Consider the following 57,671-nt stretch of genomic DNA (forward strand, 5'->3'; position numbering starts at 1 on the left):
AAGACCTGCCGCGACGTGAGCGAGGAAGACGCGCTCTCGTATGTCGCCGGCTACACGGTCGTCAACGACGTCACCGACCGTAAGTTCAAGCCGAACCCCGACCGGAAGATGCGCGAACGCGACCGGTTCTTCGACTGGCTGCATGGCAAGTGGCACGACACCTTCTGCCCGATGGGCCCCTGCGTCCTTAGCGCATCGTCGGTCGACGACCCGCAGGCATTCAAGATCAAGCTCACGGTCAACGACGAGGTCAAGCAGGACGGCTCGACCGGCCAGATGATCTTCCCCGTCGCGGCGATCGTGTCTTTCGTCTCGCAGTTCGTCACGCTGGAGCCGGGCGACATCATCTCGACGGGTACGCTTTCGGGGGTTGGTTCGGCCAAGGAGACGTACCTCAAGCCGGGCGACACGCTCAAGGCCACCATCGAGGGCATCGGTACCCTTGAAAACCCGGTGGTGGAAGCCGAATAAGCTCCATAACGCACGAACTCGGCCCCGGCGGCTTGATCCGTTCGTTTCCGGACGTACACTCGAGTCCGTGATAGAGTCTTGGTACGCGCGCACTCGAGGGCCATGCGAGGCCCCTCGACCGCTCCTGCGACATACCCGATGCGCGCATCCGTCCGCCTAACTCCCTGGCCGACTTTTTGTTGCAACGGGGCGTGGCGGGCGGAAAATAGACAGGAACTCTCCGCTAATTCGGTCGACTCGATGGTTTTCGGGTCAAACCTATTGACCTCCATGCCCGGGATGGTTCGATGCTCGAGATTCGCAAGCTGCTGGTGGCCAATCGTGGCGAGATCGCCATCCGGGTCTGTCGTTCGGCTCACGAGCTCGGCATAAGGACGGTTGCGATCTACTCCCACGAGGACCGATTCGCCATCCATCGGCTCAAGGCCGACGAGGCCTATCAGGTCGGGAAGCAGGGCGAGCCCATCCGCAGCTATTTGAACATCGAGGCGATCATCGCCCTGGCTCGCGAGAAGAAGGTCGACGCGATCCACCCGGGCTATGGGTTCCTCTCCGAGAACTCCGACTTCGCCCGAGCCTGCGCCGAGGCCGGGATCAAGTTCGTCGGCCCTCGCCCCGAAATCCTCGACCTCCTCGGCGACAAGGTCGCGGCCCGCAAGATCGCCGACGAGGCGGGCGTGCCGATCCTCTCGGGAAGCCCTCACCCGGTCCTTCCGGGGGCGGATGCGCAGGGGGTCGCCGAGACGCTGGGATACCCCGTGATCGTCAAGGCCTCGATGGGGGGCGGCGGCAGAGGTATGAGGGTCGTCGAGACTGCCGATGCCCTCGACACGGCCGTCGACCAGGCCAGGCGCGAGGCCGGGACGGCCTTCGGCGTGCCGGACGTCTTCCTCGAGAAGTTCATCCGCAAGGCCAAGCACATCGAGGTGCAACTCCTCGGCGACAGCCTTGGCAACCTCGTCCATCTCTACGAGCGCGACTGCTCGGTCCAGCGTCGACACCAGAAGGTCATCGAGATCGCCCCGGCGTACAACCTCGACCCGGCCATCCGCACGGCAATCTGCGACGCTGCCGTGAAGATCGGCCGGCACGTCAGGTATGACAACGCGGGGACTGTCGAGTTCCTCCTCGACGACGAGACCGGGAAGTTCTACTTCATCGAGGTGAACCCGCGCATCCAGGTCGAGCACACCGTCACCGAGATGGTGACGGGCATCGACCTCGTGAAGAGCCAGATCTTGATCGCCCAGGGGGCGTCGCTCTCAGACCCTGAGATCGGGATCCCGGATCAAGGCTCGGTGCAGACGCAGGGCTTCGCCTTCCAGTGCCGCGTGACGACCGAGGATCCGGCCAACAAGTTTACGCCCGACTACGGCCGCATCACGCACTATCGCTCGGCGGGCGGCCTCGGTCTGCGGCTCGATGGCGGCCCGGGCATCACGGGCGGGATCGTTACTCCCTTTTATGATTCGCTCCTGGTCAAAGTCTCCGCTAGCGGCAGGCGCTTCATCGACGCCGTGAAGCGGATGGAGCGGGCTCTGCAAGAATTCCGCATCCGCGGCGTGAAGACGAATATCCCATTCCTCCTGAACGTCATCGATCATCCGGACTTCCTCGAAGGACGCTGCACGACCCGGTTCATCGACGAAACGCCGGACCTGTTCCGATTCCCGCTCAGGCAGGATCGGGCCACCAAGATCCTCACCTTCGCGGCCGAGGTCACGGTCAACGGCTTCCCGGGGGTCACCCGGCCTTCCGCAGAAATTGGCCTGACCGAGCCGGTCCCGCCCCCGTTCGATGCGACCGCCGAGCCGGTGCCCGGCTCCCGCCAGCGCTTCAAGGAGATGGGCCCCGAGAAGTTTTCCCAGTGGGTCCGCGAGCATACCCCCCTGCTCCTCACCGACACCACCTTCCGGGATGCCCACCAGTCGTTGCTGGCCACCCGGCTCCGCACCCGGGACATGCTCAGGGTGGCCGATGCTTATGCCCGCATCTGTCCCAAGATGTTCTCGATCGAGATGTGGGGCGGTGCCACCTTCGACACCTCGATGCGCTTCCTCAAGGAAGACCCCTGGGATCGCCTGACCCAGCTCCGGGAAAAGATCCCCAATATCCTGTTTCAGATGCTCCTTCGGGGCTCGAATGCCGTCGGCTACACGAGCTATCCCGACAACCTCGTGCGGGAGTTCGTCAAGGAATCGGCCTCGGCCGGGATCGATCTCTTCCGGGTCTTCGACGCCCTGAACTGGATACCGAACATGCAGGTGGCCCTCGACGCCGTCCGAGAGGCGGGCGGGCTCTGCGAGGCCGCCATCTGCTACACGGGCGACATCCTCAACCCCGCCAGGCCCAAGTACAACCTCGGCTACTACGTCTCAATGGCGAAGGAACTCGAGAAGCGCGGTGCGAACTTCATCGCCATCAAGGACATGGCCGGGCTCTGCAAGCCGTTCGCGGCCGAGAGGTTGATCAAGGCACTCCGCGAAGAGGTCGGGATACCGATCCACTTCCACACGCACGATATCGGCGGGGCCCAGGCCGCCAGCGTGATCAAGGGGGCCGAGGTCGGGCTCGACGTGGCCGACGGTGCCATCGCCTCGATGTCCGGCCTGACCTCGCAGGCGAGCCTCAACGCCCTGGTCGAATCGCTGCGGTTCACCCCGCGCGAGACCGAAGTCGAGCCGGCCGCTCTGATCGAGCTGAGCCGATACTGGGAGGAAGTCCGGGCGATGTACGCCCCGTTCGAGGCGGGCCTCCTCGCCCCCTCGGCCGAGGTCTACGCCTACGAGATGCCGGGCGGTCAATACACGAACCTGCTCCAGCAGGCCAAGGCCCTGGGCCTGGAGTCGCGCTGGCCGGAGGTCTGCAAGGCCTACGCCGACGTCAACATCCTCTTCGGCGACATCGTCAAGGTGACGCCCAGCTCCAAGGTCGTCGGCGACATGGCCCTCTTCCTCGTCGCCAATAACCTCGTCCCCAGCGACACGCTCGATCCCGAACGCGAACTCGCCTTCCCGGAGAGTGTCGTCGAACTCTTCGAAGGCCGCCTCGGCCAGCCCCCTGGAGGCTTCCCGGCAGCCCTACAGGAACGCGTGCTCAAGGGGCGACCGGCGAGCACTGACCGGCCCGGTGCGAACCTTCCGCCGGCCGACATCGCAGCCGCCCGGGAGAAGGCGGCCGCCTTACTCGGACGCCCGGCGACGGTGCGCGACGCCCTCAGCCTCCTGATCTACCCTCGCGTCTTCCCAGATCTCGCCTCCCATCAGCGGTCGTATTCCGACACGTCGATCCTGCCAACCCCGATCTTCTTCTTCGGGCCTGATGCCGCGAAGGAATACCCCGTCGAGATCGAGCCGGGCAAGACGTTGATCGTCAAGCTCCTCGCCGTGGGCGAGCCCCACGCCGACGGCAGGCGCACGGTCTTCTTCGAGCTCAATGGCCAACCTCGCGAGGTCGAGATCATCGACCGCTCGCTCGCGTCGGCCGTCCGCGAGGTCGCCAAGGCCGACCCGAGCGACCCGAATCAGATCGGCTCTCCCTTGCCAGGACTCGTGGTCGGGGTCGCAGTGCATGTTGGCGACGCCGTCCGCAAGGGCCAGAAGCTCCTCTCCATCGAGGCCATGAAGATGGAAACGACCCTGTACGCCGAGCGGCCCGGCCGCGTCGCGGAGGTCCTCACCGCGGTCGGCCAGCAGGTGCAGACGGGCGAACTCCTCATCAAGTTGACGCCCCAATAATTCTGGATATCTTGCAAACCTTCATCCATCAGCCGGCTCGGCGGCCTTCTCCCCTCGCATGAGGGCCGCCGACCGACCGGGCTGGAAGTGTCGACCATGCTGGAATCGTTCGCCGGGACGTGGGTGTATCGCGAAAGCGTCGAGTCGACCAACGACCTGGCGAAGGAGATCGTGTCCGATCCTCGAGGCCCCCTCCCCGTCGTCGTCTGGACCAAACGCCAGACTCGCGGGCGAGGTCGAGGCGATCATGTCTGGTGGTCGGACGAGGGGAGCCTGACATTCACAGTGGGTTTCGACCCGGCCGCGCTGGGTCTCGAGCGTCGGCATGAGCCTCGGATCGCCCTGGCCACGTCGGTGGCCGTCATCGAGACGCTCGCCCCTCTCGGGATTAATCATGGACTCGAGATCCGCTGGCCCAATGACATCGAGGCGTCCGGCCGCAAGCTTGGCGGGCTGCTCCCCGAGCGAGTCGAGACGCCGCAGGGGCCTCGACTCGTCGTGGGCCTTGGCATCAATGTCTTCACCCACTTCGATGGGGCGCCGGACGAAGTCCGCAAAATGGCTGTCTCGGTGGCCGAACTCGCTTCGACACCACTTCCCTTTGCGGATCTGGGCGATCTGATCGAGCCGATCCTCACCAAATTGTCCGAAGCCCTGGGCCGCCTGAGTCGCGACGATTCGGCGTTATCCGGACGCTGGGAAGCCCTCGACGGACTTCGCGACAAGGCCGTGCGGATCAACCTCGGCAGCCGCATCCTTCAAGGCGTAGGACGGGGCATCGACGAGGAAGGTGCCCTGCTCGTTGCGTCGGGAGGCGTGATCCATCGAATCTTCGGCGGCCAGGTCTTGCGAGATCGGTGAACACGCCCGAGCACGAACCGCTTTCAATTCCCTTCCCGACGTGTACACTCGGGACGCCTCGGCCATTGCATTTCTGTATGCGCGGCCGATTCCCATTAGAAATGCGTTCCTCATGGCCTCGCCACGACCCATCGGCCGTGAGTTCCTGAGGTCATGCCTTGGTTTTCATGTCTCGACATCAAGGTTCGGAGCATCGATCATGCCTTTCGCCCAGGTTCGAGGATGGGGACGATACCGGGTAGCGGTTGCCCTATTAGGCGGACTCTGCCTGTCGACGTGTCGAGTGGCCGAAGCCCAGGAGACGCCGAGCGGGACTGCCGCATCGAAGGCGGACGTGTTCGCAGTCACCTCATCCTGGAAAGGGGAACGCTCCAAGGATGGGCGACCCAGGGTGAGCGACGAACTCCTTGCGCGAATGAAGTCGGTCTCGATCGAGGAGGCCTGGGAAGTCCTGCGCGTCAAAGGCTACGAAAACCAATTCGCGAGCGGTTGGCAGATGCTCCGGCCTAATCAACCGTTCGTCGGTCGAGCCCTCACGGCCGCCTATCTGCCGGCCCGGCCCGACTTCGTCGAGAAGGTCACGCAGCTAGGCAAGGCCGAGGGCCGGATCGGGCCGACCAACTCCTGGCCGATCGACATGCTCCAGAAAGGGGACGTGTATATCGCCGACGGCTTCGGCAAGGTTGCCGATGGCACCTTGATCGGCGACAACCTGGGCAATGCGATCTACGCCAAGTCGAACACGGGAGTCGTCTTCGACGCAGGTGCGCGTGACATCGACGGGCTCGCGGCTATCGAGGGCTTCAACGCCTTCGTCCGAGGCTGGGATCCCTCGTTCATGAAGAACATGGTCATGCATTCGATCAATCGCCCGATCCGGATCGGCCAGTTGACGGTTCTCCCCGGCGACGTGATCCTCGCCCGTCGCGAGGGGGTCATCGTGATCCCACCCGTGCTCGCCGAGGAGGTCGTCCTCAGTTCCGAGGTCGTCCGCCTTAAGGACGAGTTCGGCCACCTTCGACTCCGAGAAGGGATCTACACGCCCGGCCAGATCGACGTCCCCTGGACCGACCCCATCAAGGCCGACTTCTTCAAGTGGATGGAGATGCTCCCGAACAAGCCCCCGACGCCTCGTGCCGAGATCGAGAAGCGTCTCTGATCACAGGGTCTAAGATCGCTCATGCGTTTTAGACCGGATGTCCCGAATAGCCAGGCTCGCAAGTCCTCGAGCCTGGCTATTCCACGTCGACAATGCCCTACCAGAGATCACGCACCGGCGAAGATGGCGCTCAGGCGCTGGGCGACGATCGCATCCTCGCCAGGCTCCATCATCCAGACGCCGATGGAGAGGCGACGGCTCGAGTTGGGCCCGACTTCGATGCTGGGCGTACCCTCGCGGAGCTTCTGAACAACCTGTGACGGGGTCAACTTCCTGGCCTTCTCATCCCAGTCGATTCGGAGATGCGGGACGGCGTTGGCGATCTCGGGGACGAAAACTTCGGTTTTCACATCAGGATAAGTCTTGAGGGCGTCGGCGATGATCTGACAGCGCTTCTCCCAATCTTTCCAGACGGCCTCGTGGTCCTCCTTGAGGAATCCCTCGAGGGCGACCAGCATCCCGATGATTTCCTCCTTGTTCACCTTGTTCGTGCGGCCGACGGTGTCGCCATTGGGGCTGGTATTGAGCTTGGCGGCGGCGATCAGGTCTTTCCGACCCAGGAGCAAACCCGTCGATTGAGGCCCACGGATCCCCTTGCCGCCCGAGACGGCGACGAGGTCGAAGCCCATCTTGGTGAACCTCCAGAGGTTCTCCGCGGGGGGGACGTCGGCGGCGGCGTCGATCAAAGTCGGGATGTTGTGCTTCTTCGCGATCTCGACGAATTCTTCGTGATGGATCTTGCCCAGCGGGTCGGCGAAGTTCAGGAAGAACATCATCGCCGTCCGCTCGTTGATCGCCTTCTCGAGTTCCTCGCGGGTCTCGACCTCGATCATCGTCGCGCCCGTGTTCCGGATTGCGTGGTCGTAGCCCACCCGATGTGTCTTCTGGACGAGGACTTCGTTCTTGAGCCCCTTCATCTCCGGGATCTGGCTCATCTTCTGCTTGTCGGAGCCGGTGATGCAGGCGGCCGTCCCCAGGCACATGGCCGAGGCGCAGCCGGCCGTTACGAGCGCGGCCGGGGCATGGACCAACTCCGCGATCCGCTTGCCCACGGCCGCGTGCAACTCGTCGAGCATGACGTACTTCTTCGAGGCCAGTTGCATGGCCTCCATGACGCCCGGTCGCATCAGCGAGCCGGTCATCATCGTGAAGGTTCCCGCGGCATTGATGAAACTGCGGACCCCGAGTTCCTGGACGACGTCGCGGCCGGGCAACGCCGACGACAGTACCGCCTCGACGGCCGAGGCCTCTCGATCGCCGACGATCATATGCAGGCCGGGAATTCCAGCGAGTAGGCTCAGGAATCTTCGTCGCTTGGTCCGGATCGGTTCCATCGCGGGCTCCAGTGCAAGGTGAGTTGCGCGTGTCGAGAGGTGGATCGGATCGGAGATCGCGCCGACTTCGAGAACTGATGGATCGGCGCGAAACGAGCAGGTCGGTGGAGAGGAATTGGGGCGAATACGCGTGGGTGACGTCGCAGTCGATCAGCGCAGGACGATGGTGGAGAGCGTCCGCCGGAGGTAGTCGGAGAGCGATTCGCGAGAGCCGTCCCAGCTCCGGTCGCCGGTGTTGCGGTAATCCTTGGGCAAGGTCTGCCAGTCCGGCCGCGAGAGGCCGTTGAGCTCGTAGACGACTTTCCCTCCGAGGATGGTCATCTCGCAGGTGAGCTTCTTGTCGCCGCGCAACAAGGCACCGTACCCATCCATGAATCCAAATTTTCCGTTCTCGAGGTTGAGGACGGCGATATCGGCGGGGGCGCCGACGGAGAGGTGGCCGAGTTGCTCCTGCCGGATCGCCTTGGCGGGGTTCCAGGTTGAGCGGAGGATGATGTCTTCGAGCGGCATATCCAGGGCGAGGAACTTGCTCATGACGTTGAGCATGTCCTTCATGCCGCCGTTGGCGCTCGTGATGTGGAGATCGGTCGAGATCGTGTCTGGCAGGAACCCTTCCTTGACGATCGGCACGCCCACGCGCCAGGCGAAGCTGGTCCCGCCGTGTCCCACGTCGAAGATGATCCCACGCCTTCGCCCCTCGTAGAGTGCGGGATTGGCGGTTCCCGCGGGCGTGAGTTCGCCTCGGAGGCCCGAATAGACGTGGGTGTAGATGTCACCCGCCCGAAGCTTCTTCGCGAGCAACTCCGCGAGCGTCCGCTGCGGCGAGGCACGACCGAAGTCGACCATGACGGGGATATCCGCCAGCGTGCCGGCCTCGACCGCCCGCTCGACGGGTGTGAACTCGGGCCCCGGGTAGTGGGCCGTCTTCACGCCGACGATCAGGCCCTTGTGCTTCAAGGCCATCTCGGCGGTCGGCCTGGCCTCCATGTCCGCGAGGTCGCGTTCGAACCGCCGGCCCCGCATGCCGTGGCCGACGATGTTGATGAATGCGAAGACATGAGTGCGCGAACGATCGATGATCCTGGACTTGAACTCCTCGAAGTCGCGCCAGCCGGCGCACCCGGCGTCGGCCACGGCCGTCACGCCCGCGCGAAGCGTGAAGCCGTCGGGGGCGACGCTCTGCCCGCCGACGTAGGAATTCCGCTCTCCGGGTCCTGCAAAGACGTGAACATGGATATCGACGAGCCCTGGCGTGACGTAATGCCCGGAGACGTCGACGGTCTTGGCTGCATTCGCGGGGTCGATCGAGGCCGCCACCGCGGCGATCTTGCCGTCCTTGATGGCGACGTCAAAGACGCCGTTGCGATGATTCTTGGGGTCGATGACGTGGCCGCCCTTCAGGAGCAGCGTGTAAGACGGCTGCTGGCCGACGAAGTTGGCGAGGAGGAGGAGGAAGGCGGCTGGGAGCGTCATCGTGATTTCCCATCGGTAAGGCCCGGTCGGTTGATGCGTCGAATCCTCCCGCAGACATCTTGAGCCAGCGGTGCGGCCAAATCAAGTCTCGCGACGGCCGATGATAGAACCCCGTTATGCGCTCTGATACACTCGCGCCGTCGTTGTTATGGGACCATCGAGAGAACTGCAACTGGCAGGAAAGGGAAGGGAGCTATGAGCAGAGTCCGCCTGATCGTCCTCGCGCCGGTCTTCCTCGCACTGAGTTCCGCCCAGCCGGTCCTGGGAGAAGCTCCCGCCAAGAAGTTCATCACCCCGAACGGCGAGCGGCCCAAGGGGCTCTTTGCCCCCGGCGTCCAGATCGGCAAGACCCTCTACGTCGCCGGCAAGGGGGATTACAGGCCCAATGCCCCCTTCCCCGAGAAGGTCGAGAATTGCCTGAACGAGGTCCGCAAGACGCTCCAGGTTGCCGGGCTCGACATGCAACACGTGGTCAAGTCGTTCGTCTATCTCGAGGACCACGAGCAGTTCCCCGAGTTCAACAAGGTCTATGCCAAGTTCTTCCCCAACAACCCGCCCGCCAGGACGACGCTGGGAGTGCCCCAGGTGCCGGGCGAGTCCCGCGTCGAGGTCACTTGCATCGCCTACAGCGACCTCGCCGAGCGGAAGCCGATCGGTACCCCGCCCCCGAACTTCCCGTACTCACCGGGCATCCTCGCCGGCGATACGCTCTACATCTCGGGCAAAGGCGACCAACTCCCCGACGGCACACACCCCGCCACCTTCGAGGAGCAGGTCCGCCAGACCTTGCGCAACGTCGAGACGACCCTGAAGGCAGCCGGCCTGGATTTCAAGAATGTGGCGATGAGTCACGTCTTCCTCGACAAGTATGAGAATCTCGAAGTGACCAAGAAGGTCTACGCCGAGTTCTTCGAGAAGGGCAACGAGCCGGCCTGCGCCACGGTGTTCGTCGACTGGATCCCGGGCGGCTCCCACGTCGAGATCACCTGCATCGCGACGACCGACCTGGCGGGACGCAAAGTCGTGTGTCCCGAAGGATTCAAGCCCGGCCCGGTCGAGGCGGCCGTCACGGCGAGCCCCGCAGTCTGGGCGGGGAACACGCTCTATCTCTCCGGCATGCCCGGCTTCAAGAACGAGGGAGAGGCCGTGACCTCCGGCCTGGAGGAACAGGTCAACACGATGGCCAAGCATCATACCGATATCCTACAGGCCGCCGGCCTGAACCTCGAGGACATCGTGGCGGGTTGGGTCTATCTTCGCGACATGAAAGACTATCAAGGGATGAACGACATCTATCGCAAGTTCTACTCGAAGGGCCCCGGCGTCCGGACCTGCCTGATGCCGAACTCGTCCTATGAGAAGAACCAGATCCTCGTCCGCGGTTCATTCATCGCGGCCCGGTCGAAGTGATCGCTTGCTGACCTTGCTCTGTCCCAAATTGCGGCCGGCAGCCTCGCTCGGGGTTCGCCGGCCACAATATTTTCCGCTTCATCACACTCTTCGCGAGCAACGAAGCCGAGGTCTTCAGGGCTTCGACGCGGCCGGGATCCAACCCGGCACGAGGAAGGCGAACGCCATCACGATCAAGCCCACGATGGCGACAAGCGCGAGGCTGTGCTTGATGACGACGCGGAAGATCGCCGCCTCGTTGCCGACCTGCTGCGTCGCTGCGCCGGCCACCACGATCGACTGAGCGTCGATCATCTTGCCCATCACTCCGCCACTCGAGTTCGCCGCGGCCATCAGGACGGGCGAGAGTCCCAGACGTTCGGCGGTGACCTTCTGAAGATTGCCGAAGAGGGCGTTGGAGCCGGCGTCCGTCCCCGTGAGCGCAACGCCGAGCCAGCCCAGGAGCGTGCCGAAGAACGGGAAGGCCATCCCGGTGTGCGTCAGGCTCAGGCCGAGGACGGTATCCATCCCCGAATAGCGCGTCACGAAGGCCAGCCCCACCATGAAGCTGATCGTCATGAGCGAAGCGGCCATGCGAGCGACCGTTCGGAAGAAGATCCGGGCAATCCGGATCGGCGACAGCCCCAGCCCGAGTGCGGAGATCACGCCGCCGGCGAGGACCGCGGTGCCGGGGAGCGTCAGCAGGTTGAAGTCGATGAAGGCGTCTTCAGGAATTGGCTTTGGCACGACGGGAGGCATGCGCAGGACGGCTCGATGCAACCAGGGCATCGGCTGCTTCAACGCCGGGAAGCTGAGCACTGCGACGACTTTCGGATGGGTCGCGAGGAAGATCAGGAGCGAGGCCAGCAGAAACGGCGACCACCCCTTCAGCACCGCCCAGATCGAGTGGTGACGCGCCTGCGTTCGACCGCCGGCCATCGCGGGATCGTGGCCCAGGATCGTGGCCGGACGCCAGACCTTCAGGAACGCGACCATGACCAGCAACGACACGAGCGCGGCCACGACGTCGACCAGGCCCGACTCCTGGTAATTGGACCAGTAGAACTGCGTGATGGCGAACGAGAGACCGCAGACGGCCAGGGCCGGCCACACGGCGAGGGTCTCTCGCCAGCCGACGAGACTCCGCACGAGCCAGAGCGGCAGCAGGGCTGAGAGCGGCGGCAGGATCCGCCCCGTCATGGCGCTGAGTTGCGCCTCGGGCAGGCCGGTGACGCCCGCCAGGACGCGGATCGGGTTGCCGACTCCGCCCCAGGCGACGGGCGCGGTGTTGGCCACGAGGCAGAGCGTGGCTGCCTGGAACGGCTCGAAGCCCAGGCCGATCAGGAACGAACCGGCGATCGCCACCGGTGCCCCACCGCCCCCAGTCCCTTCCAGGAAGGCTCCGAAGCAGAACGCGACGAGGATCAGTTGCAGCCGACGATCGGCCGAGAGGGATGCGATCGAATCCTTCATCACCTCGAACTGTCCCATCTCCACGGCGATCTCATAGAGGAAGATCGATGTGATGATGATCCAGGCGATCCTCCACAGGCCGAACTGGACGCCGAGCAAGAACGCCCCGCCCACCAAGCTCGGCGGCATCCTGAAGACCAGGGCGGCCAGCAACACCGCCATTAGCGCCCCGGCCAGCGCCGCGACCCAGACGCGGGCCTTGAACACGAGGAGCACGAAGAAGAGGGTGAAGACCGGCAACGCGGCGACGGCCGTCGAGAGCGGCCAGGCGTGGAGCGGGTCGTAAGTCTGAGGCCAGGTGTCCAAGTCTTGCCCCCTTCATCGCTCGATATCAACGCGTAAGATTGCAATTTTGTCGGATGTGAACAAGAAAATGCCTGATTACCAACGGATCTGTGGGGACGAGTGGTGATACCACCATGCGACTGATGGGCATGCCAATCGAGCGGGCCTCGCCATGGCTTAGATCCTGGATGCAACACCTCACGATCAGATCCATCGTCCCGGATGGGAAACACTGTAGTGGGCGGGTCTCTGCATGTCGATCGGCCAGGTCTCATCCTTCGTGGTTTTCGATATGATCGTCGCGAAGGCGGAAGGGAATGGATGATTTTGAAACACAAAGACGGCGGCCGAGAGGTGTCTCTCGGCCGCCGTCCAGGTCTTCGACGATCATTCAGCGAACGAAGCGATCAACGGGTCGCAGCCAGTTCCTTCTCGTTCGCAGGTGTAGCACCCTTCTCCGAACCTATCCAGTCGATGAGGATCGGGCTCGCGATGTAGATCGTGCTATAGGTACCGCTCAAGAAACCGACGGTGAGGGCGAAGGCGAAGCCGTGGAGCCCTTCGCCACCAAGGACGTAGAGGATGAGCACCACGAGCCAGGCGGTGAACGACGTGAGGATCGTTCGGCTCAAGGTCTGGTTCACGGCATCATTGATCATCTTCGCAGTCAGGCCCGGGGTCTTCCCCTTGATCTCGCGGATTCGGTCGAAGACGACGATGGTGTCGTTGACCGAGAAACCGATCAAGGTGAGGAAGGCCGCGATCATCGGGAGGTCGATCTTGAACGGATCGAGCAAGAGGACCTCTTTCACCCCCGGGATGTTTGCGAGCCAGTAACTGACCGCCACCGCACCCAGCGTGACGAGCACGTCGTGGACGACGGCGATGACGGCCGCGAGGCCGTACGTCAGCGACTTAAACCGCAGCCAGAGGTAGGCGATGATGATCAACCAGCTCGCGACCGTGGCGATCAAGGCCAGGGTCTGGGTCTCGCTGGCGACGGTACCGCCGATGAACGTGATCCTCTCGAAGAGGAGGTCGCGGTTGTTCTGGAGAGCCGAGGCCAACGTCGTCAGCTCTTTCACGGCGACCTCAGGCTCGAGGTCGGTGCGGAGGAGGAGCGTGTTGTTGGCCTTGGACCCCGGAGGCGCCACGATCTCGAACCGGGCCGTCGGATTGGCGATCTTGTCTTCCTTCAGCACCTGATTCGCGAAGATCGAGGAGACGACCTCGGCGGCAGGCTGCGAGCTATTGAACGTCAACGTGTTCAGCTTCAGCTCATACTGACGACCACCGGCGAAGCGGTCCTGCACGACGGCCTTGTCGCCTTCCTTGGCCGCGGCGGGGATCGGCTTGCCCTCGCCGAACGTCATGGTGACGCGTTCGAGGGTGGTGCCGAAGGCCTCGAGGATCTTGGCACGAACCTCGTCGGGCTTCTCGTTCGTGGTCCGGATATTGAACCGATTGAACGTCTGAGCCTGGCCGACCTTGAGGCTCTCGACCGTGACGTCGGGGAGGGTGCTCGCCCGCTGCCTGACGAAGCTGGCTCGTTCGGACTCGGACAGCTTCTTGACCTCCGGATCCTGCTCGTTGAGCCGGATCGTGGCCAGGGTACCGCCGGTGAAATCGATGTTAAACATGCTCTGGCCTCGGACGAAGAACGCACCGAGTCCGAGGGCGATGATGATAACCGACGCCGTCATGCAGTAGTAACGAGGACCGACGAAGTCGTAGCTCGTCTTGTCCATCATCTTCATCATCGTCAGTTGCTTGATCCACTTCCGCTGATAGCAGAACTCGAAGATCACGCGAGAGACGAAGACGGCGGTGAACAGGTTCCAGAGCATGCCGATGATCATCGTCAGGGCGAAGCCCTTGACTTCCTCGGTGCCCACCCACCACAGCACTATGCCCGACAGCAAGTTGGTGACGTGCGAATCGAAGATCGTCACCCACGCCCGGTTGAACCCGTTGCGGATCTGCTGGGCGAGACTGGCGCCACGCTCCTTCTCTTCTCGCATACGCTCGAAGACGAGCACGTTCGCGTCGACCGCCATACCGATGGTCAGAGCGAGGCCCGCGAGGCCCGGTAGCGAGAAGGTCGACTCCATGAACGCCATCGACCCGATCAGCAGGATCATGTTCAGGATCAGGGCGATGACCGCCACGACGCCCGCGAACCTGTAATAGATGACCATGAAGATCGGGACGACGAGCATCGACACCCAGATGGCACGGACGCCCTTGGCGATCGTGTCTTCACCGAGGGTCGGGCCGACCTTCTCTTCCTGGAGCGGGTTCGGGTTCAAGCTGGCGGGAAGGCTACCTTCCTGGAGGATCTTGATGAGGTAGTCGACTTCCTTCGCCTTGAAGCCCTGACTACCACCTTCGATGATCCCCGTCTCGCGGATCTGAGAGCTGATCGAGGGGGCCGACATCACGAGGTTGTCGAGCAAGATTGCGAGCTGATACTTGAAGGCCCCTTCCTCTTCGGGGAGGTGCTCGCCGGTGAGCTGGCCGAAGCGCCGGGCCCCTTCCCGCTTGAAGATGAATCCGACGGCCGGCTGGAGTCGCTCGTCCTGGGTCGCATAAGCCTTCGCGAGGTACTTGCCGTTCACGTCTTGGCGGTCGACGTTGCAGAGGATCGAGCGCTCGGTCTTTCCCTCGGAGATCTTGTCTTCTCGGATGATCGGGTCACTCGGCCGAGGATCGTTGGGGATGCCGCCCCGGATGCCACTCGGGTTGTAGTCGACCCGATAGGAGGTGATCGACTTCAGCGGGACCGCGTCCGTCAGGAAGAGGGTGTCGTTGGTGTTCCGCTCGATCCTCGCGCTGACGGTCTGGTCGGTCCCCGTGGAGTCCTTGCCCGTGAGTTCGACGTCGTTGCCGGCGTAGAGGTTCTTCTTCCAATCCTGCGCGGGGTCGGTGATCGACTTGTCGCCCACCTTGGGGTTGGTGCCGGTCGAGACCTCGCCGAGGCGGGCCCACTTGTAGCGCGAAGGGGGACGCGATCGGCCGTTGGGGCCGAGGGCTCGCTCGATCACCCCTTCGTCATGCTTGCGGTTGGCCAGTATCCGGAACTCGAGGGCACCGACGTCGGTGAGGAGGCGTTTGACCTCCTCGACGTCCTCATCGGCCGGGAGGATGATCTCGAGGCGGTTGCTGCCGATTTTTCGGATCGGGATTTCCTTGATGCCCTCGGGGTCGACGCGATGCTTGAGGGCGGAGATCAACTCGTCCATGTTGAAGTTGGACGAGAGGTTCTCCTTGAAGGCCTCGTAGACGAGGATGGTACCGCCCGACAGGTCGATGCCCAGCTTCAGCTTCTCGGCCGGCGGCACGATCGCCTGGAGACCCGCGAAGGTCAGCGTCAGGATTATGCCGAACTTCTGATGGAGCTTGTTCCCGACGGCAAGGCCGTAGACGGCATAAATGACGCTGAGAACGATCGCCAGGGTAAAGATATAGCCGAGCGCTAACATTGCGAAGTCCTAACTGAATAAGTGCCCCTACCGCCAGCAAAGCCGGATGGGATGGGAAAAGAGCCCCGCTATCGATTTCGAAACGCGTCCCAGCACTCGCCCTTCCGGGACGCGAAAGAAGTCACATCCTATTTGGCGGGTTCCGCCGTCTTCTCCGAGCCGGCGTCGAGGATCCGGACCACGGCGGCCTTGGTGAAGGCCACTTTGACGCCGCGGTCGTCGTCGATCCTGAGGACCACCTTGTCCTGGTCGGGGTCAATGGAGACGACAGTGCCGTAAATTCCGGCGGCAGTCACGACCCGGTCGTTCTTCTTCAAGGCACCCAGCATCTCCCGTCGACGCTTCTCCTGCTGCTGCTGGGGCCGGAACAGCAAGAAGTATCCCCAAAGCACGATGATGGCGATGAAGGGGAGCATGTTCAACAGCCCGCCTCCGCCGGCACCTGCCCCACCGTTTCCGGCGGGGGCGTTCTGGGCGAAGATCAAGGGGAAGTCGAGGAACTGGTCGGGCATTGCTGGGGTCCGTGAATGATGCGGGGGGCCGCCACGCAAGAGTCCGCCGCGTCGCTGCGGATGTAGACTTCCTGACTAATTCTCGCGCTGGGCAACTGCACTCTAACCGCTAGGGTCCTAGTGCTTCAAGCACTTCCGCCCTAAAGGGGACGAATCGCCCCTCGGTAATCGCTTCCCGAATCTGATTTGTCAGGCGATGGAGGTACGAGACGTTGTGGATCGACGCCAGGATCGGCCCCAGCATCTCCTTGGCCAGGAACAAGTGTCGGAGATAAGCACGGCTGAAATTGCGGCATGCGTAGCAGGCGCATCCTTCCTCGATCGGCCTTGGATCGAGCCGATGCGACGCGTTCCGGAGCTTGACGGGCCCCTTCGCGGTGAGGCATGTGGCATTGCGGCCGTTTCGTGTCGGCAAGACGCAGTCGAACATGTCGATCCCGGTCGCGACCGCGTCGAGGATGTCCTGGGGACGTCCGACTCCCATCAAATAGCGAGGCTTGTCGCTGGGCAGGAGATGCGTGCTCGCGTTGAGGGCCTCGCGGACCTGCTCACGGCTCTCTCCGACGCTGACCCCGCCGACGGCATAACCTTCGAAGTCGAGGTCGATGAGGGCCTCGGCGCACTCGGCCCGGAGGTCGGCGTGGCTCCCGCCCTGCACGATTCCGAAGAGGGCCTGGTCGGGCCTCGAATGAGCATCCTTGCAGCGTTTGGCCCAGCGGACGGTCCGCCCGACCGCCTGGGCGATCACCTCTTTCGTCGCCGGCAGCGCGGGGCAATGGTCGAAGCACATCGCTACGTCGGCGCCCAGCGCCTGCTGGATCGCCATTGCGCTCTCGGGGGTGAGCTCGAGCAACCTGCCGTCGATGTGCGAACGGAAGGCGACCCCCTTCTCGGTCATCTTCGACCGCTCGGCCAGGCTGAAGACCTGGAAACCGCCGGAATCGGTCAGGATCGGGCCGTTCCAGCCCATGAAAGAATGCAGGCCCCCGAGCGCAGACACGACCCCCTCGCCCGGTCGCAGGGCGAGGTGATACGTGTTGGCCAAGAGCATCGTGGTGCCCGACGCCTCGATCTGGTCGGGAGTGATCCCCTTGACGGTCGCCTGGGTGCCGACCGGCATGAATACGGGGGTTTCCACGACCCCGTGGGGCGTGAACAAGCGACCCCGCCTCGCGAGCGAGCCGGGGTCGGTGGACAGCGTCTGGAAATGGACGGGGCGTGACAACGAAAGACTTACTCGTTCTTGAGCTTGAGGTTGAACTCGGTCAGCTTCTCGCGGACCTCGTTCAAGGACGTCACGCCGAAGTTCTTGCACTCCATCAGCTCGTCGCCGGTGTGGACGATGAGCTCGCCCACGGTCTGGATGCCGAGCTTGGTCATGCACTTGCGGGCACGCACGGAGAGGTTCAGGTCGCTGATCGGCTTGGCGAGCAGGGCCTTCTCTTCCTGCGAAAGCTCCTCGATCGGCTCCATCCGAGCGTCATTGGCCGCCCGCTCGCCGCCTTCGAGGGCCATCCCCAGCCGCAGGCCCTTCGAGGCCATCATCTCCTTGATCTCGGAGAGGGAGGTCTCGCCGAAGTTCTTGCTCGCGAGGAGCGCAGCTTCGGTGGTTCGGGTGAGGTCGCCCAGCGTCCGGATGTTCATCTTCCGGAGGCAGTTGCGGCTCCTGACCGACAGTTCGAAGTCGGTCACGGGGATCTCGAGGAGCTGACGGAGCACGGTGAAGCCGCGTTCCGCTTCCTCGTCGTAGTACATGTCCTTGCTGGCGCGGCAATCCTTGAAGAAGAGCCGGGCGCGAGGGTGGCTCGGGTCGAAGGCCAGGACCTGACGATAGCAGGCCTCGGCCTCGCGGAACCGCATCTCGTCCTCGTACAGGACGCCCAGATTGATCAGGGCGGCGAGGGGGACGGGCGGGCGCTGGGTGCAGCGCTTGTAGTACTCGACGGCCGTCTCGTCGTTGCCGTAGAGGTCGTTGATGTAGGCGAGTTCGAAAAGGGCGCCGGTGTGGTCGCGGTCGAGATTCAGGGTCTTCTCGAATTCCACGGCGGCATGGGTCAGCTCGCCGTCGAGTGCGAGCAGACTGCCTCGCTGATAGTGGTATTCGGCGGAGCTTCCGGCGAGCTTCTCGAGGCCATCCAGCAGGGTCTGGGCCTCCTCGACCTTCCCGGCCCGACGCAAGGCACCTGCGCGGTGGAGTTCCGACTGCTTCTGGTCGTAGCCCGCGGTCGTCGCGGCTGCATACGCTTCAGCGGCATCATCCCAGCGCTGGAGGTTCTGGAGCGCAATCCCTCGGTAGAAGTGGGCGAGGCCGAGGTCCCCTGCCTTCTTTAACTGCTCGAAACCGCTCGGATATCGACCGAGCAGAACCTCACCAACGCCGAGACGGAGGTGGATGTCGGGCGTCATCGACGCTTTCTCGCGATCGCGCATGGCGGCCACGGCGTCTCGCAACGTGCGGTATCGTGAAGGGTCTCGTCCCAGGACTTCACGCAGGTCGGCCACGGCCGATTGGTCGAAAGGTTGACGATCGAGGAGCGTCCGCACGTCAGTGGTCATAATCTCGGGCACTGTCACTCACTCCCTCGCCTCCGGCTCTTGGACCCGACCACGGGTGCTTAGATCGAGTCTCACCGGTCGGGTTCGCGTAAAGCCGATTGCCGCATCTGTCAAGTAGCGACCACCGTTTCGAGGCAAGCCAATTATTGTAACCATCATGGCCGCACATGCAAGCCGACCATGCTCGGAACACGCAGATCCAGAATGGATCAGAACTTAGGGAATTCGGTCATTTCGGCGCGACGTGCCGGGATCTCAGAATCAGGAATTGGTCGGCCTCATAACAAACGACGCCAAGCCCTGACGGCATGTCCACCAGTGCACGCGGTCCCTTCCCGGGGAAAGCGTCGACGCGAGGCTCGACGAAGGCCTTGCCGAACGCCGGGTTTCCGGTCCCTCGCCAGCGCACGACCTTGTGAGAGAGATGGCAGGCGGCGGCGAGGTCGAGATGCCCATCCTTGTCTTCGTCGTAGAGAATGACCTCGCGGATCTCGTCGGCGGTCGCCTCCCCCTGCTTCAAGGTTCCCGGCGAGAAGCTCCCGACGAACTGGATTCGCGGCTCCCGGTTCAGGAAGACCGCGACGTTGTCCGACGGACCTCGGTTCCCCACGACCAGGTCCGGACGGCCGTCGCCATCGAGGTCCCCCGCCTTGAGGTGATAGGGGATCGTCCCCTGGGCATGAAACGTTTGCTGATGAGAAAATCCACCGACGCCATCACCTTTCCAGATCTCGACGAGGTTCGATGAGTAGATCGAGAAGGCGAGATCCGCGAGGCCGTCACCGGAGAAGTCAGCGACGACGACGTCGCGAGGTCCGGGAGGAAGAGGATAGATGCGCTGGGTGAAGCTTCGGCTTCCCTCGTTCAGGAGGACGACGAAGAAATCACCGGACCAGGCGACTGCCACGAGGTCGCGCTTCCCGTCGCGATTGGCGTCAACAGCCGCGACCGAGGTGAGCCCAGGGGTCGCGTAGTGAGGCCTCCCCTCGGCGTTGAAGTTCTTCTCGTAGCGGAACGGCCCCCCCTGGATCTGGATGTGGGCAGCGTCCGAAAGCCGATCTTCCCCCTCCCTCCCCCAGAGGATCGAGAGATCCCGGCCGTCGTTCGACTGGAAGTTCGCGACGGCGACGTCCTGACGGGCATCGCCATCGATGTCGGCGACGATCGCCGTGTAAGGACCGAAGCCGACGCGGTAGTCCTTACGCACGCGCGGCTCCGAAGCCCCGGCGGTGAAGTAGACGGTGAGGATCTCATTGGCCGGGACCTTCTCTGTCGGGAGCCGCAATTCACCCCGGCAAGGGATGACGACATCGGGGGAGCCGTCCCCATCGATGTCGCCGGCCCCGACCTGATAGGGACCTCGACTCGTCTTGAGCACGACCGACTCGCCCGAAGCTTGGACGCAGACCAGCATCAGGAGGCAGACAATATGTCGACCCATTCAATCCTACGTACATTCCGAGTTGAAAGGTTTACCGAACCAGGCGAGCGTCACTCGCAAGTCCCAGCAATGCGGCCGAGCCCGATTGAACGTCCATAAAATATTGAGAATCCTGGGCTTGAGAGTTCAGGGCTTCCGAGGCTCGTCGAACGGCGGGGGCAGGAGATCATGGACGGTGCGGATGAGCAAGTCCTCCGCCTCGGGAGCAAGCTTGGCCGGTTGGCCGTAGAGGACCATCGAGAAATCGGCTTCGTACCCCCCCTCGTTCAGGACGCGCCTCGACGCGACGTAGCATCGGGCGTCGTTGGTGTAGGCCGAGATCCAGAGACGATTGGCGTCGATCTCCCACTTGAGCCGGAGGGCGTAGTCGATTACCACCTCGCCGGCGAGGAAGACCATGGCGAGGTCGCCGTCGAAGCACCAGGTTGAGACCGGATAGGGGATCGATTTGGCCAGGGGTTCGCCGCGATCGAGCTGGGCGATGAGCTTGCGGGCGAAGTAGCCCTCCGAGCCGGGTTTCTTGGTCCTGGGCTCGAGTTCCGCCTTGGTCGGCGCGGCTTGCAAGGGCAGTTCGATCTGGCGGGAACGCGCGGCGATCTTGCCGCTCAGGGGCTTCAAGGAGGTCTTGAGCAGTCGGGCGACTTCCTTGGCAATCTCGGCTCCGTGACGACGAGCGTCTTCGACCTTCCCGGCCGGTTGAGGGCCCGAATCCCCCGCACAGCCGATCACGGCCAGGGCCAGGGCCCCAGGATTCTGGGCCTCAATTTCCTCGCAGGCAAAGCCCGCCCAATCGCCGCATATCTGGTTGAATTCGCCGGGCATGCAGGTGCAGTGGCAGGTGTAGCCGAAGACGATCGCCCGGGGCTTGCCGCCGGGGTCGGTCACGCTCAGTATCGGCAGGCTCTGGTCGACGGGGCCGTTGGGATTGAGCCCGAAGCCGACCCATCGGCCGTCCCTCAAGATGCGTCGATTTCCGGCGAAGCCAACATGTCCCTGGCCCCAGGCGAGTCGGCCGGGGGAGCGTGCGTCGAGGGCCTTGAGGGCGACGTTTTCGATCGCGAGGGTCAGCTCACGCGTGTAGCGCTGGATGTGTTCGACGTGAACGGCCGGGAGCTCGCCGAGAAGCGTATCCGAGGCCGTGCTCAGGAAGGGACCCGAGTGGGTGTGCGAGGCGCAGATCGCGATCCGTTCGCGCTTCACGCCGCGCTTCGTCTTCAGGTTCGCCGCGACCTCGTCGGTGATCGAGGACGCGACGGAAACGTTATCCACTGTGATGATCAGGGCCGGGCCGTCGCCGGTCGTGTCATCGCCGATCGCCAGAGCATGGGCCCGAAGCTTGTTGACGACCCCTTCCGACTCCTTCGTCCGACTCGCGTAACCGGCGAGGCGAATCGGATACTCGGGCGTGATATCGACCACGGCGGCGCCGATCGGCAGAAGCGGCGAGTTCGGCTCCTCGGCCCTGGCAATGGAAGCACCGTGTAGGAATGTGAAGACGAGGGAGAGTAGCAGGCGCGGTTGCATATCGAGGTTCCTCGAGGGCTTCAACGAGGCCGATCGGCGGGATTTCGAACCGGGAAGGCGGGATTTCGCTTCGATCAATGCCGATCGCACATGCGGGCGAAGGGCTGGAGGATGCCACGAAGGGAACCGGCTCGGCAAGATCCTTGTGGGGTTGAGATATAGGATTCGCGTAACGAAAAAGCCCCTCCTGCGGGCGGGTACCGCAGGAGGGGCGGGCTGTTCAACCGAACGAGACAACCTTTGACTTCTTAGATATCAGGATTTCTTCTGGGCGACCCAGCTGCTCCAACCCGAGGCCCAGTTGCCGCTGGTGAAGCTGTTCTTGCCGGTGGCCTGCGTCGCGGTGAGGACGGGTGCCGAGGTCGTAACGGGGGCGGTCGTGGTCGACTTCTGCGAGTTCGTCACGACGTTCGACAGCATCATCGCGGCCGGGGTCGAGGTCGTCGTCGGGGCGGTCGGGGGCGGGGTGCTGGCCTTGGTCACGGTCGGGGTCACCGCGGGGACGGAACCACCCTGCCACTTGTCGCTGAGGTTGTAGTCGACCTCGACGTTCTGGGTCCCGATGGTGACGTTCTGGCTGTTGACGACGCTGTTGCCGACGAGGGCGGTCACCTTGTAGGTGCCGGGGTCGAGGGCCATCTGGTAGCCGCCCGAATCCCAGGTCTGGACCGTCGTGGTCTGGCCGGTGGCGGTGTTGGTGGCCTGGATGGTGACGTTCCCCTGGCCTTCGCCGGCCTGGAAGAAGTCGTCGCTGTTATTGTCGTTGAAGGCGACGCCCAGGAGCTGGGCCTTGTCACCTTGCTGGGCCCCGAAGTCCTGCGTGATCACGTAGGGGCCAAGGCCGTTCTTGTTCGTCTTGACGATGCCGATGCCCACTTCGCGATAGGCATTGTCGGCCGACGTGACGGGCTGGAGGATGTTGTTGCGGTGGCCGTTGTCCGAGACGCCCCAGTCGATCAGGAAGGCCTGCATGGCCTGGTCGACCGAGTCGGAGTAGGCGTAGGCATTCTCGCCGTCCGTCGTGCGATTCTTGTAGCCGGCCTGGTCGAGGCGCTGCTCGAGGGACGATCCGTTGGCGCCGGTGTGGGACTGGACGCCGGAGTCGGCCTGGTACTGGCTCTGCCCCTGAGCGGCGTTCGCGAGCTGGGTGTTCCAGGCGAGCGGCGGCTTGGCCGGGGTCGAGGCGATGGCGTTCTTCACACTCGAGAGGTTGACGTTGTAATAATCCACGGTCGCGGAGACGTCCGCGTCCAGGTTGGAGGTCACCCGATTCGCCATGGCCGCAGGGTTGGTGCGAGCCTGGTTGAGCAGATAGAGCATGTACTGTTGCTGATCAGTGGGTCCACCGCTAGACAGCAGTTCTCGGCTTTCCAGGAGTTCCAATCGCAGCGTTCGGTGGCAAGTCGGGCGGGACATTGGGACCTCCGTGCTTATCTCGTATCCGCCCCCCAGCAGCGCGGGGCGTGGTTCAATCTCGCGAGCGGCCAACTCAAAACTGGGAGCTGGCATTCCGTTAGGCCGCTCCGACTTGAGGCGAAAATCTCGGGTGCCGGGTCTTGTCATCGGCGTGGCGGGCTTAGTGTAAGGCAATGGCCGTGCCACTTGGGCTTGACTCGCCCCATACAGCCCCAAAATGGGTAGCAAGTCATGGCGGAGCCTTGGACTTAGGGTTTCTGACGAGTTTTTCTCGCGAAAATGCCCCGAAAATCCGGCCCCGAGACCCCCTTGGAAGATTGGCGCAGACCCCTCGAAGGCGATCTTACAAAGGGTCGTTTTTTACAATGACTGACGGGCCCGGATGCTCACAGAAATCTCCCTCAAGTTTAGGTTTATGACGACCGATCGGGTCGTCCGCGAGGCGCCGAAGGGATCAGTTTTGCGGCCTATGCGGTCTGGGAATCCCCTGCGGATTGCGAGGCGGCTTGCGAGTCCGTTTGGATCGGGATAGCTTAATGGGACGAGTCGTGCCGGACTTGCCGAGGGGCCTGGATCCGACGGCGAAGCGACGGCGTCCGTCCTTCAACTTCCACCCGAATCACCAATTCTTCGATTTATTAGCTTGGAGATTTGTTCATGGCTTCGGCTGATGATTCTCTCGATCGACTTTCCCGAGCAGAGGCCGAGGGGAAGATCTCGGCGTCGGCGGCGGCGAACGTGCGCCGCTGGCTGACCGAGGCCCCCTTCTCGTCCTATCGCCCACGCCTGGTCGAGGACATTGTCGCCGACAACTGGAAGGTCCTGGACGACGCCTTCTACGCCGTCCTCGAGTTCGGCACGGGGGGGCGCCGCGGCAAGATGTACCCCGTCGGGACCAACGTCCTCAACGCCCGCACGATGGGCGAGAGCGCCCGAGGCCTCGCCGACTACGTGACCGCGCGCAAGGGGGCCGACTCGCCACGGTCGTGCGTGATCGCCCGCGACACCCGGCACAACTCGCCCGAGTTCGCCCAGCTCTGCGCCAGAGTCCTGGCGGCGGCCGGGTTTAAGGTCTACCTCTTCCCGGATCCCCGCTCGACCCCCCTGCTCTCGTTCGCGGTTCGCTACCTCAAGTGCGACGCCGGGATCATGATCACCGCCTCGCACAATCCCCCGTCCGACAACGGGTTCAAGTGCTACGCGGCGACCGGCGGTCAGGTCATTCCCCCCGACGACTCGGGCATCATCAACTGCGTGAAGGAGGCGTCCGACCGCGAGATCCCCGAGATGCCTTACGAGGAGGCCCTGGCCAACGGCTCGATCGTCCTCGCCGGGACCGAGGTCGACGACGGGTACATCTCCGCGGTCGTGGGGGAGTCGGTGAGCTCCGCCCGCGACCTATCGATCGTCTACACCCCGATGCACGGCGTCGGCGAGACATCGGTCGCGGCCGCATTGATCAAAGCGGGATTTGCCAAGGTCAACATCCTTGCATCCCAGCGCACGCCCGACGGCGACTTCCCTAACGTCCCCGGTCACGTCTCGAACCCCGAGATTCCCAAGACCCTGGATGCCTCGATTGCCGAGGCGAAGAAGACGGGCGCCGACCTCGTCCTCGCCAGCGACCCCGACGCCGACCGCATCGGCGTGGGCCTGCCGGTCACCGGCGACCCGAGCGGCGAGTGGACCACCCTCGACGGCAACCAGATCGGTAGCCTGCTCGCGGCCTTCATCCTCGAACAGACCGAGGCCCAGGGCAAACTCCGCCCCGAGCATTACATGGTGACCACCATGGTCACCACGCAAATGGCCAGGGCGCTTGGCGAGCGCAAGAACGTGAAGACCGAGGACGACCTGCTCGTCGGCTTCAAGTGGATCGGCCAGCGCATCGACGAGGTGGGTCCGAGCAACTTCCTCTACGGCTTCGAGGAGTCGCACGGCTACCTCAAGGGGACGCACGTCCGCGACAAGGACGCCGCGGTCGCGGCCTTCCTCTTCGCCGAGCTCGCCGCCACGGTCAAGGCCCGCGGCCAGACGGTGCTCGAGTATCTCGACAGCCTCTACATCGAGGTCGGCCACTACGGCGAGCGCCTGATCAACAAGACGATGGAGGGGCGCGAAGGGGCCGGCCTGATCCTCAAGCTCATGGCCGCCTTCCGCAACGATCCGCCCAAGACGATCGGCGGCCTGGCGGTCAAGGAAGTCCTCGACTTCAAGGACCATGTCATCCGGACGCCGGACGGCAAGACGAGCCCCTTGCCCAAGCCCTCGGGCGACCTGCTGATCTTCCACCTCGATGCACCAGGTGTCCGGTTCGCCGCGAGGCCCTCGGGGACCGAGCCGAAGATCAAATTCTACCTCTTCGCCCGGACCGACACAGCCGGGGTGAAGGACCGATCTCAACTCGCCGAGATCAAGGCTGCGACCAAGACGAGACTTGACCAGATGTCGACCGACATCGAACAATATGTCAAGCAGGTCGTGGGTACGCCAGCGTAGGAGCTTGACACCACGCGACGGCGGGAGGGACCCCGAGAGGGTTGCATGTCCGAGCTACCGTTGACGACGACACCGGGGGAGAAGGTCCGCACGTTCCCCTCCACACCCGGCATCTACCTGATGAAGGATGCCCAGGGCCGCGTGATCTATGTCGGCAAGGCCAAGAACCTGCGCAGTCGCGCAGGTTCTTATTTCCAGAAAGGTTCGGCCGAAGACCGCCGTATCTGCGACTGGATCGGGGAGGTCGTCGATATCGACTTCCTCGTGGCCGACAGCGAGGTCGACGCCCTCCTGCTCGAAGCCCGGCTGATCAAGGACATCCAACCCAAGCACAACCAGGACCTGAAGGACGACAAATCCTTCCCGTATCTGCAAATCACCACTGGGGAGGACTTCCCCCGGGTCAACTTCACCCGCGAGCCTTTAGATAGAGGCGTAAAGCTCTACGGCCCCTTCCCCAGGGCCAAGAGCCTCCGAGGTGCTATCCAGGTCCTCCAGCGGATCTTCAAGTTCCGCACATGCTCCCTTGACATTGAAGAGGGTGACCCTCGCTGGCGATGGTTCCGCCCCTGTCTGCTTCACTCGATCGACCAGTGTACGGCCCCTTGCAATATGCGGATCGATCGAGAGGCCTACCGCACCGACATCCGCCGCCTCCGCCTCTTCCTCGACGGCAAGAAAGACGTCGTCGTGCATGAGATGGAAGAGGAGATGCGCGAGGCCAGCAAGTCGCTTCTGTTCGAAAAGGCGGCCCGCCTCCGCGACGAGATCAAGGCGCTTGAGACCTTGAATCTGCGGGGGGACCTGGAGAAGCACGCCCAGCCTGAGGTCTTCTACGTCGACCCCAGGAAGGGTCTCAAGGGACTCAAGAAGGCGCTCGACCTCGAGTCGATCCCGAGGACCATCGACGGCGTCGACATCGCGCATCTCGGCGGCACCGAGACGGTGGGATCGCTCGTCTCGTTCATCGATGGCCTCCCCTTCAAGCCGGGCTATCGTCGCTACAAGATCAATAGCGTCAAGGGGATCGACGACTTCGCCTCGATCCGCGAGGTCGTGAGCCGGCGCATTCGAGGGCTCCAGGAGCGCGACGAGCCCTTCCCCGACATCTTCCTCATCGACGGCGGCAAGGGACAGCTCAACGCGGCCCTCGACGCCTTCGAATCCCTCAAGGTGGTCCCGCCGACCTTGATATCGCTTGCCAAACGCGAGGAAGAGATCTACGTGCCCGGCCGATCCGACCCGATCGTCCTCAGCCGGCGCTCGTTCGCCCTGCGCCTGCTGCAATACGTCCGCGATGAGGCCCACCGCTTCGCGCAGCACTACCACCACATGCTCCGCAAGAAGCGCACCCTCGGTGAGGATTGAGCCGAACCCTGCCCTGCTGCGGGGCAGCTCTGCGCTTTCGCGCGGTCGAGGCGTGGCCTGTCCACCCCCCTGGCGGCTACAATCCAGGTCGATGGGCCTGCGACCGTCGTCGGCGATCGACCGCGTGACGACGATATTCCCCAGCTTCCAACCGAGACCGAAAGCCGATGATCCTTGTTTCCGCCAACGGGCTTGGCCGACAGTTCGCCGGAGATCCCGTCTTCTCCGAGGTCAAGTTCGAGATCCGTGCAGGGGAGCGAATCGGACTCGTCGGGCCGAACGGGGCCGGCAAGACCACCCTCATGCGGATCCTGGCACGCCAGGATCAGGCCGACTACGGCAGCCTCTACATCCGCAACGGCATTCGGGTCAGCCTCCTGAGGCAGCATCCCGAATTTGAGGCTGAAGAGACCCTGATGTCGGTCGCCCGCTCGGGGCTGGCATCGGTCCTCGAACTCCAGGAGGAACTCGAAGAGGCGGCCAAGGAAATGGCCGAAGCCGAGGATGAGGACGACCGCCTGCGAGCCTCGCGCCGTTATGGCGACCTCCACGACCGGCTCGAACACCAGGACGCCTACTCGATCGATCACCGCGTCGAGGAGATCCTCTCCGGCCTCGGTTTCCCGTCGGCCGACTTCCACCGCCAGGCCCGGACCTTCTCCGGCGGCCAGCAGTCACGGCTCATGCTGGCGAAGCTCCTGCTCGAGAATCCCGACCTGATGCTGCTGGACGAGCCCTCGAACCACCTCGACATCGAGACGACGGCCTGGCTCGAGAACTACCTGACGCGGCAGTCGGTCGGCATGGTGATCGTCAGCCACGACCGCTATTTCCTCGACAAGGTCGTGACCAAGATCTGGGAGTTGCATGACGGGACGGTCGATTCGTACCCCGGCAACTACACGCAATACTGGAAGCTCCGCTCCGAGAAGGCGAAGGTCCTCGAGCGGCAGGCCGAACGCCAGCAGGAAAAGATCACCGACCTCGAGGCATACATCCGGAAATACGGCGCAGGGCAGCGAGCCAAGCAGGCTCACGACCGCGAGAAGAAGCTCGCGCGTATCGAACGGGTGGAGACGGTCCGCGACATCGTCGGGCCGGCGATGGGGTTCGGCGAGGTGGAGCGATCGGGCGACATCGTGATCGAGGCCCGGAACCTCAATAAATCCTTCGACAAGCCTTTATTCCAGAACCTCAACACGTCGATCCTGCGAGGCCAGTGCGTCGGCGTGCTCGGGCCTAATGGCTCGGGAAAGTCGACGCTGATGAAGACGTTGATCGGCCGCGAGAAGCCGGACTCGGGCGAGGTCAAGATCGGCCACAAGGTGCAGATTGGATACCACGACCAGGGGCTCGAGTCGCTCGCCCCCGAGACGTCGGTCGTCCGCGCCGTCTGGCCGGACGACGACCCGGCCTGGGTCGAGGGGGACGTCCGCGACGTCCTGGCCCGGTTCGGCCTCTCAGGCGACATCGTCTTCCAGACCGTGGGAAAGCTCTCGGGGGGCGAGAAGTCGAAGGCCGCACTCGCGAGGCTCTCCGCCACAGGCGCCAACCTGCTCGTGATGGACGAACCCACGAACCACCTCGACATCTGGTCGTGCGAGGCCCTCGAGCGCTCGATCCGCGAGTTCGAGGGGACCGTCCTGGTCGTCAGCCACGACCGCTACTTCCTCAATCAGGTCGCCGACCGGATCATCGTGCTCGGCAACGGCAAGGCCCGGATGATCGAAGGGGACTTCGAGACCTATCAGCGAATCACTGAGGCCGAAGCGGAAGCCGCCAGGGTGAAGGCGGCCCAGGCCGCGACCGTCACGACTTCCGCCACCGAGAAGGCCGGCGAGAAGCCCGAGAAGCGGAAGAAGAAGTTCCCCTATCGCAAGCTCGCCGACATCGAGCGCGAGATCGGCGAGGTCGAGGCCCAGGTCGCTGAGCTGGAAGACCTGCTCGGTCAGCCGAACACCTGGCGCGATCCCATCAAGGCGGTCGAGACCCAGAAGCGCCACGAGGACCTGAAGAAGGACGTCGCGCGACTCTACGAGCATTGGGAAGAGGCCAGCGAGTACAACGCCTGAGCTCATGTGGCCGGAAATCAACCACACCCCGGGTGATTTGGTTCCGAGCCTCTCCTCCCGCTTCGCGGACGTGTTGTACAATAAAATCTGGACAACGCTCACCAACCCCTTTGCTTGCCCGTTCCCACTCTCCGCGGTGGGCGTTGCCGATGGACGTCGCTCATCCATGCCCGACCCCGAGAAGCTGCTCACGACCATCCGACGGGCCAGGGATTTCTTCCGCTCGACCCCGGGGCGTCGCGGAGGGGTGGTCACCCTGCCCGCCTCGGCCGAGGTCGTCGTCGTCGGCGACCTCCACGGGAATATCCCCGCGTTCCGTCGGATCCTCGAGTTCGCCAACCTGGGCAAGAACACGAACCGGCATCTCGTGCTTCAAGAGCTGATCCACGGCCCGAGGTTCTATCCGGACGACAAAGGGGACAAGTCGCACCAGCTCGTCGACCTCGTCTCGGCGCTGAAGTGCCAGTACCCGGAGCGCGTCCACCTGATCCTCGGCAACCATGAGCTCTCCGAGATGACCGGGCGGATCATCGGCAAGCATGGGATGGCCCTCAACGCGCAGTTCCGACTCGGGATCGCCACGGCGTATGCCCCTCGCGACGAAGAGGTTTATCGCACCTACCTCGAGCTCTTCGCCGCCCTGCCCCTGGCCGTACGCACGCCGAACCGGGTCTTCCTCTGCCACACCATTCCCGATCCCGCCGACCTCGACAGCTTCAACGTCGGCATCCTCGATGAGGACCACTGGTCGAACGAGGCGATGGCCCGCCACGGCGAGGTCTACGCCATGACCTGGGGTCGAAACATCGAGCCGGAAACGATCGACCGCTTCGCAACCTTGGTCGACGCCGACTGGTTCGTCACCGGCCACCAGCCTTGCGAGGAAGGTTTCCGCCAGGCTAATCACCGGCAGGTCATCATCGACGGGACCGATCCTTATCCCGCGTACTGCGTCTTCTCGGCCGGCGAAGCGGTGACGGTAGAGAAATTGCTCGAAGGCGTGAAGACCCTGCCGATCTTGATCTGAGATCGCGTCGTCATAACCGGATCAATGACCGACATGCGACTCCTCGCCATCAGCGACCTGCACGGCGACCTGGAATCCGCCAGGCGGGCCATCGACCACTTCAAGCCCGACGTACTCCTCTGCTGTGGCGACTGGGGCGACGACGATGAGGTCGACCAGCGAGAATTCGCCGACCTCCCCGCTCGCCTGCCGGTGTTAAGCACGTTCGGGAACCACGACCCGCTCGCACGCCTTCGCGACTTGAAGAACCGCGACGGCTCGAACGTCATGCTCGATCAGGGCGAGACCCGCGAAATTCTTGGCATCCGGATTGCCGCGATCGGAGGCATCTGGGCGAAGTCGCACAAACAGCCATACTACGTCACCGACGAGGACGTGGCCGAGGCTGCGAGCCGGATCGCGGCTCGAGGTCCGGTCGACATCCTGCTGACCCATGGATGTGCCGTCGGCCTGGCCGATATGACGCCAAAGGGCCATCGCGGAGGCCAGCGCTGTTTCCTGCTGGCTAATCAAGCCGTTGCCCCCAGGCTTCATCTGTGTGGGCACCTTCACGTCTCCCAGGAGCGATCCCTCAAGGACGGCCGGCAGGTCATCAACGTGGGGGCGACACCCGAAGGCTCGGTTGTCGCGATCGACGTCGAGGATGGAGTGGTCTCGGCGAGGCTCGAGGAGTTCCCGCTCGGGGGCGGATCGCCGATTCCTCTGCCTTGACGCGCTGCGATCCTCACGGCTTCGCGATACGATGATTGGTGGGTCGCGCCACGTGACGGAGCCTGGCGCTCCAATCAACGTCCGCACCGGGCGCGTCGGTCGCGGCTTTCTCGATGGGTGAGGATCGTTCCTTTGCGGCAACTTGGGACACTCCCGAAGCAGGTCGACCCCGCTCCGTTCGCGGACTACCTGACATCACTCGGGTTCTCGTCGCGGGTCGATGAGGGCCCCCACGGCTGGCTGGTTTGGATCTACGATGAGAATCACCTGAGCCAGGCCAAGGCCGAGTTCGCGAGCTACCTCGAGAATCCATCGGATCCACGCTTCCATTCCGCTCGGGAAACGGCCGCCGCCAGGCGTCGCGAGTTGCAGTTGAAGGACGATCAATACCGCAAGAACGTCCGCGATATGAGGGGAGCCTGGGATAAGCCCAACCTTCACCGCAAGCCGGTGACGGTCTTCCTCATGGTCGTCTCGATCGCCGTCTTCCTGCTGATGCGCTCTCCGACTGAGGGGGAGTGGGTCCTCCGGCACTTGCTCATCTCGAGTTTCCCGGATGAGGTCGAGATCCAGCCTAGCCTGGTCCTGAACGATATTACCCGCCACTGGGAGCTCTGGCGTCTCGTGACGCCCATCTTCATCCACTATGGCGGCATGCATATCCTGTTCAACATGACCGCACTCTGGGCGCTCGGCTCGCTCATCGAGACGAGGCTCGGCTCGCGAACCATGATCGGGCTCGTCCTCGCCACGGCGGTCGCGTCGAACGTCGGGCAGGTCGCCTACGACCTCTCGGTCTCCAGGGCCTCGGCGTTCGGGGGGATGTCGGGGGTGCTGTACGGACTCTTCGGCTACCTCTGGTTGAAAGGGAAGCTCCAGCCCGAGCAAGGCATCATCCTCAATCCGAGTTATGTCCAGATGATGCTCTTCTGGCTGGTCCTGTGCATGACCGGTGTCATGGGCCCCATCGCCAACGGGGCGCACTTCGTGGGGTTGATCATGGGAGCCTTGTTAAGCCTGGCGAGACTCTGAACGTCCCCGAGTCCCGCCTCCTCGCAGCGCACGTCGAAGGGAAATCATGGCTTCACCGACGGTCTTGCCCGGGAAACATCGAGCCGCCCTGATCGGTGGAGGCTTCATCGGCCCTGTCCACGCCGAGGCCCTTCGTCGAATCGGCGTCGAGGTGGCCGGCGTGCTCGGCTCGTCCCCCGAGCGGGCGCAGGGTATGGCCGAGTCGCTCCAGGTCGGGCGGATCTATCGCGACCTCGACGACCTCCTGAGTGATTCTTCCGTCGAGGTGGTCCACATCGCCTCGCCCAACGCCTACCACTTCACCCAGTCCAGGCGTTGTTTGAAAGCCGGGCTGCACGTGGTCTGCGAGAAGCCCCTGGCCACCACCTCGGGCGAGACCTCCGAGTTGAAGCGGCTCTCCGCCGAACGCCCCCTCCAGGTCGCCGCGGTGAACTACAACATTCGCTACTACCCCCTCTGCCTCGAGATGAAGGCGAGGATCAGCCGCGGGGATATCGGCCGGGTGCTCAATGTCTCCGGTTCGTACACGCAGGACTGGCTCCTGCGACCGACCGACTACAACTGGCGTGTCGAGCCGGATGGCGGCACGGACCTCCGCGCCGTGGCCGATATCGGCACGCACTGGATGGATCTCACTCAGTTCATCCTCGGCGACCACATCGAATCCGTCTTCGCCGACCTCGCGACCTTCTTCGAAGAACGTCGCCGCCCCGCCGGATCACGTGAAGCCTTCCAGTCGAACAAGGGCAATGATGCGACGATCCCCGTGCGGATCACAACCGAGGATTACGCCGCCGTCCTCCTCCGCTTCGGGTCGGGCACGCGAGGGACCTTCCATGTCTCGCAGACCTCTGCCGGGCGGAAGAACCGCCTCTTCCTCGAGATCAACGGGAGCGAGGCGTCGCTCGCCTGGGACAGCGAATCGCCCAACCAACTCTGGGTAGGACGCAGGGAGAAGCCAAACCAACTCCTCGAGCGAGACCCTGCCCTGCTATCGCCCCTGGCGGCGGCGGCGAGCCACTACCCTGGTGGTCACGCCGAGGGGTTTCCGGATACCTTCAAGCAGCTCTTCCTCTCGGTCTACAACTCCGTGGGCAACAAGGAGAGCGGCCCGGTCTCCTACCCCACGTTCTCGGACGGCGACAGGGAGGTCCGCATCTGTGAGGCCATCGTGAAGAGCGCCAGTGAGGAACGCTGGGCCTTCGTGGCCGAGTAGACCCAGATATACACATGCCGAGAGCGACGAAGGCCGGGCCGATTCGCGTCGGCATGTTGCACTCGCGTTCCCAAGCACACACAATGGTTGCGACCTGGAAGTGTGAACGAACCCAGGACATCCGACGGGCCGGGATCGCCCGCCCTCCGAACCGAGCTCGTTGACCATGAAAATCGGATTCGTCTCGGCCATCTTGCCGGAATACAACCTCGAGCAGGTACTGAGCTTCGCGGCCGAGGCCGGATTCTCGAGCGTCGAGCTGATGTGCTGGCCCCCCGGCCGCGCCGAGCGTCGCTACGCGGGGGTCACCCACCTCGACGTGACCGGGAAGAACGGGGATGACATCAAGCGGGCCCAGGACCTCGTCGAGACGTACGGCGTGGCGATCTCCGGGCTGGGCTACTACCCGAACCCGCTCACGAGCGACCGCGCCGAGTCCGAGGCGGCCGTCGCCCACCTGCACAAGCTGATCGACGCGTCGGCCGACATGGGCATTGGGGTGGTGAACTCGTTCGTCGGCCGCGACCCCGCGCTTTCCGTCGACGCCAACTGGCCGAGGTTCCTGGAAGTCTGGTGCCCGCTGGTTAAACACGCCGACGACCGGAACGTCCGGATCGGGATCGAGAACTGTCCGATGCTCTTCACGGCCGACGAGTGGCCGGGGGGCAAGAACCTCGCGACGACCCCGGCCATCTGGCGGCGGATGTACGAGGACATCCCGAGCCCCAACTTCGGCCTGAACTTCGACCCGTCGCACTTCATCTGGCAGCAGATCGATTACATCACACCGCTCGCCGAGTTTGCCCCGAGGCTCGTGCATGTTCACGCCAAGGACGCCCGCATCGAACGCGCGGCGCTGAACGATCACGGTGTCCTGAGCTATCCCAAACTCTGGCATACGCCCAAGCTCCCGGGCCTCGGCGACGTCCGCTGGGGTGCGTTCCTCGGGGCGCTGGCCGACACCGGCTACGATGGCCACCTCGCGATCGAGGTCGAGGACCGCGCGTTCGAGGGTTCGGTCGAGAAGAGGCGCGAGTCGCTCATCATCAGTCGACGCCACCTCATCCAATACATCGCCGGCTGACCGCTCCATGAATCCCATGCAGACCATGCCTCCCCGCGACCCGAACGAGACGTCGACGCTCGACCTCTCTGTCCTCGTCCCGGTCTACAACGAAGTGGCCAACGTCGAGCCTCTCTTCGACGAGCTGGATCAGACCCTCAAGGGACTATCCCTCTCGTATGAGATGATCTTCGTCGACGACGGCTCGACCGACGGCACCGCCGCCCGCCTGTCCGAGATCCAGGATCGAGACCCGGAGCATGTCCGCGTCGCCTTCCTCCGCCGCAACTGCGGCCAGACCGCGGCACTCTCCGCCGCGCTCGACCTCGCCCGCGGGATGATCCTGATCCCGATGGACGGCGACCTCCAGAACGACCCGGCCGACATCCCGCGACTGCTCGAACGACTCGATCAGGGCTTCGACGTCGTCTCCGGCTGGCGTCGAGATCGCAAGGACCGGCTCGTCACGCGGAAAGTCCCTTCCTGGATCGCCAATCGATTGGTCGCTCGTCTTTCAGGGGTTCCCCTGCACGACTTCGGCTGCACGATGAAGGCGTACCGTCGCCGGGTGCTTGAAGGTGTCAGGCTCTATGGCGAGATGCATCGGTTCATCCCCGTCTTCGCCACCTGGCAAGGCGCCCGGGTCACCGAACTAGTCGTCAACCACCGTGCCCGCAAGGCCGGGCGGACGAAATACGGGCTCGGGCGCACCTTCAACGTGGTGCTCGACCTGATCCTCATCCGGTTCTTCCAGCTCTACGCCCAGCGCCCCATCCACCTCTTCGGCCGCATCGGGATCTGGTCGATCGCGCTCAGCTTCCTCATGTTTGCCCTGATGCTCTACTACAAGTTCCTCCATCATCCGCTTACCGGCTATGGAGCGAAGACCTTCATAGAGACTCCCTTGCCCCTGCTCGCCGTCTTCTTCTTCCTGATGGGTGTCCAGAGCATCCTCATGGGTGTGCTCGCCGAGATGATCATGCGAACGTATTATGAATCTCAGGCGAAGACGACGTACCTGCTCGGCGAGGTACGACAGGGGCCCCACTCCTCCTCCGGCGGTGATGGCAAGCCGACTCCAGGCTCCTGAGTCAAGGAGTGGCCGACTGCATCGTCTGTTCAAGAATCGCACCGACTATCGGCAATAACGCCAACTCCACTTGGATCCAACGATAAGCTCAGGCGAATTCGACGTGCATCATTGGATGAGGGGCACGCCGTCGGTCGTGTTAACTCGCCCTGGTCAGCCATTTCGCGCAGGACTCGCCGTTTCGCGAGCCTCCCGCGTCGTCGCCACGCCGGACGCGGGCATGACGACTTTCATGTGGACACAATTCCTTGTTCACCCCGCAATCCTGTTAGCAAGTTGACGTTTGCGTGTCGAATGCCAGCCAAGAAAATCAGATCCAGCTTCAGTCGTTAACCTCTACAAGAAATAGGCTTACATCACTTTTGAAGTCCCGAGGCGGTGCGTCAGATCGACTCGAATGGCTTCGACACGACTTCTTCCCTTGTCCAGAACGGCGTCTGCCGCTACGATATTGATGACTGATCGAGTTCGGTAGCGCTCGCCGTACGCTCATGCCTTCTTAAGGCCCGCCCTCTTCTTGGCGGACTCCATTCCCATGACTCGACGTGAAGACATCCGAAACGTGGCGATCATCGCACACGTTGACCACGGTAAGACAACGCTGGTGGACGCCATGCTCCGCCAGTCCGGCCAGTTCCGCGCGAGTCAGCTCGTCGGCGAGTGCATCCTCGACTCGAACGACCAAGAGCGCGAGCGCGGCATCACGATCTTGGCCAAGAATATCGCCATCGCCTATGGCGACACCAAGATCAACATCATCGACACGCCGGGCCACGCCGACTTCGGCGGTGAAGTCGAGCGGACCCTCCAGATGGCCGATGGTGCCCTGGTGCTGGTCGACTCCTTCGAAGGTCCGATGCCGCAGACCAAGTTCGTGCTGCGCAAGGCTTTCGAGAACAAGATCCGGCCGATCGTGGTCATCAACAAGATCGACCGCCCCGACGCCCGGCCCGACGAGGTCCTCAACGAGATCTTCGACACGTTCGTCGAGCTCGACGCCGATGAGGACGCGCTCGAGTTCTCCTACATCTTCGCCTCGGGCCGATCCGGCTTCGCCTCCCACGACCCCAAGGCGACCTCCGGCGACATCCGGCCGCTGCTGGACTTGATCGTCGAGAAGGTCCCCGGGCCCGAAGTCGACATGGACGCCCCGTTCAGCATGCTCTGCACGACGCTCGACTTCTCCGAGTACGTCGGGCGGATCGCGATCGGGCGCATCAGCACCGGCCGGGTCAAGAAGGGCCAGAAGGCCGCCCTGATCAAGGCCGAGAACGCGCTCACGAGCGGCTCGATCGATAACCTGCTCGTGTTCGACAAGCTCGGCCGCACCGAAGTGAAGGAAGCCGGCGCCGGCGACCTCGTCGCCATCGTGGGCTTCGGCGGCGTCGAGATCGGCGATACCATCGCCTGTGCCGAGACACCGATCGCCCTGCCCCGTATCGAGGTGGGCGAGCCGACCCTCAGCATGCTCTTCACAATCAACGACTCCCCGCTGACGGGCGAAGGTGAGTACCTGACTTCGCGCCACTTGAAGGAGCGCTTCGACCGCGAACTGCGATCGAACGTCGCCCTCCGGGTCGAGCCGACCGAACAGCGTGACTCGTTCATGGTCTCGGGGCGCGGCCTGCTCCACCTGTCCGTCCTCATCGAGAGCATGAGGCGCGAAGGCTACGAACTGGCCGTCGGCAAGCCCGAAGTCATCATGAGGAATATCAACGGCATCGAGCACGAGCCGTATGAGTACCTCGTGGTCGACGTACCGCACGGCCAGATGGGACCGGTCATGGAACTGGTCGGGGCTCGCCGGGGCGAACTCTCCAAGATGGACGTGAAGGGGGCCTACGCCCACCTCGAGTTCATGATCCCCGCCCGAGGCTTGCTCGGCCTCCGCACGCGGCTCCTCAGCGCGACGCAGGGTGAGGCGATTATGCACCATAACTTCCACGGCTATCAGCCGTTCCGCGGCGACATCCCCCGCCGGGCGAACGGCGTGATGGTGAGCATGGTCCGCGGCCAGGCCGTGGCCTTCGCCCTGGATAGCTTGCAGGAACGCGGGACGATGTTCGTGCAGCCTGGCGACGAGGTCTACCAGGGCATGATCATCGCCGAGAACGCCCGCGGCGACGACATGGTCGTCAACCCCTGCAAGGAAAAGAAGCTGACCAACATGCGGGCCTCGGGCTCGGACAAGAACGTCCTGCTCAAGCCGCCCCGCATGATCACGCTTGAGATCGCCCTCGAGTACATCGAGTCCGATGAACTCGTCGAGATCACCCCCTCCAAGATCCGCCTTCGCAAGAAGGAATTGACCGAGGAAGGCCGCAAGCGGGCCGAACGCGGCAGCAAGAAGGTCGGCGTCTGACGCGACCTTCGAGGATCGAAAGCTAAAGGGCCGGCCCGAGGATCACATCCTCGGGCCGGCCCTTTTCATTTTTCAGACTACTTTTGAGGAGAAAGTCTCCTCCTCAGGTCTCAGGCCTTGCCGGTCTTCTGCTTGATGAAGGCCAGGCCATCCTTGCAGAGGCCGATCGGATCCGGGAAGAGGTCACGCCAGACGCGGGTCGCGGCGGCGAGTGCGGGTAGGGCCCGGCCGAAGGCCTCGATCGTGACGTAGCCGTTGAAGCCGCTATCCTTGATGCCCGACCAGTACGAATCCCAGTGAACCTGTCCGGTCCCCGGGACGCCTCGATCATTCTCGGAGACGTGGATGTGAATGGTGTCGGCGGCGCACGAGGCGATCGCCTTGGCCTGATCCTTCTCCTCGATGTGGGCGTGGAAGCTGTCGTACATCATCTTGAGCGACGGATGATTGACGGCCCGCACGAACTTGACCGTGTCCGCGGCGGTGGTCAGGAAATAGTTCTCGAAGCGGTTGAGGTACTCGACCGCGATCTTGATGTCGCGAGCCTTGGCGATCTCGGCCGCCTTGCTCAGGGTCTCGACCCCCGCCTTGAACTCGTCTTCGGTCGGCCCTTGGCCCGAGAAGACGCCGATGGCCGAGTGGGTCGGGCCGCAGAGGATCTCGCAGCCGAACGCGGCGCAGCAATTTAGGACCTTGTCGAGGTGGGCGACGGCCGCGGCGCGGATCGCGGGATCGGGCGAGATCGGGTTCGTCTCGGGGCTCATGACCGTGACGCCCGTGGCGCCGAGGCCCAGGCTCTTAAGTCGCTTGCCCAGGCGTTCGTACGGGGCGACGTCGTCGATGGCGAAGACCGGGATTTCGACGGAGTCGAAGCCGATCTCCTTGAGCTGCTCGAGCAAGGCGTCGTGCTCGCTCGTCACTTCCGAGGTCCACAGCAGAAGGTTCATGCCGGTCTTCATGGATACGTCCTCATCGATTCCAGTCGAGCCTTGGCGGTTGGGTAGGCCGCAGCGTGGGTCGGCCCTCTTCAACCTCTGGACATGCGTGATGCCTGAGAAGGAGAGGGCCGATCGCTGACATTCGCGGGTTTCGTCAGACCGGGACCACGTTTTCCCAGCGGCCGAGCTCGGCCGAGTCGAGGACGGCGTCGCAGACGGCCTGGGTCGCCAGGGCCTCGCGGAAGGTCGGACTCGTGGACTTGCCGGAGGCGTAACCTTCGAGGAAGTCGGCAACCTGGTGGACGAACGTGTGCTCGTAGCCGATCTGGAGGCCCGGCACCCACCAGTGCTTCATGTACGGGTGGTCGGGGTCGGTGACGTGGATCGACCGCCAGCCGCGGAGGTTCGACTCGTCACCGTGGGAGAAGAACTGGAGCCGATGAAGGTCGTGGAGGTCCCACTTCAGCGAGGCCTTCTCGCCGTTGATCTCCAACGTGTAGAGGGCCTTATGGCCGCGGGCGTAGCGCGTCGACTCGAAGAGGCCGAGCGAGCCGTTGTCGAACTTGCAGAGGAAGGCACAGGCGTCGTCGATCTTCACCGGCTCGACCTTGCCCGTCAGGCTATGCTTGCGCTCCTTGACGAAGGTCTCGGTCATGGCCGAGACGCTCGCGATCGAGCCGTTGAGCCACAGGGCCGTGTCGATGCAGTGGGCCAGCAGGTCGCCCGTGACGCCCGAGCCGGCGGCGGCGGCGTCGAGCCGCCATAGCCCCGCCCCGCCCTGGGGCAGGTCGGCGGAGATTGTCCAGTCCTGGAGGAAGTTGGCGCGGTAGTGGAAGATCTTGCCCAGGCGGCCTTCTTCGATCAAGCGCTTGGCCAGGGTCACGGCCGGGACGCGGCGGTAGTTGTACCAGACCGTGTTGATGACGCCGGCCTTCTCAACCGCCTCGACCATCTTCTGGCCTTCGACCAGGTCCATCGAGAGGGGCTTCTCGCAGAGGATGGCCTTGCCGGCAGCGGCCGCCGCCAGGGCGATCTCGGCGTGCGTGTTGTTTGGCGTGCAGATGTCGATCGCGTCGATATCCTTGCGCTCGACGAGCTTCCGCCAGTCGGTCTCGTACGACTCGTAGCCCCACTTCTCGGCGAACGCCTTGGCGTTCTCCTCGCTACGCCCGCAGACCGCCTTCAGGACCGGCTTGTACTCGAGGTCGAAGAAGTCGCCGACGCGCTTGTAGCCGTTGGAGTGGGTCCGGCCCATGAAGCCATAGCCGACGAGGCCGATTCTCAATTCTTTCTTCGAGGCCATTGTTCACCTGATAATGTGAGCGTATTTGGAAGATGTCGAGCCGGGGGCGACGGTCGCCGATGGCCTCATTCCGGCCAGCCGTGGGCGTCACGCACGGCGATCATCTTGGTGAGGATGTCATTCCAGGTCTTGGGCTCGGTCATGACGGCGTTGGGGAACATGCAGCCGTCCCAGCATATGTGCTTGAACTTCTTGGTCAGGTTCCCGCTCTCGTCGCGGAGCCAGAAGCCGGCATGGTGCGGGATGTCGAGCTTGCCGTTGGGGTCGGTCGCCAGGCAGTGGCGCCCGGTGTGGTCGTGCGACCCCGAGCCGAAGACGGTCGCGTCGTTCTGGGCGACGTGGAAGTCGATCGTCCAGGGGCGGAGCGCGTTGGTCAGTGTCTTGAGGGCGTCGTCGAGGACCGACTTGTCCTTCCAGTCATAGCCTTCCGGGAGGATGCGGTCTTCCGGGGCGTTCTCGCCGAGCGTGTAGAGCAAGGTGTGGGCCATGTCGGCCTGGAACCCGACGGTCTCGGGCTCGCCGACTCGCTCGAGGAGGTCGACCATCTTCCGCCAGGAGTGCATGCCGCCCCAGCAGATTTCCCCTTCGGCGGCGAGCTTCTCGCCGTGGTCCTTGGCGATCTTGCCGGCCTGCTTGAAGGTCTCGGCGATCTTGCGCTGACTTCCTTCGGGATCGACGGCCCACTCGGCCGGGCTGGCCGCGGAATCGAACCGAACGACGCCATAAGGACGTACGCCCAGCTCGCGCAGGGTCTTGGCGATCCGGCATCCCTTCTTGACCTGCTCGAGGAACTTCTTGCGTCCTTCGCCCTCGTCGATGGCGGAACCGCCGCCCGTCGGCGGCCAGACCGGCGCGACGACCGAGCCGACGACCAGGCCGTACGACTTGATTTTGTCGGCGAGCGCCTTGAGGTCGTCGTCGCTGGAGTCGATGTCGACGTGTGGCGCGAACAGGAAGAGGTCGACGCCGTCGAACTTGATGCCGTCGACTTCGGCCGCGGCCGTCAGCTTGAGCATCGTGTCGAGTTCAATCGCCGGCTCGGAGCCGTCGCCCTTGCCGACGACCCCGGGCCAGGCCGCGTTGTGCAACTTCGGGAAGGTGTTGGGGTGCTGCGCGCTCATCGAGATCTCTCCCTCGTTCCGCACGGGGCGAAGCCTCGCCAGCTCATCCCCGGGATCGATTGAATCGTCTGGATCAATCTAGGCGTGTGTCAGGAACAACTCCGGCCCCGGGTCCTTTGCGGCCTCGATGGGCCGGCGAAAGACGACGGGGCCGGACGACGGACGGGACGATCAGCGGCTCTTGCGATAATCGCCGATGGCCGGGGCGTTCGGGTGGATGTCGGGCCCGAAGTAGCGGAGGCTCACGAAGGGCTCGGTGCCCGTGTTCGTGAATGTGACCCCTTCCTTGGCCCGCTTGTCGGTGACGAAGACTTCGTCCTTCGTCATCTCGCCGAAGCGGATGAAGACCGGGCAGTCGACGTCGAGCTTGCCGATCGTGCCGCGGCCCTGGGTCAGGACGAGGCCGTAGGCCCCCTGGTCCTTGATCGTGACCGACTTGCCGGGGAGGACCGTCAGTTCACGGGCGGTGAACAGGTCCTTGCCGTCGACCTTGCCGTAGACGATCCACTTGTCGAGGAAACCCTCGGCCTCCGAGCCGGCATGGACGATCGGCTCGAGGTAGTTGTGATCCTTGAAGTCGGGGTCGACGTTCCGTTCCCAATCGAGCTGCTCAATCAGGTAGTCGAGGTCGCGGTGCTTGTCCTCGGGGACATCCTTGACGAGCAGTTCCCAGGGAACCCGACGGCCTTCGACCATCGACTGGTACATGCCGAAGACGTCCGAACCCCACTGCGGCTCGTAGGTGACCAGCGAGCCGGGGGCATGCAGGACGCAGGGGGGGATCAGCCAGCCGGTGCCCGGCTTGAGGCGGTAGGCCTTCGAGTAGTCGAGGATCCCGTTGTCCCCTTCGTCCCAGCGCTCGAGGCAGCGGCGGATGTCTTCCTTCTTCGTCCCGGGCTCGAAGCCCATGAACGTGTAAGGGAAGTTGTTGCCGGTCCAGTTGAGCTGCGGGGGGAAGTAGTAGCTCTCGGGCTTGCCTTCGCGACCGAGCAGCGCGGCCTGCTCGGCCGACTGGTGCATGTGGTGCGGGATCGGCCCGAGGTTATCGAAGAACTTGCTATAGACGGGCCACTTCTTGTAAGTGTCCCAGATCTTGGCGCCGATCATCTCGGTGCCGTGGTGGCCGATGGCGTCCTTGAGGGTGAACCGGTCGCCCTCATGGACGACGTAGCTCAAACCTTCATCATCCGGGGCACCCTCGTTGGCGGCGGGGGTCGTCGAGGCGAACCAGCGTTCGTCGATGCCGCCACGGTGCGTGCCCAACGCGTAGAGGTCGGACGCGGCCAGCTTGAGCCGACGGCCCGGCATCAAGAACGAACGCGGCACCCACGTGGGGGCCAGCCGCAGGATACCTTCACCGGCGTCGAGCGCCGCGCGGGCTCGCGCGGCGAGTTGTTGATCACTCATCCGTCCCAATCTCCCACCCTGACAAATGAACCCGGACCAGCTTCATGACCCCTTCGCGCCGGGACTCAACGTTCTAAACCCAAGCTGGCCCAGACGCAAGAAAAAATTCAGCGTAGAACGCGGCTTCCCCCGGGCTTAACGACTCGGCGGCGACCAATAATGCCGAAGGCGCTCGGAGTCCTCGGGGGTGACCCGGTAAATGTTGATCGAGTATCCGATGTTGGCGATCGGCTTGAGATCCTGGAAGTAGCCGAAGGCATTGAACCAGGACTCCCAGGGAGCAATGCGCGACGGGTCGTAAATGCGATACGGCAGGCCATGGAGAAGCGAGACGCTCACGGCATATAAACCGGGGCGAATCGAGCCACTCTTCACTGCATCTCGGGCACTCAAGGGCACTAGTGGCATAGTTTCCGGGAGCGGCGGGGGCAGGAACCAGGGAAACCCGCCCTCCTGCCTCAAGTTGAAGATGCTGGGGTTGATCTGACCGAAGTAGGCAACCCCGATCCGTTCCCCCTTGGCGTTTGCGTCAATCCAGCGCTTGAGGCCGACGAGGTCTTGGCCCCAATCGAGGTTGCTGTCGATCAGGTGCAACGCCCCGTTCGCGGGCCCGCCGGAGACGTCATTGAAATAGGCGAGGTAGTGGGGATGGATCCTCAGGGTGGCGGTTACCGTCCCCAGCAAACAGACCGCGACGAACCCGGACGCAACCCAATGCCCCCGTTTCCTGAACCCGGATGCCCAGGGAATCACCTTTCCCGCGGAGACGTAGATGTAGGGGAAGGCCGGCAGGACGTAACGCAGACCAATGTTGATGTTCGTGAAAAAGGTGATCGCGGTCATGATCACAGTGGGCACGGCCAGTACCGCGAACTCGTCGAACCAGGCGGCTCGTGAACGCCTTGAGCCGATCAACAGTACCCACGAGGTAAGGACAATCAGCCAGGTGCCCTCCGGGACTTTATACGCAAGTGCGGCGATATAATAATACCACCAACTCTTTTGCTGCAGTACTCCGTTAAGGTAGACGGGATACCCTCGGAGTTCATCACCTCCAGCAGGGCCGATGAACTTCTCGGGTACGCCCTCGGCTTCGATCTTCTGGTCGTCGAACCCGAGCATATAGTGCTCGGGCAGCGGAACAGGAATGGAACCGAGCAAAGTCCCTCGGAATCGATTAACCCGATACTTCAAGGCTCTGTTGCGGAGCATATCGGGGTCATCTGGTCGCCACATCCCCGGTGGGACCGGTTCCGTCAGCGTCTTGCATATGAATTCATATCGACCCAGCGGTATCCCGACACCTTCGAAGCCATAGCCGACGTCGATCGTGAGGAAGCTGAGGACGAGAATCAGAAGTCCCTGCCCTGCCCCCACGAGCAATCGGCGAAGCCTCCGGGTGGTGTCTTGGTTGATGAGCAGATGGAGCAAACCCATGATCGGCCAGATCCCGTAGAGGAGGATCAGGCTGAACTTGGAGAGTTGCGCCAGTCCCAGCACAACGCCCGTGCATGTCGCCCGAAACCATGTCGACTTCTGGAGGTAGAGCCAGAAGACGAACGTGGCGAGGATCCCGAAGGCTGAGGAGCCGATGTCGGTGGTGATGAGCCGGCAGTGGGCCAGCACGTTCGGGCAGAAGCACCAGAGAGCCAGGCTGAGCAGCCCGCCTCCCGCCCCATAGAGCCGCTTCGACCAGAAGAACACCACCAGGCCCGCCAGCACCGAGAAGAAGGGCATGATAATCCGGGAACGCGTGAACAACTCGAAATAATCGTGGGCATTCCGTTCCATGAAATCATGGGCGAACGCCGCCTTGTTCAGTGGCTCGACATTCCAGGTCGAAGACCTGGAATCATAGGGCATGTCGATGTTCCCACCCAGAATCAGCGGCAGGGCCGCCACGAGCTTGATGAGCGGCGGGTTGTGGTGGTAGAGGCGAAACGTCCCCTTCTGCCAGTAGGTGATTGCCGCCGGCAGGTGGATCACCTCGTCGATCGTCGGGTTCTCGAGGATCAGGCTCCTGGTCGCGAGCCCCAGGTGGATCGCCAGGAGAACGGCCACTGCGAAGGACAGGCGGAATCGGCTCCAGAACGGTGCGGCCGGTGTGGGCGGTACTTCCGTGGCTTGAGGTGCAGGCGATTCCGCGGCCTTCGCGGGACTGGCATTGGGCGAACGTCTAGGGCGGCGGGCCATGACTGCTAGATCTCCCCACTCGGGTCACACGCGAAGCCGAACCACCAGTGTCTGACACCATCGCGTCGCGGCCCGATCCATTGCAAACGATCGGGCCTGCGACGCCCAGCTTTCCCGCCACGAGCCTCAAGAATCTGAGCTGTTGACCAGGGAGGAGATCGCCGAGAACGAGCCGTGGAGGTCGTCGTAGAGCTGCCTGTAGATCGGATAGGCGCGGTTGTAGAAGGCGCGTGCCTTCTCATCGACCTTGGTGCATTCGGTGAGCCGGATGGTGGCGTCACAGGCTTCGGGGACAGACGAGAATCCGCCGGCGCCGACCTGGGCCAGTAGCGCCACGCCGAAGGCAGGGCCTTCGGTCGATTCGAGCATGTGCACATCCTGGCCGTAGATATCAGCCTGGATCTGTCGCCAGAGCGGGTTGCGAGCCCCGCCGCCGGAGAGGCGGATCTGCTCGATCGAGGCCCCCATTTCCTTGATCAACTCGAGGCTGTCGCGCATCGCATAGGTCGCCCCCTCCATGACGCTCCGGACGAGGTGCGATCGGCCATGGCGTACGGTCAGCCCCACCCAGGCCCCCTTCGCGTCGGGGTTCATGTGGGGGGTCCGCTCGCCCGTGAGATAGGGCAGGAAGAAGAGGCCTTCTGCCCCCGGCCCGACCTTCGCAGCCTGATCGGAGAGGAGGAAGTAAGGGTCGATTCCTTTCGCCTTGGCCGCGTCGATTTCCGCCTGGGCGAGTTGGTTGCGATACCACTGGAGACTGCCGCCCGCGGCGAGGACCACCCCCATGACGTGCCAGGCCCCCGGCACCGCATGGCAGAAGCGATGGAGCCGACCCAGCGGGTCGAACCCGACCTCATGGGTGTGGGCGAAGACGACGCCAGAGGTCCCCATCGTCGCCGAGACAGCACCGGGCCGCACGATGCCGTTGCCGACCGCGCCCGCGGCCTGGTCGCCGCCGCCTCCGACGACCGGCGTCCCCTCGGCCAGCCCCGTGCCCGAGGCCCCCAGGGCCGAGACCTGACCCGAGACCTCGAAGCTCTCGTAACAGGGCGGCAGGAGATCCGGGTCGATCTCGAGGAGGCCCAGGAGTTCCCGGCTCCAGTTGCGCTTGGCGACGTCGAGAAGCAAGGTGCCCGACGCGTCACTGACCTCGGTCGCAAAGGTCCCCGTCAGGCGATAGCGGATGTAATCCTTGGGGAGGAGCACCTGGCGGACGCGGTCCCAAGACCTCGGCTCGTGATTGCGGAGCCAGAGCAGCTTGGGGGCTGTGAAACCGGTGAGCGCGGGGTTCGCCACCATCCGGATCAGGGCCTCTTTCCCGCCCGCCCGGCGCTCGATCTCGGCGCACTCGGCGGCCGTGCGCTGGTCGTTCCAGAGCAAGGCGGGGCGGATGACCGAGCCGGCCTCGTCGAGAAAGACCGAGCCGTGCATCTGGCCGCTGAGCCCGACTCCCGCCACATCCGAAGGCTTGAGCCCGGCCTTCTTGAGGACGGCGGCGACGGTCGTCTTGGTGGCCTCCCACCAGAGCTCGGGATCCTGCTCCGACCAACCCGGCCTCGGGTGCTCGCAAGGGTATTCGGCCGAGCTCGACCCGAGGACGTTCCCGGCCTCGTCGATGGCCAGTGTCTTCGTCCCCGACGTCCCAATGTCGATCCCAAGCGTCACGCTCACCGTTTGATCCCCCAACGCTCGCCGCGGTGCCAGGCCTCGCCCACCGACAGGATCGGGGCGATCACCGCGTCTCTCGCCGAGCCGCTTTTAGACATCAATATAAGAGAAATCCGTGACGCCAGACTTCGCAATCGCGGACGACCGCGGGTTGGTGGGTGGATCGCGCCGGATCCCCCACATCTCGATCACGAGCCCTAACTAAGATGACGGCCTCGCCGACCCATGTCGAGACCTTCGTGGTTCGCGGGAATGGCCCCACTGTCAAATCCAGCATTGGTCATAAGGTCCAGGCCCTACCCACGCGCGATCGTGAGGATAGGGCCTGGTCGTGAGGATGTTAACAAGGATTCGGAACTTGCTCGTGAGACGGCTTCCTCAGTCCTTGCCGAGGAGACGACCCACCGACTCGGCCGCGATCGGGTGATACGACTCGCGAGCTTTCTCGAAGAGGGCCTTCGCGCGAGCCTTGCCCTCGGGGGTCTTGAGCAGGGCACCATAGAGCGGCATGAGGTACTTGCGGCGGCCGACCGTCGTCAGGAACTGGTCGAGCCGTGCGTCGGCTGGGGTGTATTGGTTGCGGATGGCCATCAAGAGCCACTGCTCGGAGATCTCCGAATTGCCGGAATCGGTCAGGTGGAAAGCCTTGTCGAGGGCCGTCATCTGCTCGAGCGTCAGCGACTCGGGAAGCGACTGGAGGAAATGGAGCCATTCGTGCGTCGACCACTTCTTCGTGTCGATGGCCTTGGCGTCGAGCTTGCCTTCTGTCCACGGGCGGGCGTAGCCGTCAACGGCCTCGAAGAGTTCCGACTTGGGTTCGGGATAGCCGTTGGGCAGGCCTGGAGATTCGAGCCAGGCCTTCACGTCGATCTTGCTCGCGACCGCCTCGTCCTGATTCAGGAGGTGGGCCTTGAGGTACTCAGCAAACTGGGCCGTCGTGATGCTCTGGAAGGCGAAATGATCGAAGTAGCCTCGCACGAAGGCGTCGAACCGCTCGCGCCCGAAGGCCACTTCGAGTGTTCGCAGGAAGAGGGCTCCCTTCTCGTAGGGGACGCGGGTCATGCCGTCATCCGGATCGCGTCCGCTCAGGTCGATGTGTAGGACCTGATCCTTGGGAGCGAATTCTTCGATCTCATGCCGCAGCTCGCGAATGCCCAGGACGAGTTCCATGTTCGAGCGGGCGGCGCCGTAGAGATCCTCGGTGACGCGGCGTTCGATGTAGGTCGTGAAGCCCTCGTTGAGCCAGAAGTCGCTCCAGGTGGCGTTCGTCACGAGGTTGCCGGACCACGAATGCGCGAGCTCGTGTGCGATCAGCGAGACGAGGGAGCGATCGCCGGCCAGGATCGTCGGGGTGACGAAGGTCAGGCGGGGGTTCTCCATGCCGCCGAACGGGAAGCTCGGCGGGAGGACGAGCATGTCGTAGCGACCCCAGCGATAGGGGCCATAACGCCTCTCGATCGCCGTGACCATCGCCTCGGTGTCGGCGAATTCGTGCTCGGCGACCTCGACGACGGAAGGTTCGGCATACACGCCCGTCCTCGGCCCGAGGGGCCGAAAGGCGAGGTCGCCCACGCCGATCGCGATGAGATACGGCGGGATCGCCTCCGGCATCTCGAAGCGGAAGACCCCATCGGCCTCATCCGAAGGCCGATGGTCCGCGCTCATCACCGCTCGAAGCCCCTTGGTGACCCGGATCGTGGCCCCATACGTGACGCGCACTCCCGGCGAGTCCTGGAGCGGGATCCATGAGCGGGCGTGGATCGCCTCCGACTGCGAAAAGAGAAACGGGTGGACCTTGCCGGCGGTCATCCGAGGCTCGAGCCACTGCAAGGCGCTCGCCTTTGGCGAGGTCTTATAGGTAATGCGAAGCTGGGTCTCCGAGGCCGGCAGCCAGATCCGGAGCGGCGTGCCGAGGATGGGGTCGGAGGCCTTTTCGCCGAGTTCGAATCGGAGCGGCTTGGGATTATCGCGGCCGACTGACGAAACTCCTTCGATCGTCAGGTCCCGCGTGTCGAGGACGAGCGGCGCGTCGGCCGGGCAGTTTGGGGCCCGTTCGACATCCAGGGTCGCGGTCCCTCGCAAGACCTTGGTGGGGAAGTCGACGGTGAGGTCGAGGTCCACCCGCTTGACCTTGATCTGCTCGGGATGACCGAATGAGTGGAGATCCCTCGCCCCTATACCGTTCGAGGTCACGATCGATTCCTCACCCTGGACCTTGCCAACCGCCGCCATTTCCAGGACACAGGCCAGCGCGATCGCCGCCCCGCATCGGATCCATTCCCGTTTCGTCATTCGTCGAGATCCCCTGCCCCGAACCGTCCAGAACTCTTCCGGCCTTCGAAAAGGACCGTCTCCACCGCAACTCTACCGAGGATGTGAACCTCTCGAAAGGCGGCAGCCGATCCGTCGTCGCGGGGAACTCGCCACATTACAAGCCCACAATAGCTCATGTCTACGCATCCTGATGATCCCGGAAGAACTCGGTGACCGAGACTTTGCGCTCCATCGAGATCGATTCGCTCAGTTGGCGTCGCTCATCTGCAGACATGGCCTTGAACGTGCGGGCCAGTTCGATGTTCTTCTCGATGAACTCCAGTTTGGGCATACCGAGGCTCGCGAGACTCACGGGAAGCGACAAGGTATAAGAGAGCAGCTTGTCGATCGGGGCGGCGCCCAGGATCTGCTCCTGCCCGAAAATCTTCATGCCGATGATGCCCATGTTCTTGCGGACGGCCACCGGCAGGGCGAGCTCCTCGAAGCCGCCAGCGGGCATGGCCTGGGCCTTCATGTTGTCGGTCATGCGGGCCATCGCGGCGTTGAGGGCCATCTGGGTGCAGTCGAAGTCGTGACGCTCGAGCGCCGACTTCAGGGTCGATGGGGCGGCGTGGCAGGTGATCCCGATGGCCCGGGTGATCTTCTGATCTCTGGCCTCGTACATGGCGGCCAGGATGCCATCGGGCTTCTCGATCGCCGCGAGGTCCGAGTCCCCCGCGAGGGCGTGGATGTGCAGGACGTCGAGGTGGTCGGTCTGGAGCCGCTTCAGGCTCAGCTCGATCTGACGACGGGCGTCGTCGGCCGTCCGGGCCGAGAGCTTGGTCGCGAGTGTGACCTGCTTGCGACGTTCGGGCATCAGCTTGCCGATCCGCTCCTCACTCCTCCCATTTCCATACGAATGAGCCGTGTCGATGTAGGTGATCCCCAGGTCGAGCGCCCGGCTGAGGGCCTCGAGGGCCTTGTCTTCCTTCTCATACATGAGGAACCGGCTGCCCGAGCCGAATCCGAGGATCGAGACCTCGATCCCGGTCTTGCCCAGGTTCCGAGTCGGCAGCTTAGAGGCTTCCCCCGCTCCCAAGGAGGGGACGACGGCCGCACCGACGGCGGCGACTTGCAGGAACTCTCGGCGCGAAAGGCCCATGCTCTCTTCCCCCCGACTTGAGATGAATTGGTGCCAGTACCCGATCCTAACGCCGCACGAACGGAGAAACCACGCGTTGGGGTTTGTTGGAACGCCATTTGAGCCGTGCCGAAGAAATTCGTCTTGTCACCCTGATTGGGAACGTGAAACCATAGTCCTCGAAAGGATTAAGGGCCGAAGAGCCGAAATGTCGGAGAAATTTTCAACGAAAATCACTTTGGAGAAAAAAGCGCCAACGCCGCTTGCATCCAATCCGTACCTGTAGGTAACAATAGGTCATTGTTCAACATTGGCACCACAACTGTCGTTATCCGCAAAACCACGAAATGAATTCGGTATTCGCGGCGTAAAGGCCGTTCCCCCACCGATTTAAGGCTTGCCTAAAGACCTCGCCAAAGACTCGACAGACGACCAGAGAAAGCACTCCTTCCCCACGGCTTGCGAGACGTCAGAAATTCCCGTTGAGAATTCGGCCCGTTCTCCGCATACAGGTGTTGGATATTTGTCCTACCCCTGAATGAGTGTGTGGGAGCTTGAGGCCCAAGCGGAACTCGACCGACCAACCTAAATCAATCCTCGAAGGAGATGATCGATGGCAAACGGCGGATCGCATCGTTCGGTCAGTCGCCGTGGCTTCCTGGCCGTTGGCACCATGGGTTTCGGCTTGAGCCTCGGGGATATGTTCCGCCTCCAAGCGCGGGCCGAGCTCAAGACCTATGCTCCGATCGCCCCGAAGGCGGACTCGGTCATCCACATCTTCCTGCCGGGCGGCATCGCCCACCAGGAGACGTTCGACCCCAAGCCGTTCGCCCCGATCGAATATCGCGGCGAGCTGAGTCATATCGCCACCAAGATTGAAGGCGAGCCGTTCTCGGAGACCCTGCCGAAGACCGCGACGATCGCCGACAAGCTGACGATCATCCGCTCGATGACCCACGGCGAAGCCGCCCACGAGCGCGGCACGCACAACATGTTCACGGGCTATCGCCCCAGCCCGGCCCTCCAGTATCCGAGCTTCGGCAGCGTGGTGTCCCATGAGTACGGGCCGAAGAACAACCTGCCGCCGTACGTCTGCGTGCCGAGCCTGCCGAACGTCTATGCCGGCACCGGTTACCTCAGCTCGTCGTTCTCCCCGTTCAGCCTCGGCAGCGATCCCGCCGACGGCAACTTCCGGGTGCAGGACCTGAACCTCCCCAGCGGCATCAACGAGTCGCGCTTCGCCACCAGGCGGAATGTGCTCGACGCCGTCAACGACCACTTCGCTCGCAAGGAGAAGGGTGACGGCCTCGCCGCCATGGACACCTTCTACCAGCGTGCGTACAGCCTCATCAGCTCGGAGAAGGCCCGCGAGGCATTCAACATCAACGCCGAGCCCGCCAACATCCGCGACGAATACGGCCGCAACACGGCCGGCCAGCGGATGCTGATGGCCCGCCGACTCGTCGCAGCGGGCGTCCGGCTCGTCTGCCTCCAGTACGGCAGCTGGGACCTCCACGCCGGGATCGCCGCCGGCATGCGGTCGCAAATGCCCGCCTTCGACCAGGCCTTCGCCGCGCTCATCAACGACCTGAGCCGCACGGGCCTGCTTGACCGCACCCTCGTCATGGTCTCGTCTGAGTTCGGCCGGACCCCGAAGGTCAACAAGGACGCCGGTCGCGACCACTGGCCGAAGGTCTTCAGCGTGGTCCTCGCCGGCGGCGGCATCAAGAAGGGCTACGTCCACGGGGCCTCGAACGCCACGGCGACCGAGCCGGATCGCGACCCGATCGGGCCGGAAGACCTGGCGACCACGGTTTACCACCAGCTCGGCATCGTCGCCGACAAGGAACTGATGGCTCCGGGCAACCGACCCATCGAAATCGTCGACGGCGGCAAGGTTCGCACCGAACTGCTCGCCTGATCTATCGAACCGATGGACGAGAGGCCGTGACGACCTGACTAGGTGCGTCACGGCCGGGCGTCGGTCGAGCAAGACGAGCCATGACGGCTCGGGACGCTGGGTGTCCTCGTCACGCGACTCCTGGCCGACGTCTCCGCATCCTTCCCTCCTGTTCCTGTTCGGACATCCCACCATGGCAACCTTCCGCCGCTCTCTCGGTGTGGTCGTCAGCTTGTTCATCGCGACGCAGGCCTTCGCCGCCTCGCCCAACATGGCCTCGCTCCGCCCCCAGGGCGGTCAGCGTGGGACGGAGGTCGTCGTCACTCTCGGTGGCGCCCGGCTGGCCGATGCCAAGGAGCTGATGTTCTATCAGCCCGGAATCACGACCACGAAGCTCGAGGTCGTCAACGACGGTGCCGTGAAGGCCACGCTGAAGATCGCGCCGGATTGCCCGCTCGGGCTGCACGATCTCCGACTCCGCACGGCGACGGGGATCAGCGAGCTGCGCAGCTTCAGCGTCGGGGCCTTGAAGGAAGTCAACGAGGTCGAGCCGAATAACGAGTTCGCCAGCCCCCAGCCCATCACGATGAACACGACGGTCAACGGCGTCGCCGACAACGAGGACGCCGACTACTACGTCGTCGAGGCCAAGAAGGGGGAGCGGATCAGCGCCGAGGTCGAAGGGGTCCGTCTCGGGATCACCCACTTCGACCCTTACGTCGCGATCCTCGACTCCAAACGATTCGAGCTGGCCTCGAGCGATGACTCGGCCCTCGTCTGGCAGGACGGCGCCGCGAGCGCCATCGCCCCGGCCGACGGCAAGTACATGATCCTCGTCCGCGAGAGTGCCTATGCCGGCAACGGTGCCTGCCTCTATCGCGTCCACGTGGGCAACTTCCCCAGGCCGACGGCCACCATCCCCTCGGGCGGCAAGCTGAACGAGACGGTTGACGTAAAGTGGGTCGGCGACGTCGCCGGCGAGACCACCACCAAGGTCACCCTCCCCGCCTCACCCCGGCGCGATTTCGGCGTCATCGCCCAGGACGCCCTGGGTTCCGCCCCCCACCCGAATATGTTCCGGCTCTCCCCGTTCGGGAACGTCATCGAGGTCGAGCCCAACGATAATCACCCGACCGCGACGGTCTTCACCCCTCCCATGGCACTCAACGGTGTGATCGGGAAGAAGGGGGACACCGATCATTTCGTTTTCAAGGCGACCAAGGGCCAGACCTTCGACATCAAAGTCTTCGCCCGCTCGCTGCGATCGCCGCTCGACCCGGTCCTGTACGTTGGACCCCGCAACGGCGGGGCGACGGCGGGGAGTGACGACAGCGCCGGGCCGGATAGCTACATTCGTTTCGGCGTGCCGGCCGATGGCGAGTATTTCATCTCGCTCGTCGATCAGCTCCAGAATGGCGGCCCGGACTACGCCTACCGCATCGAGGTCACGCCGGTCGAGCCGAAGCTTGCCCTGAGCGTCACGAGCGAGGCCACGCCGCGAGGCACGGGTGCCATTGCCGTCGCTGTTCCTCGCAAGAATAGGCAGGCGATCTTGGTGAATGCCAGCCGCGCGGACTTCGGCGGCGAGTTGATCATCGAGTCGAACAACCTCCCGCCGGGCGTCGCGATGGAAGCGGATACGATGTCGGCGAACATCGGCACCTTCCCCGTGCTCTTCACCGCGACCGCCGACGCACCCCTCGCCGGGACGCTGGCAGGATTCTCCGCCAAGCATACGGATCCGAACGTCAAGTTCCCCGTCGAATTCAGCCACCCGATCGAGATGGTCCTGAGCCTCAATAACGCCAACCTCGCCTACTGGACGAGGACGGTGGATAAGGTCGCGGTCGGCGTGACGGACGAGGCCCCGTTCTCCATCGACATCGTCGAGCCGAAGGTGCCCCTGGTCCGCGGCGGTCAGATGAACCTGAAGGTTGTCGCGACCCGCAAACCCGGCTTCACGGGCCCGATCGCCGTCTCCCTCCCCTGGAACCCGCCGGGAGTCGGATCCGCGGGCGGGGTCGTGATCCCAGAGAACCAGAACGAAGCCCTGATCCCGATGAACGCCGACGGCGGGGCCGAGTTGCGGACCTGGAAGATCGTCGTGAACGGGACGGGGACCGGGCCGACCGGGCCGGTCATGGTGTCCACGCAGCTCGCCAAGCTGACGGTTGCGGTGCCGTTCGTTGGTCTGGCCTATCAGGCGGCCAGCGTCGAACAAGGCAAGGAAGTGGACATGGCGATCAAGGTCGCCAAGGCGGTCGACTTCCCCGGCGAGGCGACGGTGGTCCTGTACGGCCTTCCGAACAAGGTCACGACCGAGAACAAGAAGATCACCAAGGACACCACGGATCTCGTCTTCCACATCAAGACAGACGCGGCGTCGCCGGCCGGCAACCATGCCAGCCTCTTCTGCCAGGTGATCATCACGCAGAATAACGAGCCGATCATCCACAACATCGGCACCGGCCAGTTGCGGATCGACGTGCCGATCCCGCCCAAGGCCAACGCCCCGGCACCCGCCCCCATGCCGGTTGCCGCCGCTCCGGCTCCCCCGGCCGCGGCCCCCGCCAAGCCCCTGAGCCGGCTCGAGAAGCTCCGGCTCGAGGCCCAGGAACGAGCCAAGGCCGGCAAGTAATAAAAATCTCAAGAACCACGCGGGACTGAGTTGCTTCGGGCCCGCCCCTGAATAACGACCTCGGCGTGAGACTCGCCCCCGAACCGACCAGACGTGACGAGGAAAGGTACCGATGACAGCCACTCTACTTGCCCGAGGATGCGTCGCCCTGGCCGCTCTACTCGGTCTCGGGTCCTTCGCGACGGCTCAGGAGCCGAGCCTGACCAAACTCGAGGTCTACCCGCCCGATATCAACCTGACGACGGCCGCCGATCGCCAGGGCGTTGTGGTCCAGGCGACCTTCTCCGACGGCATCACGCGCGACGTGACCAAGGACGCGGCCATCACGGTGGCGAATCCCGCCCTCGTGAAGCGAGAAGGCTCAACCTTCTTTCCGCTCGCCGATGGCACGAGCGCCATGGCCATCGCGTTCGGCGGCCAGACCCTGTCGATTCCGCTCAAGGTCGAGCAGGTTGCGGTCCATCCTCCGATCAGCTTCCGCCTCGATGTCATGCCCATCTTCATGAAAGCAGGCTGCAACACGGGTAGCTGCCACGGTGCCGCCCGCGGCAAGGACGGGTTCCGCCTCTCCCTCTTCGGGTTCGACCCGGACGGCGACCACTTCCGCCTGACCCGCGAGATGGTCGGCCGTCGCGTGAATCTCTCCGTCCCGGCCGACAGCACCCTGCTCGAGAAGGGCACCGGAGCCGTCCAGCACACCGGCGGCAAGAAGATCGAGCCGGGTAGCGAAATGTACCTGACGCTCCAGAACTGGATCGAGGGCGGGGCTCTCAACGACGACGCCACGAAGCTGCCCAAGGTCCTGGGCGTCGATCTCTATCCCAAGCAGGGGGTCCTAGACGGCAAGGGGGCGACGCAACAGATGACGGTCCGGGCCCGATACTCGGACGGCTCCGACCGCGACGTGACCCGCCTCTGCGTCTTCCTCTCGAACAACGACGTCTCGGCCGCCATCGACGGCGACGGCCTGGTGACGGCCGGCGACCGGGGCGAGGCCTTCGTCATGGCCCGCTTCGAAACCTTCACGGTCGGCTCGCAGATGATCGTGCTGCCGAAGGGCCTGAAGTTCAACTACCCCGACGAGCCCGAGACCAACTACGTCGACAAGCTCGTCGCCGGCAAGCTCCGCAAGCTCCGCATCGCCCCCTCGGGACTATGCGACGACCAGACCTTCCTCCGCCGGGTGTACTTCGACATCGTCGGCCTGCCGCCGACTGTCGAAGAGTACAACCAGTTCATGGCCTCAACCGAAGCCGACAAGCGGGCCAAGCTGATCGACGAGTTGCTGAAGCGGAAGGAGTTCACCGAGATCTGGGTGGGCAAGTGGGCCGAGATGCTCCAGGTCCGCACGGACCCCGTCCGCAACGTCAGCCAGAAGTCGATGTTCCTCTACTACAACTGGCTCGTCGAGAAGCTCTCCAAGAACACGCCGATGGACGAGATGGTCCAGGAGCTCCTCGGGGCCAACGGCGGCGTCTTCAAGAATCCCGCCACGAACTTCTACTTGAGCGCCCCCGAGACCCTGGCCCTGACCGAGAACGTCGCCCAGGTCTTCATGGGCATGCGGATCCAGTGCGCCCAGTGCCACAACCACCCCTTCGACCGCTGGACCCAGAACGACTACTACGGCTTCGCCGCCTTCTTCTCTCAGATCGGCCGCAAGGGGGGCGAGGACTATCGCGAGATCATCTTCTTCAATTCGGGCGGCGGCGAGGTGAACCACCCCGTCGGCGGGGCCGTGATGAAGCCGAAATTCCTGGGCGGCGATACGCCTGACGTCGCCGGCAAGGACCGTCGCGTCGTTCTGGCCAAGTGGCTGGCCTCGCCCGAGAACCCCTGGTTCGCCGCCTCGTTCGCCAACCGCGTCTGGGCCCACTTCTTCGGCGCCGGGATCGTGGAGCCGGTCGACGACTTCCGCGTCAGCAACCCGGCCTCGAACCCCGAGCTGCTCGAGGAGCTTGGAAAACGGTTCACCGCGTCGAAGTACGACCTCAAGAGCCTCGTCCGGGACATCTGCAACTCGAAGACATATCAGCGTTCGACCCAGCGGAACGAGAGCAACGCCACCGACGAGCGTAACTTCGCCCACGCCAACCTCAGGCGGATCAAGGCCGAGAACCTCCTCGACGCGATCTCGGTCGTCACCGACACCAAGGACAAGTTCCAGGGCCTGCCCCTCGGTGCCAGGGCCGTGCAGATCGCCGATGGGACGAGCTCGACCTACTTCCTGACGACCTTCGGCCGGGCCACTCGCGAGACGGTCTGCTCGTGCGAGGTGAAGATGGAGCCTACCCTCTCTCAGGCCCTCCACCTCCTCAACGGCGATACCGTCAACGCGAAGATCCAGCAAGGTGGGCTCGTCCCCAAGATGCTCGCGAACAAGAAGTTCCCCGAGGAGCGGATCATCGAGCTCTACATCCGCTCGCTGACGAGGACGCCGACGAAGGAGGAGATCGAGAAACTCCTGCCGACGATGGGCGAGGGGGCCAACCAGCAGCAGGCCCTCGACGACGTCTTCTGGGCGTTGCTCAACAGCCGCGAGTTCCTGTTCAATCATTGATCCTGCCGACTCGTCGTCCGTCTCGTGTCCTGATCCGATTGCGTGACCGTCCTCAACGACCACCTGCCCTCGGGGCCATGCCCAGGCGTGCCCCGAGGATGACGAGGCTTCTGATCATGCGTGGGAAACTCCCCCTTGCCCTCCTCCTCGGGATCACGGCCTCGGCCTACCCCGCCGCCTCGTCGCAGGCTGCGGACGCCAAGGCCAAGGTGACATTCCAGGACCAGGTCTCGGCCGTCTTCAAGACCCGCTGCAACTCCTGCCACAACGGGGACAAGCAGAAGGGCGGGCTGAACCTCGAGACGTTCGGCGGCACGATGCAAGGCGGCGGCTCGGGTAAGGTCATCGAGCCGGGCGACCCCGACAACAGCTCGCTCCTCGCGCTCATCACCCACAAGGAAGAGCCGAAGATGCCGCCGAACTCCCCCAAGATCCCCGACGCCGAGATCGAGACGATCCGGCTCTGGATCGAAGGCGGGGCGCTCGAGACCAGCGGCAGCATGGCGGCGGTGAAGGCCAAGCCGAAGTTCGAGTTCAAGCTCGACCCCTCGGCGGCCGGCAAGCCGGTCGGCCCCCCGGCCATGCCCGAGAACCTCAGCACCGAGCCGGTCGTCCTCGCCCCCCGGCCCAATGCCGTCACCGCGATGGCGAGCAGCCCCTGGGCTCCGCTCGTTGCGATCGGCGGCCACAAGCAGGTGCTGTTATACAACACGACGAACAACCACCTATCCGCCGTCCTCCCGTTCCCCGAGGGCTCGATCAACGTCCTCAAGTTCAGCCGCAACGGCTCACTGCTGCTCGTTGGGGGCGGCCGGGGCGGTCAGTCGGGCCTCGCCGTCGTCTTCGACGTGAAGAACGGCAAGCGGGTCTTCGAGATCGGGAAGGAGTATGACGCCGTCCTCGCCGCCGACATCAGCCCCGACCACGGCATGGTCGCGCTGGGCGGCCCGAGCAAGATCCTCCGCGTCTACAGCACCAGCGACGGCCAACTCGTCT

Annotated in this window: 37 protein-coding genes (2 of these 37 cut by a window edge); 19 read left to right on the forward strand and 18 right to left on the reverse strand. The window is 63.8% G+C overall.

Annotated features, from left to right (window positions below; all coding sequences use genetic code 11):
- The 4 genes from ACOYYX_RS16385 to ACOYYX_RS16400 all read left to right on the forward strand — a co-directional run.
- Positions 1–471, forward strand: the end of a protein-coding gene (locus ACOYYX_RS16385) for a fumarylacetoacetate hydrolase family protein (RefSeq protein WP_422930983.1). 489 nt of this gene lie to the left of the window's left edge; 471 of the gene's 960 nt are visible here — the last part of the coding sequence; the start codon falls outside the window, past its left edge; it ends in the stop codon at positions 469–471.
- Positions 472–758: 287 nt separating this feature from the next.
- Positions 759–4,208: a pyruvate carboxylase gene (locus ACOYYX_RS16390; RefSeq protein WP_422930984.1), complete on the forward strand. Its 3,450-nt coding sequence runs from the start codon at positions 759–761 to the stop codon at positions 4,206–4,208.
- A 96-nt stretch (positions 4,209–4,304) separates the two neighbouring features.
- Complete coding sequence (locus tag ACOYYX_RS16395) at positions 4,305–5,069, forward strand: biotin--[acetyl-CoA-carboxylase] ligase (RefSeq protein WP_422930985.1); 765 nt, start codon at positions 4,305–4,307, stop codon at positions 5,067–5,069.
- A 391-nt stretch (positions 5,070–5,460) separates the two neighbouring features.
- Entirely contained in the window at positions 5,461–6,228 is a 768-nt protein-coding gene (locus ACOYYX_RS16400) for an RraA family protein (RefSeq protein ID WP_422930986.1), read from the forward strand.
- Between the two features lie 107 nt (positions 6,229–6,335).
- On the opposite strand, the gene ACOYYX_RS16405 is transcribed toward ACOYYX_RS16400, so the two are convergent.
- Together ACOYYX_RS16405 and ACOYYX_RS16410 are read right to left on the reverse strand one after the other, a co-directional pair.
- Complete coding sequence (locus ACOYYX_RS16405; RefSeq protein ID WP_422930987.1) at positions 6,336–7,562, reverse strand: aminotransferase class V-fold PLP-dependent enzyme; 1,227 nt, start codon at positions 7,560–7,562, stop codon at positions 6,336–6,338.
- A 150-nt stretch (positions 7,563–7,712) separates the two neighbouring features.
- Positions 7,713–9,035 (reverse strand): amidohydrolase/deacetylase family metallohydrolase, encoded by a 1,323-nt coding sequence (locus ACOYYX_RS16410; protein WP_422930988.1) that lies wholly within the window; start codon positions 9,033–9,035, stop codon positions 7,713–7,715.
- 195 nt (positions 9,036–9,230) lie between these two features.
- Between ACOYYX_RS16410 and ACOYYX_RS16415 the strand changes: the two genes are divergently transcribed.
- Positions 9,231–10,445: a RidA family protein gene (locus ACOYYX_RS16415; RefSeq protein WP_422930989.1), complete on the forward strand. Its 1,215-nt coding sequence runs from the start codon at positions 9,231–9,233 to the stop codon at positions 10,443–10,445.
- 114 nt (positions 10,446–10,559) lie between these two features.
- Here the strand turns inward: ACOYYX_RS16415 and ACOYYX_RS16420 are convergent, their stop codons facing one another.
- From ACOYYX_RS16420 to ACOYYX_RS16455, 8 genes are all read right to left on the reverse strand, one after another.
- The gene (locus ACOYYX_RS16420) at positions 10,560–12,203 is read right to left on the reverse strand and encodes an L-lactate permease (protein ID WP_422930990.1); all 1,644 of its coding nucleotides are present in this window, start codon (positions 12,201–12,203) and stop codon (positions 10,560–10,562) included.
- Positions 12,204–12,589: 386 nt separating this feature from the next.
- The gene (secD, locus tag ACOYYX_RS16425; RefSeq protein ID WP_422930991.1) at positions 12,590–15,664 is read right to left on the reverse strand and encodes a protein translocase subunit SecD; all 3,075 of its coding nucleotides are present in this window, start codon (positions 15,662–15,664) and stop codon (positions 12,590–12,592) included.
- Between the two features lie 128 nt (positions 15,665–15,792).
- Positions 15,793–16,176 (reverse strand): preprotein translocase subunit YajC, encoded by a 384-nt coding sequence (yajC, locus tag ACOYYX_RS16430; RefSeq protein ID WP_422930992.1) that lies wholly within the window; start codon positions 16,174–16,176, stop codon positions 15,793–15,795.
- Positions 16,177–16,285: 109 nt separating this feature from the next.
- Positions 16,286–17,401, reverse strand: a complete 1,116-nt coding sequence (gene tgt, locus ACOYYX_RS16435) for a tRNA guanosine(34) transglycosylase Tgt (protein WP_422930993.1) — start codon at positions 17,399–17,401, stop codon at positions 16,286–16,288.
- Positions 17,402–17,409: 8 nt separating this feature from the next.
- Positions 17,410–18,744: a DNA-directed RNA polymerase subunit alpha C-terminal domain-containing protein gene (locus ACOYYX_RS16440; RefSeq protein WP_422930994.1), complete on the reverse strand. Its 1,335-nt coding sequence runs from the start codon at positions 18,742–18,744 to the stop codon at positions 17,410–17,412.
- Positions 18,745–18,961: 217 nt separating this feature from the next.
- On the reverse strand, positions 18,962–20,173 hold the full coding sequence (locus ACOYYX_RS16445; protein WP_422930995.1) for an FG-GAP repeat domain-containing protein: 1,212 nt from the start codon (positions 20,171–20,173) through the stop codon (positions 18,962–18,964).
- A gap of 126 nt (positions 20,174–20,299) precedes the next feature.
- Positions 20,300–21,697, reverse strand: a complete 1,398-nt coding sequence (locus ACOYYX_RS16450) for a neutral/alkaline non-lysosomal ceramidase N-terminal domain-containing protein (protein ID WP_422930996.1) — start codon at positions 21,695–21,697, stop codon at positions 20,300–20,302.
- Between the two features lie 255 nt (positions 21,698–21,952).
- Positions 21,953–23,113 carry a CAP domain-containing protein gene (locus ACOYYX_RS16455; RefSeq protein WP_422930997.1) on the reverse strand — a complete coding sequence of 387 codons (1,161 nt, stop codon included), beginning with the start codon at positions 23,111–23,113 and terminating at the stop codon, positions 21,953–21,955.
- A gap of 657 nt (positions 23,114–23,770) precedes the next feature.
- On the opposite strand from ACOYYX_RS16455, the gene ACOYYX_RS16460 reads away from it, so the two are divergent.
- The 10 genes from ACOYYX_RS16460 to typA all read left to right on the forward strand — a co-directional run bounded on the left by ACOYYX_RS16460 (position 23,771) and on the right by typA (position 37,553).
- On the forward strand, positions 23,771–25,612 hold the full coding sequence (locus ACOYYX_RS16460) for a phospho-sugar mutase (RefSeq protein WP_422930998.1): 1,842 nt from the start codon (positions 23,771–23,773) through the stop codon (positions 25,610–25,612).
- Between the two features lie 45 nt (positions 25,613–25,657).
- On the forward strand, positions 25,658–26,980 hold the full coding sequence (locus ACOYYX_RS16465; protein ID WP_422930999.1) for an excinuclease ABC subunit UvrC: 1,323 nt from the start codon (positions 25,658–25,660) through the stop codon (positions 26,978–26,980).
- 167 nt (positions 26,981–27,147) lie between these two features.
- Positions 27,148–29,052 carry an ABC-F family ATP-binding cassette domain-containing protein gene (locus ACOYYX_RS16470; protein WP_422931000.1) on the forward strand — a complete coding sequence of 635 codons (1,905 nt, stop codon included), beginning with the start codon at positions 27,148–27,150 and terminating at the stop codon, positions 29,050–29,052.
- A gap of 166 nt (positions 29,053–29,218) precedes the next feature.
- Complete coding sequence (locus ACOYYX_RS16475) at positions 29,219–30,079, forward strand: metallophosphoesterase family protein (protein ID WP_422931001.1); 861 nt, start codon at positions 29,219–29,221, stop codon at positions 30,077–30,079.
- A gap of 33 nt (positions 30,080–30,112) precedes the next feature.
- A complete protein-coding gene (locus tag ACOYYX_RS16480) occupies positions 30,113–30,790 on the forward strand; it encodes a metallophosphoesterase family protein (RefSeq protein ID WP_422931002.1) in 678 nt (225 codons plus the stop codon).
- 132 nt (positions 30,791–30,922) lie between these two features.
- A complete protein-coding gene (locus tag ACOYYX_RS16485; protein ID WP_422931003.1) occupies positions 30,923–31,822 on the forward strand; it encodes a rhomboid family intramembrane serine protease in 900 nt (299 codons plus the stop codon).
- Between the two features lie 46 nt (positions 31,823–31,868).
- Positions 31,869–33,038 carry a Gfo/Idh/MocA family protein gene (locus ACOYYX_RS16490; RefSeq protein WP_422931004.1) on the forward strand — a complete coding sequence of 390 codons (1,170 nt, stop codon included), beginning with the start codon at positions 31,869–31,871 and terminating at the stop codon, positions 33,036–33,038.
- 166 nt (positions 33,039–33,204) lie between these two features.
- Positions 33,205–34,122, forward strand: coding sequence for a sugar phosphate isomerase/epimerase family protein (locus ACOYYX_RS16495; RefSeq protein WP_422931005.1), 918 nt, complete (start codon positions 33,205–33,207; stop codon positions 34,120–34,122).
- Positions 34,123–34,129: 7 nt separating this feature from the next.
- Positions 34,130–35,191: a glycosyltransferase gene (locus ACOYYX_RS16500; protein ID WP_422931006.1), complete on the forward strand. Its 1,062-nt coding sequence runs from the start codon at positions 34,130–34,132 to the stop codon at positions 35,189–35,191.
- Between the two features lie 535 nt (positions 35,192–35,726).
- Entirely contained in the window at positions 35,727–37,553 is a 1,827-nt protein-coding gene (gene typA / locus ACOYYX_RS16505; RefSeq protein ID WP_422931007.1) for a translational GTPase TypA, read from the forward strand.
- A 110-nt stretch (positions 37,554–37,663) separates the two neighbouring features.
- Here the strand turns inward: typA and ACOYYX_RS16510 are convergent, their stop codons facing one another.
- The 8 genes from ACOYYX_RS16510 to ACOYYX_RS16545 form a co-directional block, all read right to left on the reverse strand.
- Positions 37,664–38,512: a sugar phosphate isomerase/epimerase family protein gene (locus ACOYYX_RS16510; RefSeq protein WP_422931008.1), complete on the reverse strand. Its 849-nt coding sequence runs from the start codon at positions 38,510–38,512 to the stop codon at positions 37,664–37,666.
- A gap of 133 nt (positions 38,513–38,645) precedes the next feature.
- A complete protein-coding gene (locus ACOYYX_RS16515; RefSeq protein ID WP_422931009.1) occupies positions 38,646–39,794 on the reverse strand; it encodes a Gfo/Idh/MocA family protein in 1,149 nt (382 codons plus the stop codon).
- 65 nt (positions 39,795–39,859) lie between these two features.
- The gene (locus ACOYYX_RS16520) at positions 39,860–40,915 is read right to left on the reverse strand and encodes a sugar phosphate isomerase/epimerase family protein (protein ID WP_422931010.1); all 1,056 of its coding nucleotides are present in this window, start codon (positions 40,913–40,915) and stop codon (positions 39,860–39,862) included.
- A gap of 171 nt (positions 40,916–41,086) precedes the next feature.
- A complete protein-coding gene (locus ACOYYX_RS16525) occupies positions 41,087–42,322 on the reverse strand; it encodes a hypothetical protein (protein WP_422931011.1) in 1,236 nt (411 codons plus the stop codon).
- A gap of 135 nt (positions 42,323–42,457) precedes the next feature.
- Positions 42,458–44,515, reverse strand: a complete 2,058-nt coding sequence (locus ACOYYX_RS16530; RefSeq protein ID WP_422931012.1) for an ArnT family glycosyltransferase — start codon at positions 44,513–44,515, stop codon at positions 42,458–42,460.
- Between the two features lie 126 nt (positions 44,516–44,641).
- Positions 44,642–46,186, reverse strand: coding sequence for a xylulokinase (gene xylB / locus ACOYYX_RS16535; RefSeq protein WP_422931013.1), 1,545 nt, complete (start codon positions 46,184–46,186; stop codon positions 44,642–44,644).
- Between the two features lie 375 nt (positions 46,187–46,561).
- Positions 46,562–48,475, reverse strand: a complete 1,914-nt coding sequence (locus ACOYYX_RS16540; protein WP_422931014.1) for a M1 family metallopeptidase — start codon at positions 48,473–48,475, stop codon at positions 46,562–46,564.
- 160 nt (positions 48,476–48,635) lie between these two features.
- Positions 48,636–49,598 carry an aldo/keto reductase gene (locus ACOYYX_RS16545; protein ID WP_422931015.1) on the reverse strand — a complete coding sequence of 321 codons (963 nt, stop codon included), beginning with the start codon at positions 49,596–49,598 and terminating at the stop codon, positions 48,636–48,638.
- Between the two features lie 592 nt (positions 49,599–50,190).
- On the opposite strand from ACOYYX_RS16545, the gene ACOYYX_RS16550 reads away from it, so the two are divergent.
- From ACOYYX_RS16550 to ACOYYX_RS16565, 4 genes are all read left to right on the forward strand, one after another.
- Positions 50,191–51,498, forward strand: coding sequence for a DUF1501 domain-containing protein (locus tag ACOYYX_RS16550; protein ID WP_422931016.1), 1,308 nt, complete (start codon positions 50,191–50,193; stop codon positions 51,496–51,498).
- A gap of 172 nt (positions 51,499–51,670) precedes the next feature.
- The gene (locus tag ACOYYX_RS16555; protein ID WP_422931017.1) at positions 51,671–54,115 is read left to right on the forward strand and encodes a PPC domain-containing protein; all 2,445 of its coding nucleotides are present in this window, start codon (positions 51,671–51,673) and stop codon (positions 54,113–54,115) included.
- A 112-nt stretch (positions 54,116–54,227) separates the two neighbouring features.
- Positions 54,228–56,675 carry a DUF1549 domain-containing protein gene (locus ACOYYX_RS16560; RefSeq protein WP_422931018.1) on the forward strand — a complete coding sequence of 816 codons (2,448 nt, stop codon included), beginning with the start codon at positions 54,228–54,230 and terminating at the stop codon, positions 56,673–56,675.
- 116 nt (positions 56,676–56,791) lie between these two features.
- On the forward strand, positions 56,792–57,671 hold the 5' portion of the coding sequence (locus ACOYYX_RS16565) for a c-type cytochrome domain-containing protein (protein WP_422931019.1). The gene runs 1,472 nt beyond the window's last position; only the first 880 of its 2,352 coding nucleotides appear in the window; it begins with the start codon at positions 56,792–56,794; its stop codon lies off the right edge, out of view.

Origin of the sequence: Singulisphaera chitinilytica, assembly GCF_049331405.1 — a bacterium.
Lineage (GTDB): Bacteria > Planctomycetota > Planctomycetia > Isosphaerales > Isosphaeraceae > PoT.

Bases quoted from the DNA above. Each gene is read 5' to 3' on its own strand.
- ACOYYX_RS16540 (WP_422931014.1), bottom strand. From the start codon at position 48,475: ATGACGAAACGGGAATGGATCCGATGCGGGGCGGCGATCGCGCTGGCC.
- ACOYYX_RS16515 (WP_422931009.1), bottom strand. From the start codon at position 39,794: ATGGCCTCGAAGAAAGAATTGAGAATCGGCCTCGTCGGCTATGGCTTC.
- ACOYYX_RS16550 (WP_422931016.1), top strand. From the start codon at position 50,191: ATGGCAAACGGCGGATCGCATCGTTCGGTCAGTCGCCGTGGCTTCCTG.
- ACOYYX_RS16475 (WP_422931001.1), top strand. From the start codon at position 29,219: ATGCCCGACCCCGAGAAGCTGCTCACGACCATCCGACGGGCCAGGGAT.
- secD (WP_422930991.1), bottom strand. From the start codon at position 15,664: ATGTTAGCGCTCGGCTATATCTTTACCCTGGCGATCGTTCTCAGCGTC.
- ACOYYX_RS16530 (WP_422931012.1), bottom strand. From the start codon at position 44,515: ATGGCCCGCCGCCCTAGACGTTCGCCCAATGCCAGTCCCGCGAAGGCC.
- ACOYYX_RS16520 (WP_422931010.1), bottom strand. From the start codon at position 40,915: ATGAGCGCGCAGCACCCCAACACCTTCCCGAAGTTGCACAACGCGGCC.
- ACOYYX_RS16525 (WP_422931011.1), bottom strand. From the start codon at position 42,322: ATGAGTGATCAACAACTCGCCGCGCGAGCCCGCGCGGCGCTCGACGCC.
- ACOYYX_RS16510 (WP_422931008.1), bottom strand. From the start codon at position 38,512: ATGAAGACCGGCATGAACCTTCTGCTGTGGACCTCGGAAGTGACGAGC.
- ACOYYX_RS16545 (WP_422931015.1), bottom strand. From the start codon at position 49,598: ATGGGCCTTTCGCGCCGAGAGTTCCTGCAAGTCGCCGCCGTCGGTGCG.
- ACOYYX_RS16500 (WP_422931006.1), top strand. From the start codon at position 34,130: ATGAATCCCATGCAGACCATGCCTCCCCGCGACCCGAACGAGACGTCG.
- ACOYYX_RS16470 (WP_422931000.1), top strand. From the start codon at position 27,148: ATGATCCTTGTTTCCGCCAACGGGCTTGGCCGACAGTTCGCCGGAGAT.
- yajC (WP_422930992.1), bottom strand. From the start codon at position 16,176: ATGCCCGACCAGTTCCTCGACTTCCCCTTGATCTTCGCCCAGAACGCC.
- ACOYYX_RS16490 (WP_422931004.1), top strand. From the start codon at position 31,869: ATGGCTTCACCGACGGTCTTGCCCGGGAAACATCGAGCCGCCCTGATC.
- ACOYYX_RS16405 (WP_422930987.1), bottom strand. From the start codon at position 7,562: ATGGAACCGATCCGGACCAAGCGACGAAGATTCCTGAGCCTACTCGCT.
- ACOYYX_RS16410 (WP_422930988.1), bottom strand. From the start codon at position 9,035: ATGACGCTCCCAGCCGCCTTCCTCCTCCTCCTCGCCAACTTCGTCGGC.
- ACOYYX_RS16480 (WP_422931002.1), top strand. From the start codon at position 30,113: ATGCGACTCCTCGCCATCAGCGACCTGCACGGCGACCTGGAATCCGCC.
- ACOYYX_RS16455 (WP_422930997.1), bottom strand. From the start codon at position 23,113: ATGTCCCGCCCGACTTGCCACCGAACGCTGCGATTGGAACTCCTGGAA.
- ACOYYX_RS16465 (WP_422930999.1), top strand. From the start codon at position 25,658: ATGTCCGAGCTACCGTTGACGACGACACCGGGGGAGAAGGTCCGCACG.
- ACOYYX_RS16460 (WP_422930998.1), top strand. From the start codon at position 23,771: ATGGCTTCGGCTGATGATTCTCTCGATCGACTTTCCCGAGCAGAGGCC.
- ACOYYX_RS16395 (WP_422930985.1), top strand. From the start codon at position 4,305: ATGCTGGAATCGTTCGCCGGGACGTGGGTGTATCGCGAAAGCGTCGAG.
- ACOYYX_RS16560 (WP_422931018.1), top strand. From the start codon at position 54,228: ATGACAGCCACTCTACTTGCCCGAGGATGCGTCGCCCTGGCCGCTCTA.
- ACOYYX_RS16415 (WP_422930989.1), top strand. From the start codon at position 9,231: ATGAGCAGAGTCCGCCTGATCGTCCTCGCGCCGGTCTTCCTCGCACTG.
- ACOYYX_RS16390 (WP_422930984.1), top strand. From the start codon at position 759: ATGCTCGAGATTCGCAAGCTGCTGGTGGCCAATCGTGGCGAGATCGCC.
- ACOYYX_RS16555 (WP_422931017.1), top strand. From the start codon at position 51,671: ATGGCAACCTTCCGCCGCTCTCTCGGTGTGGTCGTCAGCTTGTTCATC.
- ACOYYX_RS16450 (WP_422930996.1), bottom strand. From the start codon at position 21,697: ATGCAACCGCGCCTGCTACTCTCCCTCGTCTTCACATTCCTACACGGT.
- ACOYYX_RS16495 (WP_422931005.1), top strand. From the start codon at position 33,205: ATGAAAATCGGATTCGTCTCGGCCATCTTGCCGGAATACAACCTCGAG.
- ACOYYX_RS16445 (WP_422930995.1), bottom strand. From the start codon at position 20,173: ATGGGTCGACATATTGTCTGCCTCCTGATGCTGGTCTGCGTCCAAGCT.
- typA (WP_422931007.1), top strand. From the start codon at position 35,727: ATGACTCGACGTGAAGACATCCGAAACGTGGCGATCATCGCACACGTT.